Raw genomic sequence first — 57,671 nt, 5'->3', positions numbered from 1 at the left:
GGCATAATCAGATTACACTATTCGTTTTACTTGTTAAGACTCAATTTTATTCGCTAATGACTGATAGTTTGATTCAACACGCTAAACAAATATATAACGTTGCTAATTGGAGTGATGGTTATTTTGACATCAATAATCAAGGTGAATTGGTTGCCCAACCTAAAGGCAAACCACAATTACAAATCGCCTTTAATAAGATAGTTCACGACCTTCAACTAGCAGGTTTACGCTTACCTATTTTAGTCCGCTTTACCGATATTCTAAGAGATCGTGTACAAGCGCTACAGTTAGCTTTTAAAGATGCAATTGCACAACATGATTATTCAGGTAAATATCATGCTGTATATCCGATTAAAGTTAACCAACAGCACAGTGTGGTTGAACAGTTATTAAGGGTCACACCAAAAATTGGCTTAGAAGCAGGCAGTAAACCAGAATTATTGGCTATTTTAGGTGCTACCACTGAACCGTTAAAAATAGTCTGTAACGGTTATAAAGACAGCGAATTTTTGCAACTTGCGATTATTGGCCAACAGATGGGCCACCAAGTTTATGTTGTTATTGAAAAACTATCCGAATTAAAAACCTTATTAAAAGAAGCGGAAAAAATGGGTGCGGCACCTGCGATTGGTATTCGTATTCGTTTAAACACTGTTGGTAAAGGCCGTTGGCAAGATTCCGGCGGTGAAAAAGGTAAATTTGGTTTAACCTCACACCAGTTATTACAAGCAATTGAGCTATTAAAACAACATAAACAAACCCATTTGTTTCAACTAATCCATTTCCATATTGGCTCACAAATCGCCAATATTCGTGATATTCAAGTAGCAATAAAAGAATGTGCACGTTATTACGTTGAATTAAAAAACATGGGGTTAGCGGTTGATACCTTAGATGTAGGTGGTGGTTTAGGCGTTGACTACGAAGGCAGCGGCAGTCGAAGCCAATGTTCCATGAACTATGATATGCATGAATATGCGCGTAACATAGTTGCTGGTATTAGCGAAACCTGCCATGCCAATGGCGTAGTTGAACCAAACATTATTACCGAATCTGGCCGTGCTATGACAGCGCACCATGCGGTACTCTTATCTAATATTATCGACAGTGAACAACCGGTTCGTCTCGCTGCACCTTTTATTGCCAGTGCCGATGCTCCAGCAGAAACTGTCGAGTTAATAAAACTCAGTGAAAGTGTTTCGCCACGTCGCGCAATTGAGTGTTACCACGATGCGGTGCACTATTTTGCTGAAGCACAACAAAAATTCACTCTGGGATTAATTTCATTAACGCATTGGGCTGAATTTGAAAGTTTCTACTTCTCAATGCTGTACATTGTTAGAGACAATCTCGACAACAATGCACGTTCACACCGAGAATTACGCGTCGAGTTAGATGAAAAGCTCGCATGCAAACTTTTCTGTAATTTCTCATTGTTCCAATCTTTGCCTGACGCTTGGGGTATTCAACAAATTTTCCCAGTTGTGCCGTTAAGCCATATGGAACAAGAATTGTCTGAGCGTGCCATAGTGCAAGATATTACCTGTGATTCAGACGGGCAAATTAAACAATATGCTGATGGTATGGGGATTGAAAGTAGCTTACCAGTGCCTAAATTTGACACAGACAATCCATACTACTTAGGTATTTTCATGGTTGGTGCGTATCAAGAAATTTTGGGCGATATGCATAACTTATTTGGCGACACAGACTCAGCTCACTTAGAGTTTGATGCAGCTGGAAAAATGCGTATTAACCATGTATTGCATGGTGATACAGCAGAAACAGCATTAAAAACAGTGCACTTCCAACAATCGTATTTGTTGGAAAACTATATGTCGCAACTGAGCCAATCAAAACTGACTCCAGAACAAAAAGATGAGTACTATTTAATGCTGAAAACCGGCATTGAAGGTTATACCTATTTTGAAGATGAGCACAGCAGCTAGCCTGTGCTCCACCTCAACTGCGCTCGCCATTACGAATTTTATCCGCCCACGCCAAAGATTCTTGATAAAATTCATGAATATCATTAATCGGCACACGTATTGCCATTGACAAAGTTTCAGCTTCATCCCATTGTGCTTTTTCATAATTGAGTGCCAATTTGAGATACAAACCCAACACCCCTTTCTGATCAATTAATCCCTGTTTAATTTCATCGGCCACCGGCAGTTTAGTTGCCAAAGTATCCATAGTTTCATCTAACAAGGCATCGACCAAACTCAGCATGCCAACCAAAAACGCCATAGGTGGGTTTTCATCATCGCCCCTTGCCTGCGCAATATGGCTGCAAAAGCGCGCACGAGCTAATGACAAAACCATAATTTCATCGGGCTTACCACCGCTTAAATTAGCTAAGGCTAACAACGAGATAAATTTTTTCACCTCTGCTTCGCCCATATACACTATCGCATGCTTTAATGAAGTAATTTTTTGGCTAGAATTAAAACCTGCGCTATTGATAAAACGCAATAGCTTATAAGATAAAGCCACGTCTTGCGCCAAGATTTGGCTCACCTTATCAATATCCATATCTTTGCGGCTAGCTTGTGAAATAAGCTGCAGCAAGTTAAGTTTATTCGCTTTAATTTGTTTAGATTTCAACACCTCAGGACGAGCAAAAAAGTAACCTTGGTAATATTGAAAACCTAAAGTTTTAAGCTGCTCAAATTCTTCACGGGTTTCAACCTTCTCAGCTAATAGCTTGACGCCAAATCCGGCGATGCGCCGAACATATTTACTAATCTGTAATATATTGAATTGACGAACATCTACTTTAATAGTGTCAATATAAGGCAAGAAGATATCCCATACTGGGTCAAAGTTATGGTCGTCTAACGCTAATCTATATCCTTGCTTTTTTAACGCTCGACAAGCATCTAGTAGCTCTTCGCTAATTTCGACACTCTCTAAAATTTCAATCACCACATTTTTAGGATCAAGCGAAGTTGGAAAGCGGTTAATTAAGGTATCGTCAAAGAAATTAATATAAGTGCATTTACCATCCGTGATGGATTCCAACCCTTTGGTTAAATGATTCGAGGTTAATATTTGTGAGGTTGCCTGATCTGGGCATATATCCGGAAATGCATTCTCGACCCCATCCCTAAATAACAATTCGTATCCAACGATTTCCTCTTCCACATTAAGTATTGCTTGGCGCGCGACATAAGAATACATAAACCACTCTCAATAGATACAACTTGGTTATCTTTTTTTAACATTCTCTTACAGATTAATGTCAGTTCGGCAGAATAGCCAGCAAATTGTACGATAAACACCATTTAACGTGTAATAAATAACCAATCTGAAAGCAATCGCTATTTAATATAACGCACTAATATAAAAATCTAATCTCAATGTGGTATGTTGACGGAACAAAATAGGTTGACTTGGCTCTAACAAAGCAGTTATAACCTTATTAAATGATTAATTGGTCCTTGAAGAAAAACCATCACAACCCTATATAATCGGTTGTTGAGTGTTAAAATCGATATTGATAAAATGTTCTCATCAAGGTAACCGGACTGGAGTGATTCATGACAACGTCATCTACATCTACAGCATTAATGTTGACCCCTCAAACGGGTAGTCTGGATTCTTATATCCAAAGCGTAAATAGCATTCCTGTATTAACCGCTGAGCAAGAAAAAAGCTTAGGCGAAAGATTATTTAACGACGGTGATTTAGAAGCTGCACAACAACTTATCATGTCGCATTTGCGTTTTGTTGTGCACATTGCCAAAAGCTACTCGGGTTATGGTTTGCCACAAGCAGATCTAATCCAAGAAGGTAATGTAGGCTTAATGAAAGCTGTTAGACGTTTTGATCCATCAGTTGGTGTACGTCTAGTCTCTTTTGCCGTGCATTGGATCAAAGCAGAAATCCACGAATACGTATTAAAAAATTGGCGCATCGTTAAAGTTGCAACCACAAAAGCACAACGTAAGTTGTTCTTTAACCTACGTAAATCGAAAAAACGTTTAGGTTGGTTTAATAACGCCGAGGTTGATAAAGTCGCTGACGATTTAGGTGTAAGCCGCTCAGAAGTGCTTGAAATGGAAAGCCGTATGAGCAACCAGGATACAGCTTTTGACTTAACCAACGATGATGACGAAAGCACCAGCTTTGCACCTGCACAATATTTAGAAGATTCGTCGTCTGATGTTGCAATGCATGTTGAAAATAACCAGTGGGATAATCATGCAAATAACCGCTTGTTGCATGCGATTCAAACCTTAGATGAGCGTAGCCAAGACATTATCCGTACTCGTTGGTTAGACGATGGCAACAAATTAACGCTACAAGAGTTAGCCGAAAAATACAGTGTTTCTGCCGAGCGTGTTCGTCAGCTTGAAGCTAACGCAATGAAAAAACTCCGTAATGCTATGGGTGAGTTATAAGTTCAAGTAATTTTATAATTCAGCATAAACATATGTGTTTCAATAGCCGGTTTTCCGGCTATTGTTGTTTTTGGCGATAGTAAATTTTATCAAAGGCTAATTTAATGCAATGTAATCCAGGTTGTGGCGCTTGTTGTATCGCCCCATCAATCTCTAGCCCAATTCCAGGCATGCCAAATGGCAAACCAGCTGGTGTACGCTGCATACAACTTGATGAAAATAATTTGTGCAAAATTTTTGGCCTACCTGAAAGGCCTAAAGTCTGCCTACAATTTAAAGCTGATCGACAGATTTGTGGCACAAATGCGCAGCAAGCGCTGAAAATCATCAGCGAGTTAGAGGGTTTCACTAATGCTTAATATAAAACAAATTCACCATATCGCGATTATTTGCTCTGACTATCAAGAATCGAAAGCCTTTTATACACAAATTTTAGGTTTTGATGTCATCGCAGAAACATACAGAGCAGAACGCGATTCATACAAATTAGATTTAGCGGTAGACAACCACTGTCAAATAGAACTGTTTTCTTTCCCTAATCCACCAGAGCGCCCTTCTCGTCCAGAAGCACAAGGCTTGCGTCATTTAGCTTTTAAAGTAGATGATGTCGCTGCAGCTAAGTCATGGTTGGAGCAACAAGGTATAGCAGTGGAAGATGTTCGAATAGATGAGCTAACTGGCAAGGCATTTACATTCTTTCAAGATCCTGATGGCTTGCCGTTAGAGTTATATCAAAATTAATCTGAGAGATTAATCTCGTTCGATTTTATCCATACCTTGGGTATCTTGTCTCGCCTTTAGCTGATGGTGGATAGCTGATTTGATCAGTATATATCCACTAATAGGTGCAGTTATCAACAGAAAAATTGAGATCAGGATTTCTTTAAAACTATAATCTGTATGGGTCGCGGAGAAATAAATCATAGCCCCAATCAACAAACAAGCCATGCCTAGTGTGGTCGCTTTAGTTGGCCCATGCAGGCGCATAAAAAAGTCAGGCATTTTTACCAAACCAACTGAACCAATAAGTATCAGAGTGCCGCCCAACAATAATAAAATTGAGACTATCCATTCGTAAATCATCATTATTCGATCAAATCGCCTCTTAATAAATATTTACACAAAGCCACTGTGCTCACAAAACCTAACATAGCAATAAGCAAGGCGGCTTCAAAATACAAGCCGGTACCATTGTGCAGGCCATACAACACAATAACAGCTATGCTGTTAATATACATAGTATCCAGCGCTAAAATACGATCAGGCACTGATGGCCCTTTAAATAGCCGCCAAATATTTAATAACAATGCCAAACCTAGCATAGCAAACACCAAAATAATCACACTACCTAACATTGGAAAATCTCCTTCAGTGGCGCTTCATAACGGCTTTTAATTTGCTCTATGAGTTTGCTCTCATCGTTTAAATCTAATACGTGGATCAACAAATATTTTTGCTCTTTATTATCCCAGTCGTCATGCTCTTCGCTAATAGGATAAACCTCAGCGCTGACAGTTCCTGGGGTTAACGATACTGTACTTGCAAGCAAAGTGATAGGCAGTGCATCTGTCATATCAAGTGGCACTTTAACAAACGCAGGACGAAGCTTTTTATTCGGGCCAATAATTAAAATTGCCACCTGAATATTGGCGGTAATAATATCAAACAAAACAATTAATAATTGTTTAATCGCCAACATTGGCCGTTTAACTCTTGGGTGCTCGTCGGTAAACGGCTGAGTTGCCATAGGAATGACAATCGCCAACAAGGCGCCCAATAAAATTTGACCAAAAGAAATACTGTTATTTAATAATAACCAAACAACCAATAACAAAATACTGGTGGCTGGCGCTGGGAAATAACGATTCATTAGTGCCCTCCTGCAAGTGGCGCAATTGCAGTCACTTGATGTATCTGCATGGCAGCCTGCAGACAAAAATCGCTAAGCGGCTTAGCAAAAACAACCATAAGCGGTGATGCACTCACTAAAACATAAACAGCGTAAATTTGTGCTTTATGTGCAGGTTTAGTATCCATTTTATCCACATCAGTTGGGGTATTTTGCCAGAACACTATACTGCCAGCTCGGGTAATACCAACCAATACCAACAAACTAGACACAAGATAAATCGGCCAGAATAAAGCATACTCACCGTGTTGATAAGTCGCTTTTAACAGCCAGATTTTGCCGATAAAACCAGAAAGTGGCGGCATACCAACAACAGCCAAAGCTGCGACAAAAAACACAACTCCGATTAATAAACCTTGTTTAACCGGTCGACCAGTGGTGATCCTGTCTGCCACTTTTCCACGCTGACTAGCAATTAAATCAACACATAAAAACAGTGCGGCACAAACCAAAGTTGAGTGGATTAAATAATAGATTGCAGCGGCCGTTGCTTGCATTTGCTGCATACTGGCTAACGCAACCAAGGTACCGGCTGAAACCACAATTAAATTAGCCACTAATTTACTCATGTCTTTACTAGCGAGCACACCAATAGTACCAACCACAATAGTTGCTAGCGCCGCATACCATAATATATCTTGCCCCATGGCACCGAGCGGGCCACTACCTTGACTAAAAATAGAGTTGTAAACTCGAATAATCGAATAAATCCCAACTTTAGTCATAATGGCAAATAACGCGGCGACAACTGGCATTGCATTTGAGTAAGTGCCCGGCAACCACATATGTAAAGGCAGTAGCGCAGCTTTTAATGCAAATACAATTAACAATAGTGAACCGCCTATCATAGCAAGATAGACATCATCACCAGTTAACTGTGTAATTCGCACAGCCACATCTTGAATATTTAGACTACCAACAACACCATAAATTGTTCCTAGCGCAATCAGAAATACCGCTGAGCCGACTAAATTAAGAATGACATAATGCAAAGCACCACGCGTATTGTGTTTATCCGCGGCATGCATCAACAAAGAGTAAGATGCAATAAGAAGCACCTCAAAAAAGACAAAGAGGTTGAACAAGTCACCGGTTAAAAATGCCCCACTAACCCCCATCAATAAAAACTGCACTAAAGGATGGAAAAAGCTCCCACGGGCATCATCACCAGCACAGCTAAATAACACACAGCACAAGGTTAAAAACGACGCTAAACTGGTTAGTGCCACAGCAAATAAATCAGCGTGTAGCACAATACCGAAGGGTGCTTGCCAATTACCTATCGCATAACTCAAAGTACCAAGTTCTAAGATTTTTCTTAACAAACAAAGATTAATTGTTAGTGCTATGATTGAGAAACTAATAGATGCAATTCTTCTTACTTTGAGGTTTTTACCACAAGGTGGTAAAAGCAACAGCAGCGCACTAAATAGCGGAAATAAAATTGGAAAAGCGACAATATGCTGCATGACTATTTTTTAACTCCAATTTTATTATTCGTTTGCTGATTCACATAATCATTACCTAAATCGGCACGTGCTCTAATTGCTAAAATCACCGAAAAAGCCGTCATAGCAAAACCGATAACGATTGCGGTTAAAACCAGAGCTTGTGGTAGTGGATCAGCATACTGTTCATTTGCACTTAAAATTGCCGCTTTGTTAATGGTTAAGCGGCCTGATGCAAATAAAAATAAATTCACCGCATAAGACAACATGGTCAAACCTAAAACAATTGGAAAACTACGAGCACGAAGAATTAGAAAAACCCCACAGCTCACCAACACGCCGACACAAACCGAATATAACAACTCCATTATTTATTGGCTCCTATTGTTTTAGTATTGGTTTTTACTTCATCATGGGCTGTCAGTTTGCCTAAACTAGCCAAAATCATCATAGTTGCACCAACAACAGTAATGTATACACCCAGATCAAACACCATAGCACTGGCAAGCTCAGTTTTTCCAACTAACGGAATATCAAAATAATCAAACCAACTGGTTAAAAATGGCTTATCAAACATCAGGCTACCCGCACCACAAACAAAGGCAATCAAAACTCCAGTCGCGATAATTTTACGGTAGTTAAAGAATAATCGCTCATTAACCCAATTAGAACCGTGCGCAATATACTGCAAAATAATCGCTGTCGCTGTCACTAAACCGGCAATAAAACCACCGCCCGGTAAATTGTGGCCTCGAATGAATATGAATGCCGAAACCAACAAGGCTAAAGGCAACAAGGTTTGCGATATAGTCGCAAGCAACAAAGGATACTTCTCTAAAGCCCATTTACGCCCTTCACTGTCAGTTGATGGCATAAATAAAGGTAAATTATTGAGTAATTTGTAAATACCAAGTGCCGCTATGCCTAATACGGTAATTTCACCTAGGGTATCAAAACCCCTGAAGTCGACCAAAATAACATTAACCACATTGGTACCACCGCCACCAGTTTTTGCATTGGCAATGAAAAATTGCGAGATAGAATCAAGTGGCCGGGTAACTAACGCATAACAAATACTGCCAACCACAACACCACAACCTGTGGCGATAAGTAAATCTCGCAATACTCGGATTGAACTAGATTCTTTAGGCGTTTTTTGCGGTAAGAAGAAGAGCGCAAGCATCAATAATACCACAGTAACTACTTCCACACTAAGCTGTGTAAGAGCTAAATCCGGAGCGGAGAAGCGGGTAAACGCCACCGACACCATAAGGCCAACAACAGAAATCATAATCAGCGAGATCATACGATGGCGATGCCAAATAACAGTAGCAAGCGCACCTGCAATTAATAATCCGGTTCCTACTGCATTAAACATATCAATTGAATGAGGTTCACTTTCACCAACCAACCTCTGCATATCAAATAATGGTGCGCCAGCAAAAAATAACACAACTGCAATCAATATAATGGTATAGCGCTGTAATGAGCCAGTTTCAAACTGGCTAATACGTTTTTGGCACCAAGCTAAGATATATTCAAGACCTTGCTCAAATATATAACGCCCTTCTAAAGAAGGTAACGTGGCTTGAAACTGGAACAAGTGTTTTCTAAGCGTATAAATTAAAATACCGCCCGCCACAGCAACTGCGCTCATTAATAATGGCAAATTAAAACCATGCCACAGCGCAATTTCAAATACAGGTGTACTTGTGGTTAACACAGCACTTGAAGCTGCATCTAAGATTTCATCCACTATCAAGTTCGGAAACATGCCAACCAATAAACAAATTGCAACTAGTACTTCAATCGGTACGCGCATATAACGCGGCGCTTCATGCGGTTGTTTCGGTAAATCAATTGGTTCGCCGTTAAAAAAGACGTCGTGAATAAAACGGGCAGAATAAGCAACAGAAAATGCCCCCGCCAGTGTGGCTAAAACTGGGATTAACCAAGACATAGACCCCAACAATTGAGCATGCAGGGTTTCAGCAAAAAACATCTCTTTGGATAAAAAGCCATTGAGCAAAGGTACACCTGCCATAGCAGCTGCAGAAACCATAGCTAAGGTGGCGGTAAACGGCATAAATTTCCACATACCGTTAAGCTTGCGCATATCCCTAGTTCCTGTCTCGTGGTCAATAATACCTGTCGCCATAAATAACGAGGCTTTAAAAGTTGCGTGGTTAATAATGTGGAAAATAGCAGCGACAGTCGCAAGCTCTGTATCTAAACCCAGCAATAAGGTGATCAAACCTAAATGACTGATGGTTGAATAGGCCAATAAACCTTTTAAATCATGTTTAAACAGCGCGACATATGCACCCAATAACAAAGTCGTTAAACCTGTTAAGCTGACAATAATAAACCATATTTCAGTACCGGCTAATGCAGGGTAGAAACGCGCCATTAAAAATATGCCTGCTTTTACCATGGTTGCAGAGTGCAGATATGCGCTAACAGGGGTCGGCGCAGCCATGGCATGTGGCAACCAAAAGTGAAATGGAAACTGTGCAGATTTAGTAAATGCACCTAATAAAATTAAAACCAGCGTCAACTCATACCACTGACTTTGTTTAATCAGTTCACCACTAGCAAGAACGTGATCAAGTTGGTAGCTGCCAACTATATTGCCGAGAATTAACAAACCCGCCAGTAAGGCTAAACCACCGGCACCTGTAATTGTTAGCGCCATTAAAGCGCCCTTACGCGCTTCAGTTTTATCCGACCAATAACTAATAAGTAAAAACGAACTTATACTGGTTAGCTCCCAGAAGAACCACAGCTGGATCATATTATTAGACATGACTATGCCTAACATAGCTGTCATAAACAACAGTAGATAAGCGTATAGTTTGGGCAGTGAGTCTTTAGCACTTAAATAATACCGTGCATAAAAAATAACTAAGCAGCCTATACCTAAAATGAGCAGCGCAAATAGCAGGGACAAGCCGTCTAACCGAAAGCTTAGGTGAATACCAAGCACATCCAACCATTGGATATGCTCATAAAGAGTTTCGCCGTTAAATACCGCCACAGAATGGTAGAGACAAACAACCAGCGCAATAAGTGGCGCTATTAGGGCAACTGTAGCAGTTTCATTACGACTTAGCTTAGCCGTACGTGAAGAGATCAAACTGCCAATTGTAGTTATTAGTGGAACCCAGAACAAAGCCATGTAGTTAAATCCATTGATTATTACAGTGATGTAAGTATACCAAAAACATTAAGATACCAGATTTCAATAATAGGTAAAAAGCGTTTTGTAAGCCACTCTCCTCAATAATCTATTGATTAAGTTTCGGTTTAATGAAATTAGCCAAGCCGTTATCGCCGAAACAGCCGATAGATATTAGTATCGCTAGGTGTAACCTTAGTATTGAGGGCAATATAGATGCTGATTATGTTGTGATATAAATGTTGAAAAGAGATAACTATTATGTTGCTTAAATAAGCAACAAACACAAAAAAGCCCCACTATTTCGAGTGAGGCTTTTAAAGAGTTAATCAGCTAATAGATTATTTAGCGTCTTTTTTCTCTTTTTCTGCTGCAATTACAGCGTCAGCTACGTTTTGTGGACACGCTGCGTAGTGTGAGAATTCCATAGAGAATTGACCACGACCAGATGTCATAGTACGTAAGTGACCTATGTAACCAAACATTTCTGATAATGGTACGTCAGCTTTAACACGTACACCAGTAGCACCAGCTTCTTGGTCTTTGATCATACCACGACGACGGTTGATATCACCGATTACGTCACCAACATGATCTTCTGGGGTAAATACGTCAACTTTCATGACAGGCTCAAGTAATTGAGGACCAGCTTTCTTCATAGATTGACGGAAAGCGCCTTTAGCAGCGATTTCAAACGCGATCGCTGATGAGTCAACTGCGTGGTATGCACCATCATATAACTCAACTTCAACGTCAAGAGTTGGAAATCCAGCTAAAACACCGTGATTCATCATCTCTTTAAAGCCTTTCTCGATTGCTGGGAAGAATTCTTTAGGAACGTTACCACCGACAACAACAGACTTAAATGAGAAACCTGAGTTTGGCTCACCAGGACGGATGCGGTAATCAATTTTACCGAACTGACCAGAACCACCAGATTGTTTCTTATGCGTGTAGCTATCTTCAATTGCTTGAGTAATAGTTTCACGGTAAGCAACTTGAGGTTGACCTACGTTTAATTCAACACCGTAAGTACGCTTCAAGATGTCAACTTTGATGTCTAAGTGAAGTTCACCCATACCTTTAAGTATGGTTTCACCTGAATCTTCGTCAGTTTCAACTTGGAAAGATGGATCTTCAGCAACCAATTTACCGATAGCGATACCCATTTTCTCAGTTGAACCTTTATCTTTAGGTGCAACAGCGATAGAAATTACCGGCTCAGGGAAAATCATTGGCTCTAATGTACAAGGATTTTTTGGATCACATAAAGTATGACCAGTTTGTACGTTCTTCATACCAACAACAGCTATGATGTCACCAGCTTGTGCTGAAGTTAACTCAGTACGGTCATTCGCATGCATTTCAACCATACGGCCAACACGCTCAGTTTTACCTGTAGCAGAGTTAAGAATGGTGTCACCTTTGTTTAATTTACCAGAGTAAATACGTACGAAAGTTAATGCACCAAATCTGTCATCCATAATTTTAAATGCTAATGCGCGGAAAGGCTCATCAACAGATACTAATGCTTTTTCACCAGTAGGCTCACCAGTTTCTTCGTCAGTTAAGTCTTGTGGCTCAACTTCAGTTGGAGAAGGTAAATAATCAACAACTGCATCCAATACTAGTTGAATACCTTTGTTTTTAAATGCAGAACCACAGAAAGTTGGGAAGAAAGATAAGTTGTGAGTACCTTTTTTGATACACTCTTTGATTTGCTCAACAGTTGGTTCTTCACCATCCATATAAGCCATCATTAAGTCGTCGTCTTGCTCAACAGCAGTTTCGATCAACATTTCACGATATTCAGCTGCTTTTTCAACCATATCTTCAGGAATGTCTACAACTTCGTAGTTTTCAGGTAAACCTGAATCATCCCAGATGTAAGCTTTTTGGCTTAATACGTCTACAACACCTTTAAAGTCATCTTCAATACCAATTGGTAAAGTCATAACTAATGGGTTAGCTGCAAGAACGTTTTTAACTTGGTTAACAACGCGGTAGAAATCAGCACCCATACGGTCTAATTTGTTTACGAAGATCAAACGAGATACTTCTGCGTCATTCGCGTAGCGCCAGTTAGTTTCTGATTGTGGCTCAACACCACCAGAACCACAGAATACACCAACACCACCATCAAGAACTTTTAATGAACGGTATACTTCAACTGTGAAGTCAACGTGTCCAGGGGTATCTATGATGTTTAAGCGGTGGTCTTTCCAGAAACAAGTTGTTGCTGCTGATTGAATTGTGATACCACGCTCAGCTTCTTGTTCCATGAAGTCGGTAGTAGATTCACCGTCATGTACCTCACCAGTTTTATGAATTTTACCGGTAAGTTTAAGAATACGTTCAGTTGAAGTAGTTTTACCCGCGTCTACGTGAGCAAAAATACCAATATTTCTATATTTGGATAAATCAGTCATTGCTATACTCTATTAAACATATGTCAAGAAATGTAACGCGCGATAGGATACAAGGTAAACGAGCAATTGAAAAGAAAGACAGCGTTAGATTTAAAAATAAACTGTTTTTTTGACATTTAATGTCGAAAAGTTGCGAAAACGAGCGAGTTTAGCAAGCGTACCACCAGATTAAAGCGATACGCTTGTGGCAAATTTAACTATCTAAACGGTCTAATTTGTTAAAACGTATCATCTGTCTAAGTTCTTCTATATATTCATGACCACGCTCAGAATACTTCTCCAAACCTGACGCTAGTTTAATACCTGTAATGCTTTGCTGTTGATTACGCAACTTCTCACGTAAACCACGAAGCTGGCGGTAAGCTTCATGGGTATTTAAGTTATGCATATAACGAAAAACCGACTGCTGCGGACTATTAAACTTGGCAACTTCATGGACTTGCCCCTCGCCTCTACTTTTTGGAACTAAGCCGCAGCCTTTGCGAAAACACCATTGGCCAAAAAAGTTATTGCCTTGCAATGCGAACCTTGACGTACCCCAGGCGCTTTCATTAGCCGCTTGCGCTAGCGCTAAAGAAGGTGGAACAACATCAATTCGTCGAATCAACGTCTGCCAATTCTGCTCATTGCTGACCGAAAACCCTTCAATGTCATATTCGTTGGCAATGCTTTCTACATGAGCTATTTGCTCAGACGTTAGCTGAGTGCGCTTTTCATAAAGCTCAACAACTTCCTCGCGCAAAGCTAATAACTGGTTATTGCGAAACTCAACAATAGGTAAAAAATAATTAAAAAAAGCTTTTTTGCGCTCTTTACCAGCAGGAATAGCCTTAAAATCTGGTTTCTTGCTAGGTAAGGCAAGTTGTTTGCCTCGGTCGATATAAGCTGAATCACTTTGCTCATCCACATCACTGCTTTTGTCGTTAACACCCGTGGTATAGTCAATGACCAACAAAATGACGATAGCTGCGATTAAACTATTAAAAAATGCGTTATCAAATTTATACATAAAAATATCCTGAACTAACCTTTGCCCGAATTACAAACTTCACTTTATCTTATGAGTTTGACTATTTATCGTGCAGTTAAACTAAATTATAGCAGTTTGCCGAAAAAGCCACTTGAACCAAGTTAACGAATCCGTATCATCAGCGCCCCTTTCACTGCGCATTATTAAGAAGTAAATGAAGAAACTGCTAGCCGCCCCTGTAAAAATGTCCTTACCAGAAAGTGAAAATCAGCTGTATCAAAACATGCTGAAGATCATCTCAGATATCAGTCTAAACTTGCTGGCGATAAAAACCGCCGACATTATAGATGAAATCCCCGGTGATTTTTTAACTTGGTGCCAAACCATGCACTTAATTTGCAACAAGCATCTCAATTATCAGTTGTTAGATGATGAACAATTGCCCAAAGTTGCCAAGTTATTAAAATTACTAGAACAAGCTATTAGTGTTTGCCAACTTAAAATGCTACGTATTACCCCTTGGCCTATTTTTGTCGCTAGTGTTGAACAGTTTCAACAGCGTGAAATTTGGTTAGAACAACATAACTTTTTACAGTATCTCGCAGAATTAAGATCACAAGCATTTAGTCAGATGATTGCCGAAGACCAACTGGTCTTTTTTGGCAAACATACCGCCAAACATGATCCAAGTGTTTATCAATTTGATGTCGAGCATTTTACTGGCTTTCGCAATGCAAAAACCTATCTAGCGACAGTAGTCCATAATGGCGAAAAAATTGAAGCTATGTTAGAGGCGATTCCACTAGAAGGTGAAGTAACGTTTCAACATTACCAAAACTTCGTAAATCAATACGTTGCAATGTTTGAACAACAAGCTGAACCGGAAAAAGCACCACTATTCCCTGCAACTCGATTATTAGCCCTGCGCCGTCCTGACACATTTGTTAGCCTTAATTCAACCAAGGCTGATGTTTTATCTATCGCGTTTGCCATCAATAAATTATCTAACCAAGACTTTTTAGCCTACTGGCATGATGTTGTGACAACTTATCAACAAATGCCATGGTGGAAATTAGCGACAAATAGCAGTAAAAGTGAGCAGTTTATTTTTGCACACAGAGCGATTTTGTTAGATTTATTCTGGTTTAGTGAAGAAAACGCCCATCAGCAAACTAACTATTATAAAGCTTTGAACAAAGCGACACCTGCTAGCAGCAAAAGCACAGTAGTTAGACGAAATGGTAAAAGTTTAGAGTCGGTCACAGCTATGGTAGATCGTGTACTTGCAGACGAAGAGATCCCAGCTTTTGTAAAAGCCAACCGTGACGCCATTATTAAACAAGTGATGGGTGGCAAAAAAATAGAAGAAGTTATCAGCTTAATGCGCTCAATATTTGGGTAACAGATTGGGTCGAGCGCTAAGTTGTTAACTTAGCGCTTTAATCATTAAATTTTCAAACTGTGGCTAAATCAATTAACCAGCCATTTCCTCTAGTTCTTTGCCTTTAGTTTCCATCACACACCTAAACACAAAATAAGCTGAAATAGCCGCACAGACAGCGTAAAAACCATACGCATATGCAAGACCTACGCTACCCAATAAGATAGGGAAAGTCATAGTGATGGCAAAATTTGCCACCCACTGGAAGAAACCAGCAATCGCCAGACCTAAACCACGAATTTGATTCGGGAACATTTCGCCCAACATAACCCACATGATCGGCCCCCATGACATATTAAAAAATATCACATACAGATTGGCCGATACCAAGGCCAGCATGCCCATGTCCGAGGTTAAACTTAGGCTACCTTCGACATCTAAAGAGGCGGTTGAAAACGCATATGCAGCAATACTTAAAGTGATCGCCATACCAATTGAACCAATCCACAATAATGGTTTACGGCCTAATTTATCGACCAATACAATGGCTAAAATACAGGCACCAATACTTAAACTGCCTGACAGCACGTTTATAAACAATGCATCTGACTCTGAAAAACCAACCGACTGCCACAATATCGCTCCGTAATAAAATACCACGTTAATCCCAACAAATTGTTGGAATACAGCCAAACCAATACCAATCCAGATAATAGGACGAACCTTTCCTGTCACTTTATCTTTGATATCTGACCACTTTGGTTGATGTTTAGCTTGTGTTTGATCAGCTAATGACGCTTCAATTTCGGCAAATTTACGATTACCTTCCGCATCACCATACAATTTAATTAATACCGACTTAGCTTGTTGTGAACGACTTTTGGCAACTAAAAACCTTGGGCTTTCTGGTATTAAAAACAATGCAAATAAGAAAATGCTTGCAGGAATAAGCTCAACCCAAAACATCCAACGCCAAGTTTCATAGCCTGCCCATAAAGGATTTAATGCCGAGCCGGATAGATTAGCTAACAAATAATTACTTAAAAACGCACCTGTTAAACCCGAAATAATCGCCACTTGTTGAATTGTGGTTAAGCGACCACGATATCGAGCTAACGCAACTTCACTGATATATGCAGGCGTCATAACACTCGCAGCACCGACAGCAATACCACCAATAACTCGATAAATAACAAACTCAAACGAGCCAGTCGCAACACCAGAGCCCCAAGCAGATACAATAAACATCACAGCAGACAAAATTAACATGGCTTTTCGCCCATATAAGTCAGCTAGACGTCCAGCAAGCGCAGCACCAACAGCGCATCCCAACAACATAGACGCGACATTAAAGCCTGTGCCCGCAGAGTCAGAGTTAAATGCAACTTGCAAACCTTCAACCGTACCGTTAATTACGCCACTGTCGTAACCAAATAAAAATCCACCTATGGTTGCAATACAGCTAACCATAATAATAAACCAAGTATTTTCGCCACCAGTTTCTTGTTGATACTGATTGCTGACAATAGATTCCACCCAAACCTCCACAGTTACGCCAAGTTAACATCTTATGTACTTTTGTTGTTTCATATTAACAAAACTTGTGTTAGCTTAAATTTATAAAATTTCTTATATAACGTATGAAAATTAATTAAAAATTTCATTTATGAAGAAACTGCAAAAAGTCGCTGTGCTGTTTAACGCCAACAAAGGTTACGACAGAAAAATAATCAAAGGCATCTCACGTTATTCAAGAGAAGTCGCCAATTGGCATATTTGTGTTGAAGAAGACTTAGTCACCCGCCTAGACAATTTAGCCAATTGGCAAGGTGAAGGCATAATAGCTGACTTTGATGATCCTAAAATTGTCGATTTTGTCTGTGCAAACAACATCCCTTGTGTGGCTGTTGGCAGTTCATACCGACAAACCAGCGAATATCCACAAAACATCCATTATGTGGCAACCAATAATGATGAAATTGCTCGACTTGGTTGTGAGCACTTAAGCAGACTTGGGTTAAAAAATTTAGCCTTTTACACCGGCTTTGTTGACGTCAATAGCCGATGGGCGAAAGAGCGTGAGTTGGCCTTTATCGAACATGCAAAAAATTCAGGTTACCAAGATGAAAACTTGTATGTTTTAAGACCGCAGAATGTATCAGTAGACAGAGTTGAAAATATCAATCAATTAGCCGATTGGATAGCGAGTTTACCTAAACCCATTGGCATAATGGCACCAACCGATATGCGTGCATGGCAAGTTTTTGAAGCCTGCCAACAAATAGACGTCAGCATACCTGAAGATGTTGCTGTACTCGGGGTAGATGGCGACGATTTAATTCTAGATTTAACCGGCAATCAACTCAGTACTGTCACCCAAGGCAGTGAACATATGGGTTATTTAGCTTCCTCTATCTTGAATCAAATTATGGCGAGCGTGCCACCACAACAAACGATCCACTTAGTTGACCCAATAGGTTTGCAAGTTTGTCATTCAACCAATGTTGAAGTCATTGCCGACGAATATGTACGCAAAGCACTCGCTTTTATTAAAGCCAATGCAGATAAAGGCATTAAAGTTGTGCATGTGCTCAACCATTTAGCCATTTCTCGGGCGAATTTAGATAAACGATTTAAAACCGCACTGAATGCAACAGTGCACGAAGTGATTTTTGATGAACAGTTAAATTTAGTTTCGGACTATTTGCTCAATAGCAAAATGACTCTACAACAAATCGCCGACTCTGTCGGCTACAAGTCACCACAATATATGATGATGGTTTTTAAAGGTCGTTATGGGGTAACTCCAAGCGAATTTAGAAAAAACCATGGCGCTTAAGCTAAATCGCTACTACAACAAAGATTTAACCGATTCACGCTCAACAATATGTGCTTCAACCCTAGACGGCTGAGTATTGATATCTTTAACGTGATAAACGTCTTTTAAAATTCGTCTGGCGGCTTCTGCTGCCATCTGTCGTATGGGAAAATGCACTGTGGTCAATTTAGGTTTAATCAGGCTGCTGTAGGGTAAATCGTCAAAACCAATAACAGATATGTCTTGAGGAACTTTTAAACCAGCATCTTCGATTGCAGAAATAGCACCGTATGCAGTTTGATCATTACCGCAGACAATAGCGCTAAAAGATTCACCCGATTCCAATAATTTTTTCGCCGCGGCATAACCACCGTCTTCACGGAAGTTGCCTTCAACCACTAAATTTAACTTAAGGCCAATATTGCTTTTGCCTAACGCTTGTTGATATCCCCAAAAACGTTCTCTAGCATCGTGTTTCCATTGTGGGCCAGCAATATGAGCAATACTGTTGTGGCCTTTTTTAATCAAATAATCAGTCGCTAAATAAGCCCCTTGCTCATTGTCTATATATAAACATTGCTGTTCCATTTGCTCAATGTTGCGATTAATTAAAATAACATGCGTGCCTTGATTAGCTTGTTCAATTAAATACTCATCCGGTAAAGTTTCGGCATGTAATATCAAAGCATCACAACGGCAACTCAATAAAAATTCAACCGCCTCTTCTTCAAGCTTTTTGTCGCCATGGCTAGCCGATATCAAAATGCGCTTTTTCGCGTCACGTAATACTTCTTCTGCACCAGCCATCAAAGCACCATAGAAAGGCCCATCAAACTCAGAAATAAGCAAACCAACACTATTGGAGCGATTAGACGCCAACGACTGAGCATGTGCGTTTGGTCGATAACCAAGTTCTTTCATCGCGGTTAGGACTTTCTGTCGAGTTTCTTCGACGACTTTCGCCGTCCCATTCATCACTCGAGAGACAGTTGCTTGTGAAACACCTGCGCGCTCTGATACTTCTTTTATTGTAGACATTACATGCTCTTAGGCTGTTTTTATTGAATGTTGCGATATTAGCGTTTTTGCCGTGCCTGCACAAGCAATCGCCGGTGCGTTAGGCCAATCCGCTGCAGGAGTATGAATATAACAAGTGGCGTTTTTTACCAAATATTCGTCATTATACTCAAATGACTATGCTGCATTCGCGAACAATAAAACCTAAACTTCTGATTTGTTTAATAAAACACAAATTGCTATAAAGCTTGTTATACTTGATTAAAAATCATCCTAATTTCACCAAGGAGACAAACATGGGTGTATTCGAAATGATAGCAGTGGTCGTTGTTGCAGGTATTGCCTACGATATGTACAAACTAAAAATAAAGTCTGACCAACAAAAATCGAGCAACACTGAACTCGAACAACAAATAGCGCAACTGAACCGCCGCATTGAAAATCTAGAAAAAATCGTCACGGACTCTAGCTATCAACTAAAAAGTGAATTTAACAAACTCTAATAACCTTAGTTTATTAATTCTCCAGGTACAAATGAAAAAATCCCCATTAATCTAGGATTAACAGGGATTTTATTTTAACTAAATTAGCGTTTAATTTTAGTCAACACGCTGTGCTGGAATAGCTGCACCAAACTTAGTCGTCATAGCTTGCTCTGGCGGTGTGAACTTAGTTAAGTCGATACCGTCAACAGCCGCTTTATACTCTTCAGTCGTAGGGAAACGACCCAATACAGTAGAAAGTACAACTAAAGGTGTTGAACCTAATAAAGATTCACCTTTTTTCTCAGCAGAGTCTGCTACAACACGGCCTTGGAATAAACGAGTTGAAGTTGCGATAACTGTGTCACCTGGTTCAGCTTTTTCTTGGTTACCCATACATAGGTTACAACCAGGACGCTCTAGGTATAAGATGTTTTCGTACTTAGTACGTGCTGCACCTTTAGGGTTAGCATCGTCAAATACAAAACCAGAATACTTCTCTAATACAGCCCAGTCACCTTCAGCTTTTAACTCATCAACAATGTTGTAAGTTGGTGGCGCAACAACTAATGGCGCTTTAAATTCAACAGTACCATTTAGTTTTTCAAGGTTACGTAACATTTGCGCGATAATTTGCATATCGCCTTTATGTACCATACAAGAACCAACAAAACCTAAATCAACTGGTTTGCCGTCATAGTATGAAACAGGACGAATAACGTCATGGGTGTAACGCTTAGAAACATCATCGTTGTTTACGTCTGGGTCAGCAATCATTGGCTCATCAATTGCGTCTAAATCAACAATAACTTCAGCATAGTACTTAGCATTGTCATCTGGTGCTAATGCAGGCTCTTTACCTGATTTAATTCCAGCAATACGCTCGTCCGCAAGTTTGATCAAACCAGCTAACATATTAGCTTCATTGTCCATACCCTTGTCGATCATGATTTGGATACGGCTCTTAGCAAGCTCAATAGACTGAATTAAAGTTTCATCATTTGAAATACAGATTGAAGCTTTAGCTTTCATTTCTGCAGTCCAGTCAGTGAAAGTGAAAGCTTGGTCTGCTAACAAAGTACCAATGTGAACTTCAATAATACGACCTTGGAATACGTTCTCACCGCCAAATTGCTTAAGCATTTGCGCTTGAGTTGCGTGTACAACGTCACGGAAATCCATATGGCCAGCCATCTTGCCAGTAAAGGTAACTTTAACAGACTGAGGAATTGGCATTGCCGATTCACCAGTTGCAAGTGCTAATGCAACTGTACCTGAGTCAGCACCAAATGCGACACCTTTAGACATACGTGTATGTGAGTCACCACCAATGATAATTGCACGGTCATCCACAGTAATATCGTTTAATACTTTGTGAATTACGTCAGTCATTGAATGGTAAACACCTTTCGGGTCACGTGCTGTGATCAAACCGAACTTGTTCATAAATGCCATTAGTTTAGGGATATTTGCTTGCGCTTTTGCATCCCAAACTGATGCTGTGTGACAACCTGACTGGTATGCACCATCAACACTTGGAGAAATAGTTGAAGCAGCCATAGCTTCTAACTCTTGGCATGTCATAGGGCCAGTTGTATCTTGCGAACCAACAATATTTACTTTAACACGAACGTTAGAACCAGCATGTAAAGGTGCATCAGATGCAACACCTACAGCGTTGCGGTTAAAGATTTTCTCTACCGCAGTTAAACCTTGGCCTTCGTGTGAAATTTCTTTCGACGGCGCATAAACAACAGGCGCGTCAACACCTAAAGTTTCAGCTGCGAATGTTTGTAATTTCTTACCAAATACAACTGCGTAAGAACCACCCGCTTTCATAAATTCAACTTTTTGCGGAGTGAAAGCAGAAGAAACGTCTACTAACTCTTTGTCACCCTTGTATAACTTCTTAGCTTTAGTATCAATTGTTAAAACTGTACCAGTTGCAACTGAATATGCTTCTTCTAATACAGGGTCGCCGTTCTCGTCAGTTACAACATTACCCGCTTCGTCAGTTTTCTTAACCCAGTTTTTAAGGTCAAGACCAATACCACCAGTTACATCAACAGTTGTAAGGAAGATAGGTGCGATACCGTTAGTACCAGCAACAACTGGAGCGATATTGATGAATGGAACGTATGGTGAAGCTTGTTTACCCGCCCATAAAGCTACGTTATTCACACCAGACATACGTGAAGAACCTACACCCATAGTACCTTTTTCAGCAATTAACATTACTTTGGCGTTTGGATGTTTTTTCTGTAACGCAACAATTTCTTGTTGTGCTTCTGGGGTGATCATACATTGACCGTGTAACTCGCGGTCAGCACGTGAATGCGCTTGGTTACCTGGCGATAATAAGTCAGTTGAAATATCACCTTCACCAGCGATATAAGTAACAACTTCAATTTTTTCGTCAATTTCAGGTAATTTAGTAAAGAACTCAGCTTGTGCGTAGCTTGCTAAAATTTCTTTAGCAATTGCATTACCAGCTTTAAATGCTGCTTCTAAACGAGCTGTGTCAGCTTCGTATAAGAATACTTGTGTTTTTAATACTTCAGCAGCAGGTTTTGCAACAGATGCGTCGTCACTTAAAGCAAGATCTAGTAATACTTCAATTGAAGGACCACCTTTCATGTGCGAAAGTAATTCAAACGCAAATTCAGGATTAATTTCAGCAACTGACTCTTGGCCTAAGATAATTTCTTTTAGGAATTTAGCCTTAACACCCGCAGCAGGTGTGGTACCTGGCAAAGTATTGTAAATAAAGAATTTTAAAGAGTCTTCACGGAATTCATTGCCTGTATCTTTGATTTGAGCAATGATTTCAGACAGCAACTCCGCGCTGTCAATCGGTTTAGGATTTAAACCGAGTTCCGTTTTACGGCTCTCGATTTCAGCCATATATTCTTGATATAGGCTCATTTAACACCTCCGGGCAATTCCACTAAATATTATAAAATTCATTTTTGTTATGTTTAAGAAAGGCAAAGCGCCTATTCTACTCATACAATATGCCAGCAAGTATAAGTGATGCTTGATAAAATAACAGGTGGGCTGGCGTTAACTGCACAAATACCCAACATAAGTTGCGATTATGATTTTAGATACAAATTGCATGTCTGAGCATTTGCACACGCTGCAATAACTCGCCTTCGTGGTAATGCTCTTGGGCTAAATTACCCCAAACCGGCGCCGGCCAAACAGGGTCATTTTTGTAGCGTCCAATAATATGAATGTGCAACTGTCTAACCATATTACCAATCGCCGCCGTGTTGATTTTATCCGGCGAAAATAGCTTTTGCTGAATATTGGTAACCATAGTAATTTCGTTTAACAAAACTTGCTGCTCAGTCGCGGTTAAATCAGTTATCTCAGCAGCATTATCTCTGCGAGGAACCAAAATTAACCAAGGAACAAGGCGATTGTTCATCAGCAATAGGCGGCTCAACTCCAAATCCGCAACTTCTATACAGTCCGCTTCAAGCCTGGCGTCTAAAATAAAGCTCATAAATACTCCACCATGGGATCAGCTAATGTAGAAATAGCTTAGAAGAATATCCACAAAGTTGCGAGCTAAATTCATGCAATTTAATTCCAATTCGACATATCTGCTTGCCGCAAGCAAATCTACAGCATTCAACTTTAAAATATTAATATTTAAATATAGTATTATTAACATTTTTTACACAAAACGAGTAACAAGTATGGTCAAGTGTACTGATAACTTGTTACCAAGGAGATTTCATGGCTAGCCAGCTCAGGACAACAACTCAACTCAAAGCTATATTGCTATCACTAATGTTAAGTGCATGCGGCGATGTTTCGTTAGATCTATCCGATCTTGATAGTGGCACAGAAACGCCAGTACCAAGTCCGGAACCAACACCTACACCAATTACAGGTGAAGTATTTTCAAATCCCCTTTACTCGAATGGCGCAGATCCGTGGTTGCAGTGGTACCAAGGCAACTATTATTTAACCACAACAACTTGGACTTCACAGTTGGTAATGCGCAAATCTCCAACTATCGAAGGGTTTAAAACTGCCACCCCACACTATATTTGGTCAGATACAGTGGTTTCACGCGCCTATAACTTTTGGGCATTCGAATTTCACCGTTTACAGGGGCCAAATGGATTCCGCTGGTATCTTATGTATACCTCTGGCCATCAAGAAAATTTAGATGGGCAGCGCTTGCACGTACTCGAAAGTGCTGGTGATGATCCACTCGGTCCGTATGAGTTTAAATCAACCTTAATGCCAAACCGCTGGAATATTGATGGTTCATATTTTACCGTTAATGATCAACTTTATGTGGTTTGGAGTGAATGGGTAGGAGCAGACCAAAGTACTTGGATTGCAAAAATGGATAACCCTTGGACTGTGGATGAAAGCACAGCTGTTGTTATCACCAAACCAGAATTAGATTGGGAATTTGGTGAAGATCTAAGCGGCAATATTGGCCGAGTAACAGAAGGCCAAGCTATTTTAAAACACGATGGCCGTATTTTTATGAGTTACTCGACTAACCCGTGTCACGGGCCTAATTACAAGTTAGGTTTGCTTGAATTAGTTGGCACAAATCCGCTTGAGCCAAGTGCTTGGCAAAAAAATCCGACACCTATGTTCACGGCAACTGAAACTGTATTTGGTCCAGGTCACAATGGATTTTTTCAATCGCCTGACGGTTCGGAAGACTGGTTGGTTTATCACGGAAATCCAACCGCACAAGACGGATGTGGCAATACGCGCTCAGTTCGAGTGCAGCCTATAAGTTATGACGAGACTGGCTTTCCAAATTTTGGTACGCCGGCCGACCCTGGTGAAGAAATTCAAGTGCCATCGGGAGAATCAGGCCCTCTGGTTACCCAAGTTGAGGGTATGAGTTATCGAATAGCAATTGACGATAAATGTCTTGTTGCCAAGGACGACAATTCTTTAACGGTTGAAAGCTGTAGCCATGCGTCAGATACCTGGGTTGTAGATTATACCCGAGATGGCAAGTACCGACTGGCTCACAATCCATCGGGTAAATTTTTAGCTGATGCTCAATGTACTTCTGCAAGTTTAAGCAACTCAACTTCACCACTGCCAGCGGCGTCAACACCAGCGCTTGAGCCATGGACTGCACTAGGCTGTGCTGAATGGCAACTGTCACAAGACGACAATGGCTTAGTCAGTATCAGTAAAGATGCAAATAGCAAACTAAACCTAAATCAGTGTGACACCACGCCGGACCAAGTTAACTATACAGATCAAAGTAACAAGTGTAGTAATTGGAGTTTACAACCCGCGGGAGAATTCGCTATCACTAATTTGAACACAGGCAAAGTGTTGCAAACAGCGTCCTGTTCGGATGTGCCGGGGTCGAGCATAGTACAGTGGCAGTGGAACCGTACTGACTGCCAACGTGCAAGTGCAAAACATGTGGAAGACGGCTGGTTTGAGATCATGCCAACCCATATGCAAAACACTTGTCTGCAACTCAGTGGTCAGGTAACTGAACCAGGTGCAGATGTCATTGCTGGAACTTGTGGTAGCAACCAATCGCATTGGCGTTTTGATCCGCTCAGTGATGGCACTTATCGCCTTGTTTCACGCGCTTCAGGCCATGTACTGGATCTAGATTTCTGTTTATTAGCAGACGGAACTAACTTTGGTCAGTGGGAATGGTTAGATAATTACTGCCAACGCTTTACTTTAAAACCAACGGATGGTGTGCCAACGGCCGATTCTACAACGAGCTTTTTATACCCAGTTGGCGGCAATCTAGGTACACATGATCCAACCCTAGAAATTGAAAACGATATTTGGTACGAATTCCAAACCGGTACAGGTATTCAATCAAAACAAAGTAACAATGGCGGATTAAGTTGGTCTGGCACTGGCGCAGTTTTACCTAACGCACTTGCTTGGTGGGCTGACTATGTACCTGAACACGCAAATAATGACGTATGGGCACCAGACGTTGAAATCTACAATGGCAAAGTGTGGATGTACTATTCTATTTCGACATTTGGTTCAAACATATCGGCCATAGGATTGTTATCGGCAGATAGTCTGGCAAATGCCAATTGGCAAGACGAAGGGCACGTAATTAGCACGGATGGCAGCCAAAATTTCAACGCAATTGACCCGAATCTATTTATTGATACAGATAACGAGCCTTGGTTAGTGTTTGGTTCATGGTGGAGCGGTATCAAACTAACTAAGCTGGATAAAACCACAATGAAGCCAACTGGCTCACTGACATCTTTGGCAACTCGCGGTGGTGGGTTAGAAGGCCCATCTTTAATGTATCGTGATGGCTATTACTATTTATTTGTTTCTGTGGGTAAATGCTGTGACGGTACTAACTCTACTTACCAAATACGATACGGCCGCTCAACCTCAATAACAGGCCCTTACTTGGATAAATCCGGTACGGATATGCTTAATGCCGGTGGCTCTTTATTGTGGTCGGGTGATGCGCGTTGGATAGGGCCTGGTGGTCAAGATATATACCAAGGCAGCGTAATCAATTTCCACGCTTACGATGCTTTTGATAATGGCGCGCCCAAATTGAATCTAGCGGATTTAAAATGGGACAGTGACAACTGGCCTTATTTAACCGAATAAAAAAATCCCCTATGCATCAGATGCATAGGGGAATTTCTGTCAATTTAAATCTAACTCAAATTTATCGTAAAACTTAAGCTGAAATACTCGCCAACGCTTCAGCATTTTGTTTCTCTTTAGAAACGTATTTCTTCCATTGATTTGCCATAACTTTACTTGAGGTATGTTCGCTAGCAATATCAAGCGCTTTTAATGACTTGTCATATTGTTTTAAGTTGAAGTAAGCCATACCTAAAACAAGTTGTGCTTTGCCAATATCATCTAACTCACCTTTTTCCAAAGCTTTTTGAGTAGACTCAATAGCTAATTGCCACTTTTCCATATTTAGGTAAGTTTGGCCTAACTGCGCATCCAAGTTACCATCTTCAGAAATGTTTGCAGCTTTAGCCAATACAGGCACAGCTTTTTCATCTTCTTTTGCTAGGGTGAAAGCTTGCGCTAAAAACTTAAGGTTTTTTACGTCTTCTTCCACTACGCCATTTTGCATTGCTTTCTCTAACAAAATTGCGCCTTTAACAGGCACTTGATGATAAACATACAGCTGAGCAAGGGTTAATACGTCCGCGCGTTTTTCAACAAAACCTTGTTGATACGCTACTTCCATCATAGCAAGCTGCTTTTTCTCGAAACCTAACTCGCCGTACATACCCGCAAGTTGTAACCAATATTCAGGTTTATTGAATAAACGCACCAAAGTTTCAGTTACATCAGCAACATGCTCAGGCTTTTTAAGCGAATAATAAATCGCACGTTGTAGTACAAACCAATTTTCTTTTGGTGTTTCGCCCGTATCTGCAACTAACTTGATTGCTTTTTCTAATGGCTTAAGTGCATTGTCGTATTGCCTAAGTTGGTAATAAGCTTGCGCCATTAACACCTGTGCATTTGGGTTTTCAGCGTCACCACCAGCAGCCAACCAAGCGTTTAATTTATCAATAGTGCCTTGATAATCCTCTTGCGCCATTTGCAATTGCGCTAAACTGTACAAAGTACTTTGACGTAAACTTTCTGGTATTGCTTCTTCGGCAACCACTGCTTCAAAGTTTTCAATCGCTTTCGCCATATCTTCCATGTTGTAATAAACAAAAGCATAGAAGTTATGCATCATGGCAATTTCGTAACTATTCATTGAGCTGCGTTTACGATTTACATTGTCTAACGCTTCAATTGCTTCTTGTGGTTTGCCTTCATCGGCAATCGCCTGTGCACGAGCAAGTTGCTCATACACTTTAGAGCGCATAGCTGGTACTTTTACCGTTTTACTGCTCGCACTTGTTTCAGCATAAGCTGACACAACAACAGTGTTAGATACAGCAGCACCTAACGAAGCGACAATCGACATGATCACGAGTTTTTTGGATAATTTTTTCATCTTAATTTAGCTCCTAACCTGACCCCTGAATAACTAGTCAATTTTGAAGGTAATACGGTTTTGTACACCAGCCACTTCCATCGGCTCACCATTTACCACTCTTGGCTTATATTTAAACTTCATTGCAGCATTAATCGCAGCTTGGTCAAATATATTGGCAGGCTCGGCTTCAACCACTACAGGGTTAACAACTGTGCCTAATTTGCTCACGGTAAACTCAACAATCACGTAACCTTCAATGCCACGTTGTTGTGCTCGGCGCGGATAAATTGGTTGTACTTTAACTATAGGTAAATACTCACCGTCGCCAGACTCAAGAGACAAACCGTTTTGAATACCTACATCCGCTTCAATATCCGCAGCAAAGTCAGTGGTCACTGCGTTTGCATTTGGATCTGGCGCATCCATAGGTGGCGCTTCCATCGGCGGTGGTGGCTCTTGTGGTTTAGGTGGCTTTTGTGGTTTTCGGTCTTTTTGCTCTGGTGCCGACTCTTTTTTCACACGGACAAAGTCTAATACACTGCCGCGAGGAGGATCAGTTAGTGCCCCCTCTCCGCTTTGTATTAACGACTGCATGCCGTAAAAAATTACGAAAGTCGTCGCAACAGATAAAAGAATTGCAATTAAATATCTGCTCATAATTTATCAGTCGTTTGCTGCAATTGACACGTCAAACGCACCCGCTGCACGCGAGGCATCCATTACTTTAATTAGCGTATCTACGTCGGCTTTTTTATCCGCTTGAATCACCACAGAACCTTGTGGATTTTCCGCTTTTAAACGCTCAACGTTTGCTTGTACCGCACGAATGTCGATACGACGCTTATCAATCCAAATTTCGCCAGTGTCGCTAATTGCGATTAAGATATTAGCGCGCTCTTTTTTAACTGCTGTTGGTGCATCTGGGCGATTAACATCTATACCTGACTCTTTCACAAAAGATGCAGTTACGATGAAGAAGATCAACATGATAAATACAACGTCTAGCATAGGCGTCATATCTATGGTTGTTTCTTCTTCTTCCATAATTTTGTTTAAAGGACTTGCTCGCATAATTTTTACCTTACTAATTTTTGCATTTGTTCTCGCTCTTACTTAGCAGCATTCAATTCTAAACACGCATAAATCTGTCCCTAGAGCTCTGCTGCGCCATCCATGAGCGCAGAAGGTTTAGAATTGAAGCGTGCAAAGTAGTCGCTTAATTCATCTGCAATAATTATTTAATGATCCATTGTTAAATGATCTTCAAGTAGCTCAGATTCGCGTTTCGCTACTCGCTTTAACCAAGTTGAGGCAAAAACCCCAGACAAGGCACCAACCATTCCCGCCATAGTTGGGATAGTTGCTTTTGATACACCTGATGCCATTGAGCGCGCGTTACCAGAGCCAGAGATAGCCATAACGTCAAACACTTCAATCATGCCTGTTACTGTCCCCATCAAACCAAGTAGTGGACACAGTGCAACAAGTGCATTTAACAAAGGTAAATTTTCATTCAATTTATTGCTTGCACGCGAGATAACAGCTTCGCGAATTTGTTGAGCATTCCATGATTTACGCTCTGTTCGCGCTTCCCATTGCGCTACCATTTCTCGCTCGTACTTTTTGTAGCTAAAGCGTACAAAAGCAACACGTTCAAATATTAAGATCCACATCACGAATATTAGAGCGGCTATCCAGGTGAGTACTTGCCCACCAGTTTCCATAAAACTCTGAATCGCTTCGGACATTTCGAATAAAGCGTACACCTTATTCTCCTTGTTCTGCTCTTTCCGCGATAATGCCAGCGCTTTGCTCTTGTAAGATTGAAATCAATCCACGGCTACGCGAGTTAAGCACTGTGTATAACAACAAGGTTGGAATTGCGACAACCAAACCTAATACAGTAGTAACCAATGCTTGAGAAATACCACCAGCCATTAATTTAGGGTCACCTGTACCGAATAAAGTAATAGCTTGGAAAGTGTTAATCATACCTGTCACAGTACCTAGTAGACCTAACAAAGGTGCAACAACAGAGATGATTTTGATAAAGGTTAAGTTACGTGCAAGTTTTGGTACTTCGCGCAAAATTGCTTCACTTAATTTAAGCTCAAGTGTTTCACTGTCAGCTTGTGGGTTATCGTTTTTAACTTGCATAACACGGCCAAGCGGATTGTTTGCTTGTGGTGTAGGCTGTTTTAATTGGCGCTTAATTTTGCCACCAACTATGGTTAAGCTGATGAAACGCTCTAACGCTAATAATAAGCCGATTAAACCAACACCTAAAATTACATAACCAACAGTACCACCTTGCTCAACTCGCTCTTGTAAGTTAGGCGCTTGAACCAATAAACCTAAGATAGAACCACCAGTTGGGTCGACTGCAAATTCAACTAACTCACCTTTTTTATCTTGCACTGCAGAAGCAGTTGCTAAGTAGCGGTCAGTTGGTTGACGAGATAATTCAGCTAATGAACCAGTTTGTTGCACATACTCAACAAATTTACCGTTAGACACTAAGTTAAATGCGCCTACACGTACAACTTCTTGTTCAGTTTTAGTGCCAGTTTCAGCGCTCACAACAGGTGCATTGAAACGAACAATTTTGCCTGATTCAGTCATTTCGCGTTGTAATTCAAACCATACTCGCTCAATTTCTTCAACTGAGGCTAATTTTGAGCTTTTACCCATTTTTTGTGCTAATTCATCTAAAAACACATCACGGCCAGGGTATTGCGCAGAAATAATTGAGTTTTGGAACTTACCTTTCATATCGCCAGATACTTGCTGTAATACACCAAATAACTCTTTTAACGAACCCATACGGTTGCTTAAAGTGTTGGTGATATCGGCTAAATGAATTTCGTTTTGTTCGAAAGTTGTTTCTAGCTCTTCACTGCGATTAACCAATTGGTTGCGGCGTGCTTGAGCGTCATTTAACATTTGAACTTGTTGTTCTTTTTTCGCTAAAAACTCAGACTCACGTTGTTTGTTTTGTTGATTTTGAAACAACTGACCCTGTTCCAATTTAGTTAACAACTCGTCTAAGTTAACTGCAGTTTCAGCTTCAGCCATAACAGGTGCAGATAAAGTTGCAGAAAGCGCAGCTGTTGTCAGAATATGTTTAACAAACTTTTTCATTTTAAAACCTCTTATTCAGCAGCTGAAACTGGTAAAACTAATAAATCAGGTGCTAATTGCTTACGCGCTATACGTAAACCTTTAGTAATTGACGTGCGGTATTCAGGTGATAAAGCAACAAAACCTTGTTGATTTTTGTCCCATGCACCACTGAATTTGCCATCACGCGTTTGGTAAATTAAAGCAACACGGCCAACACGAAGGAAGTCAACATCACGTACTTCACCTTCAACTTCTAAAGTTGAGGTATAAGCTTCAATTGTTTTACCGTAATCAACTTCTACTTGGTAAGCTTCTAATACACGACGGAATTTTTCAGAAGGCGTGATGTCAGCACGGTCCATCATGCTTTTTAAATCAGCTATGCGTTGGGTGCGTTCTTCTGGTAAAAACGGTACGTCTAAACCAACAAACTGCTCTAAACCATCGATCATACGAATCATTAATGGCGTAACTTGACGCTCAACAACTGACACCTTGTCAATTGACTCATTAATGTCAGCCATTTCAGCTTCTTGGTTAGCAACTTGTTTTTCTAATTGACGGTTGTAAACCAACAAACCTTCAATTTCTTTGTTAATTGCTTTGAACTGTTGCAAACGAACTTGAATGTCGTCGCTAATTTTGTCGATTTTTTGCTGCGACTTTTCAGCAGATTGATTAATTTTTTGTCCAGCTTTGATTGCTGGCTCTAAACTGTTTGCTTGTGCAAACGAAGCCATTGCGACACATGAAGCAATAACAGTCGTTTTAAACATTTGCGAAAGGCTCATAGTTAAGCTTCCTAAAATTACCGTTTGAAATTAGGAGCAACTATATGTCGGTTAGATGACAGTGAGATTAATGCAAAATGACAGTAATGTGACAAAACAACAAGGACAGGCTAGAAATTAGAGACTTGTATGAAAGAAATATTAAAGGGATGAAATATTTCATCCCTTTATAGTGCGAGATTTCTAGATTAGAACTCGTATCTATAAGATAGGTTCATCGAAACACCGCGATCTCTGCTACGAACAATTATATCAGATTGAGTAACCTCTTGGTCTTCACCCAATAAGTTTTGTAGCTTCAATTTAATCGTTGAATTGAAATCAGGATAGTATGTATATACCGCATCAACCGAGTGGAAAGGTTGTTCAAATGCATCTTCACGTAAACCAATACCCGATGCAATGATACGCTCACCAAATACGTTGTATACAAGTGAACCGCTGTGTTCACCATCAGCAGAGTCAAAACCTAATTGCAAGTTAACAACATATTGTGAATGGCCTGTCATGCGTTTCGTTGCATTGGTCAAACTACCTGCGTTCGCTGCTGCGATAGTAACTTCAGAATCACTTAAGGTGACGTTACCTGTTGTGAAGAAGCCGCTTGCAATACCACTCAAGTCAAACAACCATTCGGCTTCGATACCATACAACTCACCAGATTCACCATTAGTGAATGTGGATGAATACGCGGCATCGCCAACACGTAGTACTGATTCAATCGGCTTGCTAATATCTTTGTAAAAAGCAGATAGCGCTAAGTTATCACCATTATCAAAGTACAATTCGTAACGCATGTCATAGTTCTTCAAAGTACTAGAAACTAATGATACATTACCACGCGTTAATATATCAGTTAATGGATTGGTATAACTTACCGGAACAACCTCACGTAAATCAGGTCGAACAACAGTTTCACCGTAACCAAAACGCAATTGATAATCACCGCCAATGTAAGTCAAACTTAATGCAGGATAAACATCATCTTCGTTGATTGTACGTTGCTGTACTTTTTCCGCATTGAACAAGGTTTCAATAGCAGTCTTCGACAAATCAGAACTGGTAAATTCCAAAGCTACCTGTTGGAATGATTCGTAGCGTAAACCACCACTGACACGCCAAGATTCGCTAAAGAACACATCAAACGAGCCGTAGCCAGCTTCAACTTTTTGCGCTGCCATATAATCATCAGCTTGGTCGATGTCAGGTTCGTTAAATGCAAGCACGACGTTATTGTTGTCAATAAAGCTATCCGTCAAATAATTAGTTAAACCTAAACTATTGTCGTAGTAGCTTAAAATATCAGCAGTATCTTCTGATGTTGAGTCAACAGAAATTGGTGCACCGGCATTATTTACGAAGAAGCTTGACGTAGTATAGTACCTAGCGCGGTCAATAAAGTCCCAACCACCTTTCAGTTCTATTTCAAAGCCGCCAATAGTAAGTGGTAAATTAACGTTACCACCCCAAGACTTCATAAAGTCATCCATTTCGATAAATTCATAATTTATCTGACCATTACCACCACTTACTTCAGATCCTGTATAGTGGAAGTTATTTCCATCATTTCTAAAACTATCGGCAAACTTATAAGTTGCTTTTAATGGAATGTCCGTTGTCGCTTGCGATTCGGTATATTGCCAGTCAAAACCTATACCCATGAAATCTAAGAACGTATGTTGGCCTTTAAATTGGTCAACGTCCAATGAGCGCTCTTCAAAATCAAAAGTATAAGATCTATCTGCGTCACCTTCGACAATAGTTGCATTACCTTCTTGTTTTTCGGTAACACCTATACTTGACTCATCTTCATTGTCTTCGATATAGATACGTGTATAACTGATATTATGAGTATCATAACGATAGCCAATGGTAAAAAGACCATTTAACCTTTCGTTCTCGGTAGTCACACTTTTATCAGTGCGCGTTTCATGACACGCTGCACCAAGATCATCTAAAGAATCGTAATGAGTTTTACAGTTGGCTGGAATCTCTGGTGCAGGCTTAATAACCGCATCAATACCTTCGCGGTATTGCCATTTTTTATCCAAAGATACAGTGGCTAAAACACCTATTGTCCCACCAAAAATACCTTCGTCAAAAGTATTGCCAATATGTCCTTGCAAAGAATAATCTGGATCTAATGATTCTTGCTGCAACTCTAAATTACGCGGAAATAATTTTAGAAGATCTTTGTTGACCAAAGTGGCTTCATCAGCAGAAATACCATCCTTACTGGTGATACCACGAACAGAAAAATCACCTTTGTATTGAACAATCGCATTACTTACTGCTTGGTTTAAACCACTCTCATCTCTGGTGTAAGTGTAACCATCAGAGTTGTTGGTATTAGTACCCACACCTATTTGTATACCCGCGGTGAATTCAGATGGTGTAGATTTAGTGCGAATATCAACACTACCACCACCGAATGCTGCTGGCATATTTGGAGAAAAGGCTTTCTGAACAGACAAGCTTTCAATAACTGAGGTTGGGAAAATATCCATTGGGATAACATTACGTGTCAGGTCTGGGCTTGGAATTGCAGCACCATTCAAACGAGCACTTGAATAACGCTCACCTAAACCACGTACGTAGATAAATTTACCATCAACCAAAGTCAAACCTGTCACACGACGCAAAGCTGAAGCTGCATCACTATCACCGGTTCGAGAAATTTGTTCTGAGCCCAGTATGTCAGCGACGAAAGCTTGGTTTTTTCTTTCTTCAATTACTGCTGCTGCAGTTCCTTGCAGACGACTCGCGGTAGCAACCACTTCTTCCATTGCTACATCTTCTTCAGCTAGAGCTAAACCAGAACTTAAGCTTAGCGCAACTGCGAGCGAGACACTTTTCGCTTTTATTTGGGTTTTCATTGCTTAATCCTACTTACTGAACAAAAAAAAGGCGCAACTTGAGTACGCCTAATTAAAAGATAAGTAATTAATTACTCGTCATTTGCATTGTTGTAAGCATCTTTAAGCCAGTCATACCAATCAGAAGAAGTATCTGTCGTTGAGATAGCACCAATGAAGTCAGTTTTAGTAAAGAAGCTATTATCAATAGTTGTCATATCAGTAGCAGCGATAGTGATATCAGAAGTCGCTTTAGTTGCAAAACCATCTAAGATGTCAGCGCCCGCGTTAAGAACTTCATTTTTACCGCCATTTTTGAACCATTCCTCAAGTGCTACAGTTTGAACACCGTCAGAGTGAGTTACAGTTTCTGCACCAGTTTTAGCTAGCTGAGCACAAGACGCTACAGAAGATTCCATGCTAACTGTGTTTTCTACAATTACGTCAACTGCATCAGAAGAGTTGTAATCAATACAGTAAGTTTGAGTTGCTGCATCTTTAATTAAAATAGTGTTGTACCAAGTAGCAGCAATGAAATCGTCTAACTTAACAGCAATAGAAGCAGCACCATCACGAGCAGATTCTTCATCTGTAGTAACAACAGTTACGTTAGCAATTTTTGGTGCTGAAGCTGGAACAGATGTACCTTTTACTTTGATACCATCAGACTCAAAACCGCCGTTACCCATGTTGATGTCATTGCCAGCAGCGTTTTTAACTGTACCGTGTTTAATAAAGATAAATTGAGCATTACCTTGCCAACCTGCATCGATGTCAATACTGTCATCCTGCGTGTCGGTAACTACGATATATTTCAAGTTTACAGTACCACCGAATAACTCAATACCGTCATCATAGCCAGCATATATATCGATGTATTCGATAGTAGTACCAGAACCTACAGCTGCTAAAGTTAAAGAGTTAAGGTCATCACCTTCTTCAGCACCTGCTGGCAAACCACCTGCATAGTGAATTTTAACAAATTTTAATGTACCGCTATTATCAGTATCATCGTTACCACCGTAATAGGTAACTGCACCTTCAGTTTCTGCGTTACAAGTGCCAGCAGTGCGTTCAGCATCAGTACATTGGTCAGTACGAGCTAAACCATCAATCATGATACCACCCCAATCTTGTGGCTCTGCATCTTTAACTTTTAAGCTAGCAATTGCGTTAGCTGAAGTAAATGTAATTGGCTTAGTATATGTACCAACAGCTTGAATGTTTGCACCACGGTTAATTTGAACACGTGAAGAAGAATCATCAAACACTACAGTAGCACCAGCTTCAACAGTTAAAGTTGGGCCGTCTACATCAATAGTACAAGTACCTTGGCTTAAGTCACAGCTTTCGCCAATTACTAAAGATTTTTGGAAGTAATGAACACCACCGTTTTCAAGCGCTTTTAATGTTACATCTGTCATAATTGGTGAAGCAGCACTTACGAAATCTTTATCGTAAACACAGTCATTACCTTGAGCAACACCTTCAACAGTAACGCCATCTTTATCATAAGAGGCACACTCAACTACGTCAGTACCTGTATCAGGAGTAGTAGTTGTTGTGGTGTTATTTGAGTTAGTAGTGCTATTGTCAACGCTGTTATCTACAGAAGTAGGAGTGATGTTAATGTCACCGCCACAACCAACTAAAGCTAATGAAGCTGCAATTGCCGTTAAAGAAAAAATGCGCTTAAGTTTCATGGATATCTCCGATTAATTATTTAATATATTTAAAGCAGTACTTAAAATTTACGGCAGAGATTACGCATCAAAAGTGACAGAAAGTTGCCAGTTTTATGACAGTTGAATTACAAATTATAATTTCATCATTTTGTTTTCATTAGAAAAATTCTAGTCAGCCGACCTAAAAACAAACCTAAGCAACTGAAAAATATAACAAATAAGAAGAATTGGGAGTTTTAGTAGACATGAGTGAGCACAAAAATCGGATAAATCACAAACACTTTCCTTTACATTTTAATTACATAGTGCGTAATTATGACAATGTTATAGAATAAACAAACGGAGTTCAGTTAGCCTTTCAGGCTGTGAACACAAGGTTTTTAAGGTTAGAAATGTATACTTCATTTACTCGGGCGGAACTGCGCAAACAGGTTAGACAAAAACGCAATGCCCTTACATCAGAGCAGCAAGTTCAAGCAGCGCAATTATTACTGAAGCAAGTTATCGACTCAGGCATATTAAATGGTGTTAAGCAGTTTGCTGCCTATTTAGCTAATGATGGTGAAATTAATCCGAAGGCTTTAATTGACTATGCATGGCAAAATAATATGCAAACTTATTTGCCAGTACTGCACCCTTTTGCCAACGGCCATTTAGCGTTTTTACAGTACAACTCTAATAGTGAAATGCAGCTCAACAAATACAATATTGCTGAGCCTAAGTTAAATTGCTTGAGTATTTGCCCAACATCCGAGTTGGAGTTGGTGTTTTTGCCTTTGGTCGCGTTTGATAAATTTGCCAACCGCATGGGCATGGGTGGTGGTTTTTACGATCGTACTTTTGCCAACAATACAACAACTAAACTTATTGGCCTTGCGCACGACTGCCAACAAGTTGAAAAACTACCAATAGAATCTTGGGATGTGCCGCTACACGCAATCATCACCCCAAGCCAAACTATAATGATTTAATCACTCAATTTTGGGTTAGTTTGCGGTAGTTGCATGGAAATAACGGCAGTGATAACAATAAAAATAAAAGAGATTACTAAACACGCGGCTAATCCATATAACTGATAGATCCAACCAGACAACACAGTACCAATCAACCGACCAAGTGCATTCGCCATATAATAAAAACCGACATCAAGCGAAACACCATCGGCATCAGCCATACTGACAATTAAATAACTGTGTAGCGATGAGTTAATTGCAAACACAACGCCAAAAATCAGCAAACCGCAGATCAAGCTAATTTCTATTGACCACTGAAAGTGCAGCGCAACTGCAATAAATAAAGTAACAACCGCAAGTAGTGTCGCCCATTTGCTTGTAGCAACGGCTGGTGACAAAGCTTGTTTAAAGTTAATTAGCTTAGGTACAATTGATTGCACAATACCGTAGCCAATAACCCATAAGGCTAAAAAGCCTCCAACAGTCCAATGGTCCCAATTAAATACTTGGGATAAAAACACCGGCAGAGCAACAACAAACCAAACGTCGCGTGCGCCAAATAAAAACATTCTGGCTGCGGATAAAATGTTTATCGCCCGACTTTTTGACAATATGTCAGTAAACTTAGGTTTTTGTTTGGCTTTGCCTAAATCATTTTTAAGTGCATACAGGCTATAACTCCAGACCAAACATAAAGCACCTGCCATTAACATCATAGCGCCTTTAAACGACACTAAAGTTAATAACAAACCACCTAAGAAAAAGCCGACGCCTTTAAGCGCATTTTTCGAGCCGGTTAAAATGGCTACCCATTTAAACAAAGTACCTTCTTGGCCCGCCGAAACTAACATCTTAATTGAGCTTTTGGCACTCATTTTATTGAGGTCTTTGGCAATACCAGAAAGCGCTTGAGCAATCATCACATACACAACAGTTAACCATTCTGCTGGCACAGCTAACATGAGCAAAGCAACAATCTGAATTGCTAAACCAATATTCATGGTTTTATTTAGGCCTAAACGCGCGCCTAAATATCCACCCACTAGGTTAGTGATAACGCCAAATATTTCGTAAAACAAAAACAACATGGCAATACTAAGTGGTGAATAACCCAATGCATGAAAATGCAGCACCACCAACATGCGTAATGCACCGTCGGTTAGGGTAAACGCCCAATAGTTGCCAGTAACAATTAGATATTGTTTTATGTCGGCCGATAAATTTGCCAAGCGCTTCATAACAATTCCCTCTTACAGCGACAAGGCAACCTTGCGAGTTAACTCTGCTGTACGGTTTGAATAACCCCATTCGTTATCATACCAAGCATATAATTTAACTTGAGTTTCGTTCACCACCATAGTCGACAAAGCGTCAATAGTACTTGAACGAGGATCAGTTCTATAATCTATCGAAACCAAAGGTTTTTCTTCGTAACCTAAAATGCCTTTTAGCTCACCTTCTGCGGCTTCTTTCATCCATGCATTAATTTCTTCTGCTGTTGTTGCACGGCTTACTTCAAATACACAGTCAGTCAATGATGCATTGGTTAATGGAACACGTACCGCATGACCATTTAATTTACCTTTTAGTTCAGGGAAAATATGTGTAATTGCGGTTGCTGAGCCAGTTGTGGTTGGTATTAAACTACTACCACATGCACGAGCACGACGTAAATCTTTGTGCGGTGCGTCAATAATAGTTTGGGTATTGGTAATGTCGTGAATTGTGGTCATTGAGCCATGTTTAATGCCAATTTTATCTTGTAGCACTTTAACGACAGGCGCTAAACAGTTGGTCGTACAAGAAGCCGCTGTAACTATGCTGTGCTCATCCGCATTGTATAAATTATCATTCACACCCATTACCACATTCAATACACCGGCTTCTTTTACCGGCGCAGTAACTACAACTTTTTTGACGCCTTGGTCTAAGTATTTTTGCAGCAAGTCTGTTTTGTTCATTTTGCCTGACGCTTCAATCACTATGTCGCAGTTAGACCAATCCGTTTCTGCAATTGTTTTGTTTTGCGTTACTTGAATTGCATGGCCGTCAACCACAATGCTCGACTCTGTATGCTCTACTTGTTTATCCCATTTACCATGCACTGAATCATAAGTGATTAAATGAGCTAGAGTTTCTGCATTGCCCGCAGGATCGTTTATTTGTACAAATTCAATTTCACTATAATCAAATGCTGCACGAAAAGTTAAACGTCCCATACGGCCAAAACCGTTAATACCTACTTTAATAGTCATTGTTTTTTCTCCAAATATTTTATTCATTGCTTTGCCCAAATGAGCTTGTTGCACTTGGGTTTTAAATTTTTGTTTCTAATCAACTACAACAAGTTGCCATGCGCGCAGGCCTATCGCCCATGGCGTTTAACCTGTTGAGTTCTTGTTCGATAAAATTTGGTTCGTTAACCACAGTTGAGGTAATCACTTGTTTCATCCAAATGGGTAAAGTTGGATTGAGTGAATAAAAAACCCACTGTTGGTATTTACGGTCGGACAAAATCCCTGCTTTTTTTAACTGAGCCAGATGACGTGAGACCTTGGGCTGACTTTCTTGTGCAAGCGCAACCATTAACTCACACACGCACACCTCCTGCTCAACCGCGATAATCAATAAAGTTTTGAGCCGAATATCATCCGCTAGAGACTTATAAAAGCGCGTCGGCGAAATGGAATCAGGTTTTAAGTGTTCTAATTCAAGTGAAAAAGTTTTTATTCGTTCGTTGAGTTCTTGCAGCGTTTTTTCAAATGGATTTGCCCCTTCGCGTGATTTAGGCCCAGTAAAATCCCACGCCAAACAATTACTACCATTCACTCTGCCATCACATTCGGTGGCAGCTTTATCACACAAGGTAATAACATAATCAAAATGTTGTTCAGCAAATTCATCCACATGCTTGGAAGTTAAGTTTTCTGTTGGCAAACCAAAATGCTCAATAGCGGACAAGGTACGAGCATCAACTTCACCAGGATTGGAACCAGCGCTATACACTTGGTATTTACCTTTACCATGATGTTTGAGCAAAGCTTCGGCCATAATCGACCGTGCAGAATTTTCAGTGCACAAGAACAATATTTTCAAAACACACTCCATAACAATTTAGTTATATACTAAATTTATTATATAAATATGCAACAGCTTAAAATGAAATAATCACAAATAAAAAACGACTAAGTTGTTAAGCAAGCTCGAGGTTAGTTATACTATCGCCACTTTTACGAGGAGCCGTCGCACATGAACCAGAATGAAAAGAAAAAAGCTGTCGCCGAAGCTGCTATTCAATACGTTGAAAAAGGCAGTATTGTTGGTGTTGGCACAGGAAGTACTACTAACTTTTTTATCGATGCATTAGCCCCACTCGCCGATGATTTAAAAGGCGCAGTGTCTAGCTCTGAAGCATCAACTGAAAGACTAAAAGCTTTAGGTATCGAAGTATTTGATTTAAACGAAGTTGACTCATTTGACATTTATGTTGATGGCGCTGACGAAGTTAATCCACAAAGCCACATGATAAAAGGCGGTGGCGCAGCACTCACCCGTGAAAAAATCGTATCAGCTGTAGCTAAACGCTTTATTTGTATTGTTGACGATTCAAAAGAAGTTGACGTTATGGGTAAGTTCCCATTGCCGGTTGAAGTTATCCCTATGGCACGCAGTTATGTTGCACGCGAAATTGTTAAATTAGGTGGTGATCCGGTTTACCGTCAAGGCGTAGTAACCGACAACGGCAACGTAATTTTAGACGTACACAACTTACAAATTACCGATGCAGTTGAGCTAGAAAGCAAGTTAAACCAAATTGTTGGTGTGGTTACTAATGGCTTATTTGCTATGCGTGGTGCCGATGTAGTTTTAGTTGCAACCGATAATGGTGTTAAAACCCGTTAAACAAGCTGTTAAATCTTGTTATTTCAGCGAAGTTTAGCCGCCTTTACGGCTAAAAATAACGCAAAAAAAGATGCGTTTTTTTAAATACTCAAACTACCTGAAGCTGCTATTTTCAGAGCTATCTCAGAGCTCTCAATACAAGGCATGTTAATGCGGGAATGTAGGCACCTTTCAAATTAACATAACACAGTAGTGGGAGCTCTGAGAAGCTCCCGAAGGGCAATGCTAAAAAGCATTTATACTGCGTTATTGATTTTGATAAGGGTCCACCATTACCTGCAATCAATGCCTTGTCTAAATGCTTTTTATCTATTGCTGAAATCTAGCATCTTTAGGTAGTTTGAGTATATAATTGCGCCCAATTTAAAGTAATGCCCTGGAAACCCAATGAGTAAATATTCTTTATCTAAAGATAAAATCAAAATCCTTTTATTAGAAGGTGTGCATCAAAGTGCGGTTAAAACTTTGAACAATGCGGGTTATACCAATATTGAATACCACAAAGCCTCGTTACCAGAAGACGAGTTGCTAGCTGCAATTAAAGATGCACATTTTGTTGGTATTCGTTCACGTACTCATTTAACTCGTGAAGTTTTACAACAAGCTGAAAAATTAATCGGTGTTGGCTGTTTTTGTATTGGTACTAACCAAGTTGATTTACAAGCAGCACAAGAATTCGGTGTTCCGGTATTTAACGCACCTTTCTCAAATACGCGTTCAGTTGCTGAATTAGTTATCGGCGAAATTTTATTATTGTTCCGTCGTATCCCTGAAAAGAGCATGTTAGCTCATCAAGGTATTTGGGAAAAATCAGCGAACGGCTCTGTTGAAGCTCGTGGCAAAACGCTAGGTATTATCGGTTACGGTCATATAGGTACTCAGTTAGGTATTTTGGCTGAAACTATTGGTATGAACGTTATTTTCTACGATATCGAAGATAAATTACCACTAGGCAATGCAAAACAAGTTCACGATATGAACGAGTTATTAGCACAAGCTGACGCGGTAAGTTTACACGTACCAGAAAATGCTAGCACTAAAGATATGTTTGGTGCCGAGCAGTTTAAAGCGATGAAAAAAGGCGCTATGTTCTTAAACGCTTCTCGCGGTACTGTAGTTGATATCGAAGCTTTAGCTGAGTTTTTAGCTGGCGAACAACCACATTTAGGTGGCGCAGCAATTGACGTATTCCCAGTTGAACCTAAGTCAAATGACGAAGAGTTCGTTACACCTTTACGTGGCCTAGGCAATGTATTGTTAACCCCACACATTGGTGGTTCAACATTAGAAGCGCAAGAAAACATTGGTATTGAAGTAGCGGGTAAATTGGCTAAATACAGTGACAATGGTTCTACGTTATCAGCTGTTAACTTCCCTGAAGTTTCTCTACCTTCTCACGAAGGCCGCAGCCGCTTGTTACACATCCACAAAAACCAACCTGGTGTGTTAACTAAAATTAACCAAGCGTTTGCTGAAAAAGGTATTAATATTTCAGCTCAGTTCTTACAAACTGTTGCTGATATAGGTTACGTTGTATTAGAAGTTGATTCTGACGACAGCGAAGCTGCATTAAACCAATTAAAAGCAATTGACGGTACAATTAGAGCACGTGTATTGCTTTAATAAACACAAGTCAATTAATGCTTAACGATTAAAAGGAGCTTAGGCTCCTTTTTTAATTGATATGTCATGGACTTGCAAGAAAGTCATCATAATCCATTATTAAGCTACAATCGTACTCAAATGGAGTACTGGATGTATTAACACGTTTAATTTTAAGGATAAATTATGAAGATCAATACGTTATTAACCTCACTTTCTATCTGCAGCCTATTTATATTACCTTCATTAGCGAATGCAGCAACAGCTTACAGTTTTAAACAAGATGAAGCTGGCGGTACCGTCTACTACAATCCTACTGCTCAAAACCAATATGGGTTCAACATAATAATGTTGAATACAATAAATGGGGAGCAATTTTGCAACGAACAAGGCCGTTCAACTCAAGTTAGTGGTGGGAAAGTAGGTTGCCATGAAGATGAATCAGAGTATTCTAATTTCGATTGGAGTTCTCAACAATGGAAAGAGAAATCAACGGGTAGCTCGAATCAATGCTATGTATACTATGCATCAATTAAATGCTCTTCAAACTAACTCCTAACCAGCCAGTAGTTTGTTAATCTAAGGGGCTAAAATTTTAGCCCTTTTTTCGTTTTTAATCTCTAAATCTATAATCACCTCAATACCGTAGTTATCAGCAGCAGTAGCAATAACAGGAATGGTAATGAGAACAGTTACTCTTTGCAAACCATTGAAATTTAAAGATTTTTTTGACATAGATCAAATTTAGTCTATACTTTGTTCATCTTTGGCGTAACGCGCGTGAGGCATACCATGAAAGGTGACAAGCAAGTTATTGATATGTTGAATAAAGTTCTAACTGCAGAGCTTACCTCTATTAACCAATTTTTCTTACATGCTCGTATGTACAAAAATTGGGGACTATCTGAATTAAACGAAAAAAGTTACAAAAAATCGATTAAAGACATGAAACAAGCTGACGAAATTATCGAGCGTATTTTAATGTTAGAAGGTTTACCAAATTTACAGCGTTTAGGCTCACTTCGTATTGGCGAAAGCACTGAAGAAATGCTCAAGTGCGATATGGAGTTTCAAGTTGAACAAGTCGCTTTATTAAAACAAGCTGTTGCTTTGTGTGAAACTGCGCAAGATTATGTAACTCGGGATATTTTAGAAGAAATTTTAGAATATGAAGAAGAGCATATTGATTGGATTGAAACCCAACAATACCAAATCGACAATATGGGGATTGCCAACTATCTCCAATCGCAACTGTAATTGGGGGATATGACCATGAAAGGCAATGCTAAAGTAATCAAATCGCTTAACAAATTGTTAGCGTTCGAATTAGCTGCAATGGATCAATACTTTATCCATTCACGCATGTACCAAGACTGGGGTTTAAATAAGTTATACGAACGTATTGACCACGAATTTGATGACGAGAAGTCACATGCATCTGCATTAATCGAGCGTATTTTATTTTTAGAAGGCACACCAGACATGACTAAACGAGATGGTTTAGTTATAGGTACAGATGTTCCTTCTATGTTAGAAAGTGATTTACGTGTTGAATATGCGGTAGGCAAAGCATTAAAAGAAGTCATCGCATTATGTGAAAAAGAGCAAGATTACGTAACTCGTGAAATGCTTGAAAAATTACTCGACGACACTGAAGAAGATCACGCATATTGGTTAGAGCAACAATTGCGCTTAATCAAAATGTTGGGTATTCAAAACTACTTACAATCGCAAATGTAAGCTGCTTTCAAGCCACAGAAAGCCGTACTATATGTGAGTTGTGGGTTAAGTGAAATGGTAAAAGGGGCGCTCATTGAGTGCCCTTTTTCTTTAACTATTGTTTATATTAAACAACTAATTCGCTAGTGGCGACGGACAAAACTGTTGAATAAACTGCCAATGCTCAGGCAACTGATTAACCGTATTGTCAATGCCATCTCTAATAGATTTTAAGAAGTTTTGTAGCTCTTCATCTGACATATTATCGACAATCGGATGATAATGTTCAGGTACTAAACCTTGACCTATCATGACTTGCTGCCACGAATCATCAAACAGCTCGTTATTTTTTCTAAATACTTTACCGGTTTGTTGAAACAGCTCTAACCTATGTGCGAGCGTTTCAGGTACTTGCATATTGCGGCAGTAATGCCAGAAGTCGGCGTCATCTCTGTTGGTCACTTTATAGTGCATAATAATAAAGTCGCGGATGGCTTCCACATCAACTTTAGTTTGTTCATTAAACTCGTCGATATCACACTGTTTAACCCCGTCGTATGGGAATATGCGTAACAAACGCACGATAGCTTGTTGAATTAAATGAATGCTGGTTGACTCTAACGGTTCTAAAAAGCCACTGGATAAACCAACTGCCACACAGTTTTTATGCCAATGCTTGCGGCGCGTGCCTGTTCTAAACTTGATCACTCTGGGCTCGGTTAACGCCTCACCTTCAATATTGTTTAGCAGGGTTTGTTTTGCCTCGTCATCTGAGGCATATTTGCTTGAATAAACTATGCCGTTGCCAACGCGATTTTGCAGTGGAATACGCCACTGCCAGCCAAACGGATGCGCAATAGAGCGAGTATAGGCACGTGGTTTCTCAACAGCTTTTGTTTGAATGGCAATTGCGCTATCGCAAGGCAGCCAATGAGACCAATCTTCAAATCCTGCGTGTAATGTTTGCTCTATCAATAAGCCACGCTGGCCAGTGCAATCTAAAAATAAATCACCTTCAATAACTTGGCCATTTTCCATTTCAAGCGACTGAATAAAACCATTTTCAGAACACACATTTACTTTGCCGATTTTGCCTTCAATGCGTTTAATGCCGTGCTGCTCAGCTATACCTCGTAAAAACTTAGCATATAAAGGAGCATCCATATGATAAGCGTAGTTAATACCGTTTTTTGGCAGTTGGGCAAAACGATTGCGTTTAGCCGCGACTTGTTCAATACAATAGTCACCAAAGTCAGACGCAAAACCTTTGTCACGACCTTTTTTCCAAAAGTGTTGAAAACCCGCTGCCCAACAATCGCGTCCGGTTACCCCGAATGCATGAATGTAATCTTCATTTACATCGCGCCAATTTTCAAAACTGATCCCAAGCTTAAAGGTGGCATTCACCGCCTTCATAAACTCAGCTTCATTAATTTTTAACAGTCTGTGGTAAAAAATGAGGGTTGGTATAGTTGCCTCACCCACACCAACTGTGCCTATTTCTTCTGATTCAATTAAGGTGACTTCTAAATTATTGATCAATTTAGTCAGTGCTGCAGCTGCCATCCATCCTGCGGTACCACCACCTGCAATCACTACTTTTGTAACTTTATTCATGTGTATGCCTTATGTTTAAACTTCTACTGCCCGTTTAGGGTCTTATTATTTACTTTCCACAAAAGAAAGCGCATTCATAACCTGCAGCATAACAAACGATTAACATCATCAGCAATAGTATTGAGTTAATCTAAATCAAAAAAGCCGCTAATGATTACTCAATTAGCGGCACACTAAGGTTACTACAAGGTCAAACAAAGGTTTTAGAAGGTATAACGCGCACCAAAGTTATAGCGTGCGCCAGTTTGTGCAATTTTAAAGGTTGCTCGGCTGTCACGCATATATTGCCTTGCATACTCATCAGTCAAGTTAATTGCTTCAGCAAATATGGTTAAGTTTTCTGTAAGTTCAAAACTAACATTCACATCTACCTGCCCATAGGCTTCTGTAAATATTGGCCCTTCGTCAATTTCATCTGCCAAGAAGTCATCGCGCCAGTTGTAAGCAATTCTTGCTTGGAAACCATCTTTATCATAAAAACCTACTAGGTTTGCCGAGTCACTTAAACCATATAAAAATGCTTGTCCTGAACGATCAATTTGTGCTTTGTCATACTCCAAATCACTATCAACCAAGGTGAAGTTTACAATAGCACCAAAACCAGAATCGCCAAACACATGCTGCGCCGCAACTTCAATACCATCGGCACCGTTATCATTTAAGTTTTCAGGAACATCAAATCGAACTGATATTTTGTCATTAAACCCTGGCTCACCATATATTTGTGCTGCCTGACCAGAGGTTGGGTCAGCTTCAATAATATAAACACCATCCGCAGGATTATCCGCCAATAATTGTGCTCTTATGTCAGCATTGGATGGATCATCTCCATTATTGGCAGCTTTGGCCTTGTTAAATGCGTCATCAAATCGACTGCCTGTTACAGGGCTTAAAGCGTCATACGGTTGCTCAGTAACACTGACTCGGCCAATAAAATTCACAACATCTTTCTTGAAGTACCCAACTGACACATAACTAGCTTCGTCGTAGTACCACTCAACCGACAAATCATAGTTGGTTGATTCAATTGGTTTTAATCCTGGGTTACCACGAACACCGCTAGCAAGCTGTCGATTAACTGAATTTAGTCGCTGGCCAGCTGTCAGATTATTATAATTTGGACGAGTCAAAGTTTTACTCGCCGAAGCTCTTACTACAAAGCCATCAAATATTTCTAGGTTTAAATCAATCGCTGGTAAAAAATAATCGTAGCTTCCTGTACCAGTAAAGAACTCAGGTTCACCACGTTCTATTCTAAATTCGTTGTCTGAAATCCAAGCGACTCTTTCAACATCAGGTAAAAGTGTATTTGAGGTAACATCGGTTTTTTCGTAACGAACACCGGCCAATATACCAAATGGCATCGAGCCGATATCAAAACCTAATTTAGTTTGAACATAAGCACTGGTAGACTCTTCCTCAGTACGAGCATCAGTGGTGTATTTCGTTGGTGCACAAACTTTGTTGCCACAAGGCCAAGTTTCAGGATCACTCGGGTCACCATATTTTGTGCCAACAACTTCTGCTATTGCGTCAAAATCTTTAATGTTCCAAAACTCATTTAACATATTGCTTTTGTCGCCAGGTAAACCTGAAAATTTATCGGCCATAGTATCTCTACTAGCTTCAAGCAATTCATTTGGTACGTCATCAAATTGACCGACGCCACCCCAAGTTGCCCGTTCAGCCATAGCAAATGCTGTTCTGTTATTTACTGTATTGCTACCAAGACCAAAATCAATACTTTCCACAATGCCTGAATCGAACGTATATGTGCCATCTAACTGAATTTGATCTATCTCTGATTTCATATAGCTGTTACGGAAACTTGTACCAGTAGTACGAACTAAACCAGCAGGCAATGAGGATACGTTAGATAATCCATTAGTTGGATTAGGATAAGTATCGTTGGCATACTGTGATGGGTCAGTTACTGATGCTGGATATTCAACAATAGCGACAGGAAATTCAGATTCAAAATTTAGCGTTGTTGTCGCTCGAACATTAGCAGCCATTTGTATAGTATTACTATTTCCGTATATGCTATCAGGTTTTGCTTCTGCACTAGAGCTATGAGCATCTAATTTAATTTTAAAATTGTCGGTAACTTTGTACTCAATGTTTAAACCTACCGATTTATTCTCTGTTACTTGAGCACTCTGCTCAACCTGGCTAACTAAATCAGCAAAACTAAGTTCACCAGCAGAGTAAGTTGGATTGCCATTGTCTGACGCAACACCCACATTATCTTCTTTAACCCAAAGTGGAGACGATACACCACCAACAGGATCACGCCACTCACTCGCAACAGCACCGAAATTCATCCAAACCGATGCAATGTTCTGGTTTATCTCAACTTCATTTTTTGCGTAAGTGTAGTCTAAGGTCGCGGTTAAACTGTCAATAGGCTGAAATTGGAAGGTAAGTTGGCCATTAGTACGTGTACGCTCTACGTCTTTGAAACCATACAATAAATTTTGCGGCATAATGACTGTAGTGCCATTAGCAGGTCGATTAATATGTGGATCAACGCCAGTTTCAGGTTCGCCAGGTATTTGTCCCCAACCACCCGAACCTTCTGAGGTTGGTCGCCAGCTATTTTCTACGTGTGCACGAGCTTCGCCTGAGTTTCTGTTTTGGTAACTAGCTGCGAACGCAATACCAAATTTGTCATCAGCAAAAGTGTTGCTAAATATGCCTGAGATTTCAGGTGTTATTTTGTCATCGTCAATTGACGAGGTATCTTTTACAGCTTTTGCACCAACACTAATTTTTAACCCTGGTTGGCTCAATGGACGAGTCGTATTCAAATTGATTGTTGAGCCAATACCGCCTGTTGCAATAGATGCTTTGTTCGTTTTGTAGACCTCTACGCCACTTACAGCTTCTGACGCTAAAGTCCCAAAGTCAAACGAGCGAGAGTCTGAATTAGTGGTTGCCTTAATAGTCGCGGTTGGCATTTGACGACCATTTAACAATACCAAGTTGTAATCTGGACCAAAGCCACGGACAGTAACCTTACTACCTTCACCATGATCCCTATCAATCGATACACCGGTAATACGCTGTAAAGATTCTGCTAAGTTAGTATCAGGGAATTTACCCATATCTTCAGCAGAAATTGCGTCAACAACCCCAACCGAGTCACGTTTCACATCCATTGCCCGAATTAAACTACCGCGTATACCTTTTACTTTAATTACTTCTGTATCAGCTGCGTCTTCTGCAAATACAGGTGCTGAAGTAAATGCAGTTGCACTCAACACCAGCGACAAACTGGTTGCTAGTCGTGTTTTGTTAAACTTATTATTTTTCATTGTGTTCACCCATGTGTTGGAAAACTTAATTATGGCCCTTCGCCAATGTAATCATTTACATAACTTCTTAAAAAAACCCGAATCAAATCGACTTTCAATGTAAACATTTACACAATCTAATCGATCATTTTTACTACGTCAACATTTTTTGCTTACAAAACCAGCAAAAAACATACGTTTTTTTAACATAAGATAAAAAGTAGACCGTTTTTCGCAGAAAAACAAATGTAAAAGTGGGAAAAACTAAGGAAAGTAGCCAATGAAAACGATTTAGTTAAATTTCAACCTTAGCATTGAGCATTTTGGTGAGTTGTCGTAGATCTTTAAGTTGTCTTTCTAGTTCAACAACAGTGTATTGAAGTTGATTGAGCTCATTAATATGCTGCCGGTACAATTCGCCCCGGCGATATTGGGTGATCCACTGTAATAATTTGCGTTTGCCGACATTATTTTGTTCAGCGACTGTACACAAACTCGTATTGCTGTGAACTACAGCTTCAATGCATTTTAGTTTGAAGGCTAATGATTCATTGGCCGACATGTTACATACCTAAAGCTTGAGCCTGTGAAGGGTAATTTAATCCACAAGAACGGATAAATTGCTGAATTTTGTCTATGGAGTATTGTTTAGCAAAGTCATTGCCTTCAATCAGCTGCGATTTTTCTGGGAAATGCCCATACCCCGCCAATAAACAATGCCAAGATACACTTGGGTAATACTCGTCTATTTGCTGGCGTGTTAATTCATCAGACAAATTCTGACCGCTAAACCAAGTTTTTAAAATGTGCTGTAAAGAGTCTGACAAGTTTTGATTAGCCGCATTATCACGCCAATAAAGCGTATCGCTGCGCGTGTTCAGCTTGTAATGAGCAACAATATAATCTCGAATAGCATTAAAACGCGCTGTCATTTGTTGGTTGTATTCCGCTTGTAATTGGTTGCTAAAACCACCTTTGCTCAGTGCATCAATAAAACCTTCTATGCCTTCTTGCACTATATGCAAAGCTGTTGCTTCTAAGGGTTCGATAAAACCTTGTGACAAACCAATAGCCACACAGTTTTTATACCAGTGTTTATCTACCTGCCCGACTCGCATATTAATATGCCGCGCTGATATGTCACTCGCTTCAATATTTAACCTTGTGCGCAATTCCTGCTCTGCCTGCTCAGCATTTGTGTATCCACTGCTATAAACATAACCAAAACCTGTTCTGTGTTGCAGCGGTATTTGCCACATCCAACCATGCTTTAGTGCGGTTGAAATTGTTTGGCTCATAAGTGGTTGCTGCTTGTTGCGGGGCACACTTAACACCACAGCTTTGTCATTAAATAAATTGTTGGCAAAAGACTGGAAAGGTACGGCAAGGCTCTGCTGTAACAACAATGATTGAAAGCCAGAACAATCAACAAAATAATCAGCTGAGAAGGTTTGACCGTCTTGAGCAACTAGCTGTTTTATGTTGCCGGCAATATCTTGCTCAACATGCTCGATAGTTGCAACCGCCACTGTTACCCCCAGCTGCTGTGCTTTGGTTTTGAGTATGCGTGCGACTTTGGCGGCGTCAAAGTGATAACCATAGTTCACTTCAAACGGAAAGTTTGCCGCTGAAATAGGCGCTTTATTCTGCTTGGCTAAATATGTAGTCAGAAAAAAGTGATCTGGATGTGCGTTTAAATCAATGCCTTTTCGAATTAAAAAGCTGTTGTGAAAAAAGCCTGGCACTGTGTGATCATCCACTTGTGCCGGAAAAGGATGGAAGTATTGTTTAAAACCAGCGCGAGTAGACCAATCGACAAAACGAATGCCATTTTTGTATGTGGCATGGCAAGCTGGCATCCATTCTTGTTCGCTAATATCTAAGGTATCAAATAGTTTTTTAAGCTGCGGAGTTGAGCCTTCACCTACACCAACACTTGGTACTTTATCTGATTCAATTAGCGTGATTTGCACTTTTTCAGCTGGACTGGCTGTTTGGCAATTACGCCAATGTTTTGCCATTAAACATGCCGTCATCCAACCTGCAGTGCCACCACCTAAGATGCATATTTTTTTCATCTAGCTTGCTCCCTCACCCTGTGTATAAAAGCTCACAGCCATATAGCTGCGAGCTTAGTTATGTTAGCGACAACTAAAAGTTGAAGTTTGCGCCAACAAAGAATTGACGGCCAAAACTATGGTAACGCCCTGTTGATAACGGTGTGCCATAAGTTGATGAATTGGACTCATTGGTTAAGTTGTTCACTTGCAGCACAGCATCTACCCCATTGTTGAAGTTATAACTTACTTGCCAGTCAACAATTAGGTATTCGTCTGCTAGCTCAAAAGTCGCACCACCCGGTGTTGCACCGTTGTAGATGTATTCGTCGCGATACCTAGCATTAAAATGGGTACTTAAATTATCAATATCCCAAAATACAGTTGCGCTCCAAACGTGCTCAGATAAACCAGGCAAACTCACCTGCACATTGGTAAAGGTATTACCACCGTCTAAACCTATTTCACTGTCGGTATATGAGTAGTTGGCATTAATCCCTAAACCAGAAAACACGCCAGGTAATTGGTCGAATATTGTGGTGAAAGCAAGCTCTAAACCTTGCATATAACCGCCTTCAGCTGTGTTGCGTACCGTTTGATACTGGCCTTCAACAAAACCTTCAGGTGCTTCTAAACCAATTTCAGACCAAGCGATATCCCCCTCGTTATAGGTAATTGATTCAACAACAGATTCAATATCTTTATAGAAAATAGCCGCAGTAAATGCGCCGCCATTGTCAGTAAAGTATTCGTATGACAGATCGTACTGAGTCGCTCTAAATGGATCTAAGTTTGGATTACCTTTAGACCAAACATTGTATCTAGGGCTAGTACCATCGTTGGCAGTGTCTGCCCAAGAGCCAGCACCACCGCGTAATTGATAAACAGGTGGACGACCTAATACTTTAGCTGCTGCAAAACGGATTTGCTCTTGCTCTGATATTTGGAAATTTAAATTTATCGATGGCAAGGTATCAGTATATTCAGGGCCGTATTTGACATTTTCGTAGTCATTGCGGGTAACACCATTGTCATCGGTAATTTCATCACCAACCAAACCACCTTGTAGCTGCTGAATACCTATGGTTTTGGTATCAGTTCGAACTACACGCACACCAAAGTTACCTGTTACCCCAACATTGCCAAGGTCGGTATTAAAGTTCGCCATTACATAACCCGCACTGACTTTTTCTTCAACCGCACCACTTTCAATTAAAGTCCAGTTGTGATTCCAAGTTTGCTGCGCTTCATAACCACCAGCGCCAAATGTTGCGTCAGCTAGGCCTGCCATGTCAGTAATTTCAAGAAATTGAATACCGTCTAACTCAGTAACCTTGGTAAAACCATCCAGCGATCTTGGCGTACAATCGTAACCATAATGATTAAATTCACAGGTGGTATTCGGGTCGCTTACCACTGTGCCATCTGGCATTTGGTAACCTTTTTGCCCTTCACGTGTGCCCCATCTAAATACACTACGTTTATCTCCAAAACGACGCTCAGACAAACGAGTACCAAATTCAATTGAAGTGAAAAAATCACTTTCTAGATGCAATTTAAAATCTAGTTTGGCGCTATCGACTTTGTCTGTATATCTGTGCGGGAAGCGCTCAAAAATCCCTAAACGCATATAGTCTAGATCTGTGTAATCAGTATTGAGCTCCACACTCGGCATTTTCTGATTTTGATAAGCAAAAGTAATTTGTTGATCTGACTTTTCTTGCCAAGTATCTACTTGAACTTGGTTTCCGTCACCATCTGTAACAGTGTCAGTACCAAACTCGTAGGCATGCATACTTGCTATCATATCCATACGCGTTTTTTCGCCTTCACTGCGCGCGATATCGAGTTTTACTTCCAGTTTGTCACCTACATATTCGACATTTAAACCATAGCTGTCAGTAGTTGCATCTGTTGTTTGGTCTTCTGAGCGCATTTCAAACCAAGGGCCGTTGTACGCCATACTGTGCACTGTGCCACCAACTAACCAGTCGTTGTCATCTTCTGCACCTTCAGCTTGTGGAACAATTTCATAAACTGGGTTGGCCACATCATAAAGATTTATCGACTTTTCCATGCCTTCGAAATTTAGGCCGTGGCGAAAGTCTTCTGACTTGAACGTAGAGCGGAAATAATCAAATGCGACTTTAAAATTATCTGTTGGTTGATAGACAGTGGTGAATAACATGCCGGTACGTTCGTCTTTACCGCGAGCGTATCTAAGTTGCATACCATCAAGTGAGCGCACTTGGGTGCCATCTTGACGATAATCTTGACGGTTGCTCGGAGAATGTGCATCAAAACCTTTAAAAAAGTTTGGTTGGTCCAGTACGGCCACACCAGCTGCGACCCCTAAAGTATCGTTTAAAAATTTGCCTTGATAAGACAAACTCAGTCTGTGACCTGACTTTTCACCGTCGATATCATCCGCTTCATCATTCCACGAATATCGAGCAGAGCCAGAAAAGCTGTGCTGTTTTTCCGCGTTAAGTGGATTGGCAGTTTTTAACTCAACAGTTGCGGCAACCCCACCTTCAACTAATGAAGCTTTAGGTGACTTATACACTGCGGCTTGATTAATTAATTCAGCAGGATATTGATCAAAAGAGATCCAACGGCTACCAGCAGTATAACCACTGGTACTCGCTTGCTCACGACCATTGAGTGTGGTTTGAATAAAGTCGCCATCCATACCACGAATATTTAGTTGTGACGATTGACCACTGGCGCGAATAGTTGTCACGCCAGGTAAGCGCCCTAATGCGTCGGCAATTGAAACGTCTGGCAATGAATTTAAATCACCCGCATCTATGACTTCACTAACTGTGTCGTTAAAACGCTTTTTATCAATTGAGCCTAAAATACTGCGGCGAATACCACGAATTTCAATAACTTCGGTTTCTACATCTTGTTCGATTGCATTATTTTGTTGTGCCAAGATTGTTGTTGGAGCAGATATGCCAGCAGCAGTAAGCGCCAACATAAGTAGGTTGGGTTTAAAGTTTTTCACTGTGTTCCCTCTGTTTTTGTTTATCGTTTGTATGTGTGCCTGCTAGTCGCAGGAATATCCCCAAGCAACTTGAAGATTCATGTCTCAGAGCTTGGGAATATCAGTCTAATCACAGAGGTTAATAAGATGTTGTAAATTATGATAAGCGGCAGAATAGTCGGCTAAAAGGCATAATTGTTTTTTAGTTGGCTGGCATGCCTGCGTGAAACTTCAACTAAATGAGCATTGTTTAGGGTTAAGCGAAAGCCGCCATTAATCCAAGGTTCGACGTTTTCGACATAAGTTAAATTAACAATATTTTGTCGATTGGCACGAAAAAACATCTGCTCAGGCAAACGCTCTGCTAGTTTCACCAAAGACTTATATACAAAAGCCTTGTGCAATTGGCCGCTGCGGTTGTGCTGATAAAAATACAGTAAAGAGTGATTGCCGCAATTTTCAATGCGCTGAATTTGTTTAAGAGCAACTAAGTAACAATTGTCCCCATCTTTAACAAAAATTCTGTCTTGCTCGGAAAATGGCGAACTCACAACTTCCGGCTCGCTTATGTCTGGCATGTGCAACTTTTTGATTGCTGCAGCTAACCTTTGTGGATGCACAGGTTTTACCAAATAATCGACAGTGTGATAGTCGAATGACTTAATCGCATATTCTGAATAAGCAGTAATAAATATTACTTTCACTTCAGCGTTAATTTGCTCTAACAAGGCAAAACCATCTTGCTCTGGCAAATGAATATCCAACAAGATTAACTCAATTGTTTGTTGCCTAGCCTGTTGCTGTTTTATCAGCTCAAGTGCTTCTACTACATTACTCGCTTCATCAACTAACTCTATTTCTGGATGTTTTGCCAACATGGCTTTTAAGTCCTCTCTGGCCAGATATGAGTCTTCAACAATCAATGTACGCATTTTCTTATCCCATCTGCAGCGGCATATTCAGCTGAGCAACAACTTTTCCGTCAGTTTCTGTTAGTTGAAAGTTGGCTTGGTTGGCATAAACTAACTGCAACCTTTGGGTTAAGTTACTTAAGCCAACACCCGTTTTATCTTCACTATGGGCGTGTTTAACCTCTGGATTAAGCGTGCCACAATTGCTCACTTCAATATTTAATTGCTGCTTGCCATGTTTAATTATTAGCTTTAGTTCAGTGGCTGACTTACGTTGATCCACCCCGTGTTTCAACGCATTTTCAACCAAAGTTTGTATCGCCAAAGGTGGCACCAGCGCTTGTTCTAAACCTTGACCAATTTGTTTGCTAAAAACTAAGCGCTCGGCAAATTGCAATTGGGCAATATCAATTAAACAATCGACTATCGCGAGCTCACTCGCCAGTGGAATTTTATCTGTTTGTTGATGAGCAAGTGAAAAACGCAAGATTTGCGACAGCGCAGTTATCATCTCAATTGCTTGCTCAGCGTTAATGCGAATTAAACTGCGGATATTATTTAAACTATTAAACAAAAAATGTGGGTTAAGTTGAGTGTGTAAGGCATCCAATTGAGCTTGTTTTAACGCCTGTTGCAGCTGCAAGTTTTCTAGCTTAGTTGCTGTTTGTAATTTTCTATGCTCGATAAAACAATAAAGTGCGCACCAACCCAAGACAATAAAAAGGCCACTAAAAATAGCCCATGCCAATTCCAAAACCTTATGTTTGGTTTCACCGTGGACAATAACACTTTGATATAGATGGTCAGCTAACATCCATTGAGCTGAGATATAACTAAAACTCAAACTTAACGAACAAGCTAGGATACTAATCAGTAGACTTGCGATAGCTATTTTTTGTGCAAGATTAAATACAGTTAAATTTTGCCAAGCTTGCTGTAAATAAAAATATCTAAAGGTAAAACATCCCAACAACATCAGGCTAATTTTTACGCCAGCATGTACCACTGTATATAGCAGCCACTCAGGAGTCGGCAACATCAATACAGTGACAATTAGTAGGTAACAAACCAGTGCTAAAAAATGAAATAGCCAAAACAATGGCTCTTTTGACCAAAATGACATAACTGAACTTACAACAACTCACCCAAGAGATAAATCTACTTGTGTGAAGATGTTTTGACAAATAAACATGACAAGCGGTTTATAGCCGTGATAAACGGCAAACTATAAACTAATCTTCAGCACATTTAATGCTAAAGCTTCATCATCTTCTTCAGCTAAGCCACTAATGCCGATTGCGCCAATTACACCTTGGTTGCTTTCAATTGGTACACCACCTGCGATACCGGTAAATTTTGCATCCGTCCAATAAGCTAGATCTTTACCTGTTTGTTGCGCCCACTTTGCGAGTGACGATGTTTTTTGTCTATCTCGCGCTGAGGTATAAGCTTTGTTTTGTGCAAGCACACCGGCATGAAAGGCGGTGCCATCCATTTTGGCGTAGGCGAGCAATTCTCCGTGAGCATCGACAATCGCGACTGCGACTTGCTGATTTTTGCTAGTGGCAATTTCAATTGTGTTGGTGATCAGTTGTTGAGCTAGTTTTAAAGTTAAATTCATTTGAGTTTTCTTTTATTAAGGTGACTTGTGAAAAGTGATAGAGCAATAATTTTGATTGGTGCTAATCCCTGCTATTCAAGCTTAGATCTGAGTCTAATGTCCTGCACAAATTAAACAATCATCCAAACTCCACACCTCGAACTATTGTACGAAAACAACTTGGGATACTTTTGTGATATTTACTTACATTGTTTTGCGATAGTTATTTTCGACAATGATTCTGACCTGATAACTCAACTTTTTTGACGGAGAATCAAAATGAAAAAAACAGCTCAATCACTCGCAAAAAACGTAGTCATGGCAGCAGCATTGGCTGCAACAGCTTTTTCAGCTCAAGCAGCTGAATTAGATATTAAACTTTATAACTTAACTCACGGTATTACTTTTACCCCTGTATTAGTCGCGGCGCACGACAGCCAAACTATGTTGTTTAAAGTAGGTGATACCGCGTCTGCCGCATTACAAAAAATGGCTGAAGGTGGCGCAATTGATGATTTATCTAGCCAAGTAACAACTGCTGGTGGTGTTGTAGTCGA

48 protein-coding genes (1 of these 48 running past the window's edge) are annotated in these 57,671 nt (G+C 40.2%); 15 read left to right on the top strand and 33 right to left on the bottom strand.

From position 1 onward, the window contains the following. Positions 1-56: 56 nt before the first annotated feature. Entirely contained in the window at positions 57-1,949 is a 1,893-nt protein-coding gene (gene speA, locus ACMZOO_RS12520) for a biosynthetic arginine decarboxylase (RefSeq protein WP_440903670.1), read from the top strand. A 13-nt stretch (positions 1,950-1,962) separates the two neighbouring features. On the opposite strand, the gene ACMZOO_RS12515 is transcribed toward speA, so the two are convergent. Further along, positions 1,963-3,183 (bottom strand): EAL and HDOD domain-containing protein, encoded by a 1,221-nt coding sequence (locus ACMZOO_RS12515; RefSeq protein ID WP_440903669.1) that lies wholly within the window; start codon positions 3,181-3,183, stop codon positions 1,963-1,965. 359 nt (positions 3,184-3,542) lie between these two features. Here ACMZOO_RS12515 and rpoH point away from each other — a divergent pair, with 359 nt between their 5' ends. From rpoH to gloA2, 3 genes are all read left to right on the top strand, one after another. Further along, positions 3,543-4,406 (top strand): RNA polymerase sigma factor RpoH, encoded by an 864-nt coding sequence (gene rpoH / locus ACMZOO_RS12510; RefSeq protein WP_440903668.1) that lies wholly within the window; start codon positions 3,543-3,545, stop codon positions 4,404-4,406. Positions 4,407-4,510: 104 nt separating this feature from the next. Beyond that, positions 4,511-4,765 (top strand): YkgJ family cysteine cluster protein, encoded by a 255-nt coding sequence (locus ACMZOO_RS12505; RefSeq protein WP_440903667.1) that lies wholly within the window; start codon positions 4,511-4,513, stop codon positions 4,763-4,765. After that, complete coding sequence (gloA2, locus tag ACMZOO_RS12500; RefSeq protein ID WP_440903666.1) at positions 4,758-5,147, top strand: SMU1112c/YaeR family gloxylase I-like metalloprotein; 390 nt, start codon at positions 4,758-4,760, stop codon at positions 5,145-5,147. Before ACMZOO_RS12505 ends, gloA2 begins: the two co-directional genes overlap by 8 nt. A gap of 9 nt (positions 5,148-5,156) precedes the next feature. Here the strand turns inward: gloA2 and ACMZOO_RS12495 are convergent, their stop codons facing one another. The 8 genes from ACMZOO_RS12495 to ACMZOO_RS12460 all read right to left on the bottom strand — a co-directional run bounded on the left by ACMZOO_RS12495 (position 5,157) and on the right by ACMZOO_RS12460 (position 14,379). Further along, positions 5,157-5,489 (bottom strand): Na+/H+ antiporter subunit G, encoded by a 333-nt coding sequence (locus tag ACMZOO_RS12495; protein ID WP_440906305.1) that lies wholly within the window; start codon positions 5,487-5,489, stop codon positions 5,157-5,159. A 2-nt stretch (positions 5,490-5,491) separates the two neighbouring features. Beyond that, positions 5,492-5,761 carry a K+/H+ antiporter subunit F gene (locus ACMZOO_RS12490; protein WP_440903665.1) on the bottom strand — a complete coding sequence of 90 codons (270 nt, stop codon included), beginning with the start codon at positions 5,759-5,761 and terminating at the stop codon, positions 5,492-5,494. Then, positions 5,755-6,276, bottom strand: coding sequence for a Na+/H+ antiporter subunit E (locus ACMZOO_RS12485; protein ID WP_440903664.1), 522 nt, complete (start codon positions 6,274-6,276; stop codon positions 5,755-5,757). Before ACMZOO_RS12485 ends, ACMZOO_RS12490 begins: the two co-directional genes overlap by 7 nt. Then, on the bottom strand, positions 6,276-7,784 hold the full coding sequence (locus tag ACMZOO_RS12480) for a monovalent cation/H+ antiporter subunit D (RefSeq protein WP_440903663.1): 1,509 nt from the start codon (positions 7,782-7,784) through the stop codon (positions 6,276-6,278). The genes ACMZOO_RS12485 and ACMZOO_RS12480 overlap by 1 nt, the downstream gene beginning before the upstream one ends. A gap of 2 nt (positions 7,785-7,786) precedes the next feature. After that, entirely contained in the window at positions 7,787-8,131 is a 345-nt protein-coding gene (locus ACMZOO_RS12475; RefSeq protein ID WP_440903662.1) for a Na+/H+ antiporter subunit C, read from the bottom strand. Beyond that, the gene (locus ACMZOO_RS12470; protein WP_440903661.1) at positions 8,131-10,941 is read right to left on the bottom strand and encodes a monovalent cation/H+ antiporter subunit A; all 2,811 of its coding nucleotides are present in this window, start codon (positions 10,939-10,941) and stop codon (positions 8,131-8,133) included. The genes ACMZOO_RS12475 and ACMZOO_RS12470 overlap by 1 nt, the downstream gene beginning before the upstream one ends. Positions 10,942-11,282: 341 nt before the next feature. Further along, complete coding sequence (gene fusA, locus ACMZOO_RS12465) at positions 11,283-13,370, bottom strand: elongation factor G (RefSeq protein ID WP_440903660.1); 2,088 nt, start codon at positions 13,368-13,370, stop codon at positions 11,283-11,285. Positions 13,371-13,563: 193 nt separating this feature from the next. Beyond that, positions 13,564-14,379, bottom strand: coding sequence for a glucosaminidase domain-containing protein (locus ACMZOO_RS12460; protein ID WP_440903658.1), 816 nt, complete (start codon positions 14,377-14,379; stop codon positions 13,564-13,566). Between the two features lie 175 nt (positions 14,380-14,554). Here ACMZOO_RS12460 and ACMZOO_RS12455 point away from each other — a divergent pair, with 175 nt between their 5' ends. Beyond that, positions 14,555-15,742 (top strand): hypothetical protein, encoded by a 1,188-nt coding sequence (locus ACMZOO_RS12455; RefSeq protein WP_440903656.1) that lies wholly within the window; start codon positions 14,555-14,557, stop codon positions 15,740-15,742. 72 nt (positions 15,743-15,814) lie between these two features. On the opposite strand, the gene ACMZOO_RS12450 is transcribed toward ACMZOO_RS12455, so the two are convergent. After that, positions 15,815-17,257: a sugar porter family MFS transporter gene (locus tag ACMZOO_RS12450; RefSeq protein ID WP_440903654.1), complete on the bottom strand. Its 1,443-nt coding sequence runs from the start codon at positions 17,255-17,257 to the stop codon at positions 15,815-15,817. Positions 17,258-17,387: 130 nt separating this feature from the next. Between ACMZOO_RS12450 and ACMZOO_RS12445 the strand changes: the two genes are divergently transcribed. Further along, on the top strand, positions 17,388-18,560 hold the full coding sequence (locus tag ACMZOO_RS12445; RefSeq protein WP_440903652.1) for a XylR family transcriptional regulator: 1,173 nt from the start codon (positions 17,388-17,390) through the stop codon (positions 18,558-18,560). 12 nt (positions 18,561-18,572) lie between these two features. On the opposite strand, the gene ACMZOO_RS12440 is transcribed toward ACMZOO_RS12445, so the two are convergent. Further along, entirely contained in the window at positions 18,573-19,577 is a 1,005-nt protein-coding gene (locus ACMZOO_RS12440; protein ID WP_440903650.1) for a LacI family DNA-binding transcriptional regulator, read from the bottom strand. 275 nt (positions 19,578-19,852) lie between these two features. Between ACMZOO_RS12440 and ACMZOO_RS12435 the strand changes: the two genes are divergently transcribed. Continuing rightward, a complete protein-coding gene (locus tag ACMZOO_RS12435) occupies positions 19,853-20,059 on the top strand; it encodes a hypothetical protein (protein WP_440903648.1) in 207 nt (68 codons plus the stop codon). 96 nt (positions 20,060-20,155) lie between these two features. On the opposite strand, the gene ACMZOO_RS12430 is transcribed toward ACMZOO_RS12435, so the two are convergent. Further along, the gene (locus tag ACMZOO_RS12430; protein WP_440903646.1) at positions 20,156-22,963 is read right to left on the bottom strand and encodes a bifunctional aconitate hydratase 2/2-methylisocitrate dehydratase; all 2,808 of its coding nucleotides are present in this window, start codon (positions 22,961-22,963) and stop codon (positions 20,156-20,158) included. Positions 22,964-23,141: 178 nt separating this feature from the next. Continuing rightward, the gene (locus ACMZOO_RS12425) at positions 23,142-23,549 is read right to left on the bottom strand and encodes an HIT domain-containing protein (protein WP_440903644.1); all 408 of its coding nucleotides are present in this window, start codon (positions 23,547-23,549) and stop codon (positions 23,142-23,144) included. 236 nt (positions 23,550-23,785) lie between these two features. Between ACMZOO_RS12425 and ACMZOO_RS12420 the strand changes: the two genes are divergently transcribed. Further along, on the top strand, positions 23,786-26,659 hold the full coding sequence (locus tag ACMZOO_RS12420; RefSeq protein WP_440903642.1) for a family 43 glycosylhydrolase: 2,874 nt from the start codon (positions 23,786-23,788) through the stop codon (positions 26,657-26,659). Positions 26,660-26,732: 73 nt separating this feature from the next. Here ACMZOO_RS12420 and ACMZOO_RS12415 read toward each other — a convergent pair whose 3' ends face one another. The 8 genes from ACMZOO_RS12415 to ACMZOO_RS12380 form a co-directional block, all read right to left on the bottom strand. Beyond that, positions 26,733-28,031, bottom strand: a complete 1,299-nt coding sequence (locus ACMZOO_RS12415; RefSeq protein ID WP_440903641.1) for a tetratricopeptide repeat protein — start codon at positions 28,029-28,031, stop codon at positions 26,733-26,735. Between the two features lie 33 nt (positions 28,032-28,064). Continuing rightward, positions 28,065-28,670 (bottom strand): energy transducer TonB, encoded by a 606-nt coding sequence (locus ACMZOO_RS12410; RefSeq protein ID WP_016955210.1) that lies wholly within the window; start codon positions 28,668-28,670, stop codon positions 28,065-28,067. A gap of 6 nt (positions 28,671-28,676) precedes the next feature. Further along, the gene (locus tag ACMZOO_RS12405) at positions 28,677-29,084 is read right to left on the bottom strand and encodes an ExbD/TolR family protein (protein ID WP_016955211.1); all 408 of its coding nucleotides are present in this window, start codon (positions 29,082-29,084) and stop codon (positions 28,677-28,679) included. A 167-nt stretch (positions 29,085-29,251) separates the two neighbouring features. Next, positions 29,252-29,779 (bottom strand): MotA/TolQ/ExbB proton channel family protein, encoded by a 528-nt coding sequence (locus ACMZOO_RS12400; protein ID WP_016955212.1) that lies wholly within the window; start codon positions 29,777-29,779, stop codon positions 29,252-29,254. A gap of 1 nt (position 29,780) precedes the next feature. Next, positions 29,781-31,154: a MotA/TolQ/ExbB proton channel family protein gene (locus ACMZOO_RS12395; RefSeq protein ID WP_440903640.1), complete on the bottom strand. Its 1,374-nt coding sequence runs from the start codon at positions 31,152-31,154 to the stop codon at positions 29,781-29,783. Between the two features lie 11 nt (positions 31,155-31,165). Then, the gene (locus tag ACMZOO_RS12390; RefSeq protein WP_016955214.1) at positions 31,166-31,927 is read right to left on the bottom strand and encodes a DUF3450 domain-containing protein; all 762 of its coding nucleotides are present in this window, start codon (positions 31,925-31,927) and stop codon (positions 31,166-31,168) included. Positions 31,928-32,115: 188 nt separating this feature from the next. Continuing rightward, on the bottom strand, positions 32,116-34,803 hold the full coding sequence (locus ACMZOO_RS12385) for a TonB-dependent receptor plug domain-containing protein (RefSeq protein WP_440903639.1): 2,688 nt from the start codon (positions 34,801-34,803) through the stop codon (positions 32,116-32,118). A gap of 71 nt (positions 34,804-34,874) precedes the next feature. Next, positions 34,875-36,485 (bottom strand): hypothetical protein, encoded by a 1,611-nt coding sequence (locus tag ACMZOO_RS12380; RefSeq protein ID WP_440903637.1) that lies wholly within the window; start codon positions 36,483-36,485, stop codon positions 34,875-34,877. A 374-nt stretch (positions 36,486-36,859) separates the two neighbouring features. Between ACMZOO_RS12380 and ACMZOO_RS12375 the strand changes: the two genes are divergently transcribed. Continuing rightward, positions 36,860-37,438 (top strand): 5-formyltetrahydrofolate cyclo-ligase, encoded by a 579-nt coding sequence (locus ACMZOO_RS12375; protein ID WP_440903635.1) that lies wholly within the window; start codon positions 36,860-36,862, stop codon positions 37,436-37,438. On the opposite strand, the gene arsJ is transcribed toward ACMZOO_RS12375, so the two are convergent. The 3 genes from arsJ to ACMZOO_RS12360 all read right to left on the bottom strand — a co-directional run bounded on the left by arsJ (position 37,435) and on the right by ACMZOO_RS12360 (position 40,516). Further along, positions 37,435-38,658 carry an organoarsenical effux MFS transporter ArsJ gene (gene arsJ, locus ACMZOO_RS12370; protein WP_440903634.1) on the bottom strand — a complete coding sequence of 408 codons (1,224 nt, stop codon included), beginning with the start codon at positions 38,656-38,658 and terminating at the stop codon, positions 37,435-37,437. The genes ACMZOO_RS12375 and arsJ overlap by 4 nt on opposite strands. Positions 38,659-38,670: 12 nt before the next feature. Beyond that, complete coding sequence (locus ACMZOO_RS12365; RefSeq protein WP_440903633.1) at positions 38,671-39,675, bottom strand: ArsJ-associated glyceraldehyde-3-phosphate dehydrogenase; 1,005 nt, start codon at positions 39,673-39,675, stop codon at positions 38,671-38,673. A 79-nt stretch (positions 39,676-39,754) separates the two neighbouring features. Further along, positions 39,755-40,516 carry a metalloregulator ArsR/SmtB family transcription factor gene (locus tag ACMZOO_RS12360; RefSeq protein ID WP_440903632.1) on the bottom strand — a complete coding sequence of 254 codons (762 nt, stop codon included), beginning with the start codon at positions 40,514-40,516 and terminating at the stop codon, positions 39,755-39,757. 153 nt (positions 40,517-40,669) lie between these two features. Here ACMZOO_RS12360 and rpiA point away from each other — a divergent pair, with 153 nt between their 5' ends. From rpiA to ACMZOO_RS12345, 3 genes are all read left to right on the top strand, one after another. Next, positions 40,670-41,323, top strand: coding sequence for a ribose-5-phosphate isomerase RpiA (gene rpiA, locus ACMZOO_RS12355; protein ID WP_016955223.1), 654 nt, complete (start codon positions 40,670-40,672; stop codon positions 41,321-41,323). A gap of 387 nt (positions 41,324-41,710) precedes the next feature. After that, positions 41,711-42,946 (top strand): phosphoglycerate dehydrogenase, encoded by a 1,236-nt coding sequence (serA, locus tag ACMZOO_RS12350; RefSeq protein ID WP_440903631.1) that lies wholly within the window; start codon positions 41,711-41,713, stop codon positions 42,944-42,946. Positions 42,947-43,111: 165 nt separating this feature from the next. After that, positions 43,112-43,477 (top strand): hypothetical protein, encoded by a 366-nt coding sequence (locus ACMZOO_RS12345; protein WP_440903630.1) that lies wholly within the window; start codon positions 43,112-43,114, stop codon positions 43,475-43,477. A 27-nt stretch (positions 43,478-43,504) separates the two neighbouring features. On the opposite strand, the gene ACMZOO_RS12340 is transcribed toward ACMZOO_RS12345, so the two are convergent. Then, entirely contained in the window at positions 43,505-43,660 is a 156-nt protein-coding gene (locus ACMZOO_RS12340) for a hypothetical protein (RefSeq protein ID WP_440903629.1), read from the bottom strand. Positions 43,661-43,717: 57 nt separating this feature from the next. Between ACMZOO_RS12340 and bfr (ACMZOO_RS12335) the strand changes: the two genes are divergently transcribed. Together bfr (ACMZOO_RS12335) and bfr (ACMZOO_RS12330) are read left to right on the top strand one after the other, a co-directional pair. Continuing rightward, the gene (gene bfr / locus ACMZOO_RS12335; RefSeq protein WP_440903628.1) at positions 43,718-44,182 is read left to right on the top strand and encodes a bacterioferritin; all 465 of its coding nucleotides are present in this window, start codon (positions 43,718-43,720) and stop codon (positions 44,180-44,182) included. Positions 44,183-44,197: 15 nt separating this feature from the next. Next, positions 44,198-44,665: a bacterioferritin gene (gene bfr / locus ACMZOO_RS12330; protein WP_440903627.1), complete on the top strand. Its 468-nt coding sequence runs from the start codon at positions 44,198-44,200 to the stop codon at positions 44,663-44,665. 114 nt (positions 44,666-44,779) lie between these two features. Here the strand turns inward: bfr (ACMZOO_RS12330) and ACMZOO_RS12325 are convergent, their stop codons facing one another. The 8 genes from ACMZOO_RS12325 to ACMZOO_RS12290 form a co-directional block, all read right to left on the bottom strand. Further along, positions 44,780-46,261 (bottom strand): tryptophan halogenase family protein, encoded by a 1,482-nt coding sequence (locus tag ACMZOO_RS12325; RefSeq protein ID WP_440903626.1) that lies wholly within the window; start codon positions 46,259-46,261, stop codon positions 44,780-44,782. Between the two features lie 203 nt (positions 46,262-46,464). After that, on the bottom strand, positions 46,465-49,578 hold the full coding sequence (locus ACMZOO_RS12320) for a TonB-dependent receptor (protein WP_440903625.1): 3,114 nt from the start codon (positions 49,576-49,578) through the stop codon (positions 46,465-46,467). Between the two features lie 274 nt (positions 49,579-49,852). Next, entirely contained in the window at positions 49,853-50,119 is a 267-nt protein-coding gene (locus ACMZOO_RS12315) for a transposase (protein ID WP_440903624.1), read from the bottom strand. Between the two features lies 1 nt (position 50,120). Further along, entirely contained in the window at positions 50,121-51,635 is a 1,515-nt protein-coding gene (locus ACMZOO_RS12310) for a tryptophan halogenase family protein (RefSeq protein ID WP_440903623.1), read from the bottom strand. Positions 51,636-51,708: 73 nt separating this feature from the next. After that, a complete protein-coding gene (locus ACMZOO_RS12305; RefSeq protein ID WP_440903622.1) occupies positions 51,709-54,624 on the bottom strand; it encodes a TonB-dependent receptor in 2,916 nt (971 codons plus the stop codon). A 161-nt stretch (positions 54,625-54,785) separates the two neighbouring features. After that, complete coding sequence (locus tag ACMZOO_RS12300; RefSeq protein WP_440903621.1) at positions 54,786-55,535, bottom strand: LytR/AlgR family response regulator transcription factor; 750 nt, start codon at positions 55,533-55,535, stop codon at positions 54,786-54,788. Between the two features lie 4 nt (positions 55,536-55,539). Then, positions 55,540-56,637, bottom strand: a complete 1,098-nt coding sequence (locus ACMZOO_RS12295; RefSeq protein ID WP_440903620.1) for a sensor histidine kinase — start codon at positions 56,635-56,637, stop codon at positions 55,540-55,542. Between the two features lie 102 nt (positions 56,638-56,739). After that, positions 56,740-57,135 carry a GlcG/HbpS family heme-binding protein gene (locus ACMZOO_RS12290; RefSeq protein WP_440903619.1) on the bottom strand — a complete coding sequence of 132 codons (396 nt, stop codon included), beginning with the start codon at positions 57,133-57,135 and terminating at the stop codon, positions 56,740-56,742. A gap of 258 nt (positions 57,136-57,393) precedes the next feature. Here ACMZOO_RS12290 and ACMZOO_RS12285 point away from each other — a divergent pair, with 258 nt between their 5' ends. After that, positions 57,394-57,671, top strand: partial view of a spondin domain-containing protein gene (locus ACMZOO_RS12285; protein WP_440903618.1) — the start only. 436 nt of this gene lie beyond the right edge of the window; the window shows 278 of its 714 coding nt (coding positions 1-278); the start codon lies at positions 57,394-57,396; its stop codon lies off the right edge, out of view.

This window comes from Catenovulum sp. SX2, from assembly GCF_052056295.1.
Classification (GTDB): domain Bacteria; phylum Pseudomonadota; class Gammaproteobacteria; order Enterobacterales; family Alteromonadaceae; genus Catenovulum.
The sequence above is the reverse complement of the archived record's forward strand: the minus strand, read 5'-3'. Positions and strand labels throughout refer to the sequence as shown.

What these genes read in the sequence shown, in the direction of transcription:
- speA (WP_440903670.1), top strand. Translation starts at nt 57, where the DNA reads ATGACTGATAGTTTGATTCAACACGCTAAACAAATATATAACGTTGCT.
- ACMZOO_RS12515 (WP_440903669.1), bottom strand. Translation starts at nt 3,183, where the DNA reads ATGTATTCTTATGTCGCGCGCCAAGCAATACTTAATGTGGAAGAGGAA.
- rpoH (WP_440903668.1), top strand. Translation starts at nt 3,543, where the DNA reads ATGACAACGTCATCTACATCTACAGCATTAATGTTGACCCCTCAAACG.
- ACMZOO_RS12505 (WP_440903667.1), top strand. Translation starts at nt 4,511, where the DNA reads ATGCAATGTAATCCAGGTTGTGGCGCTTGTTGTATCGCCCCATCAATC.
- gloA2 (WP_440903666.1), top strand. Translation starts at nt 4,758, where the DNA reads ATGCTTAATATAAAACAAATTCACCATATCGCGATTATTTGCTCTGAC.
- ACMZOO_RS12495 (WP_440906305.1), bottom strand. Translation starts at nt 5,489, where the DNA reads ATGATTTACGAATGGATAGTCTCAATTTTATTATTGTTGGGCGGCACT.
- ACMZOO_RS12490 (WP_440903665.1), bottom strand. Translation starts at nt 5,761, where the DNA reads ATGTTAGGTAGTGTGATTATTTTGGTGTTTGCTATGCTAGGTTTGGCA.
- ACMZOO_RS12485 (WP_440903664.1), bottom strand. Translation starts at nt 6,276, where the DNA reads ATGAATCGTTATTTCCCAGCGCCAGCCACCAGTATTTTGTTATTGGTT.
- ACMZOO_RS12480 (WP_440903663.1), bottom strand. Translation starts at nt 7,784, where the DNA reads ATGCAGCATATTGTCGCTTTTCCAATTTTATTTCCGCTATTTAGTGCG.
- ACMZOO_RS12475 (WP_440903662.1), bottom strand. Translation starts at nt 8,131, where the DNA reads ATGGAGTTGTTATATTCGGTTTGTGTCGGCGTGTTGGTGAGCTGTGGG.
- ACMZOO_RS12470 (WP_440903661.1), bottom strand. Translation starts at nt 10,941, where the DNA reads ATGGCTTTGTTCTGGGTTCCACTAATAACTACAATTGGCAGTTTGATC.
- fusA (WP_440903660.1), bottom strand. Translation starts at nt 13,370, where the DNA reads ATGACTGATTTATCCAAATATAGAAATATTGGTATTTTTGCTCACGTA.
- ACMZOO_RS12460 (WP_440903658.1), bottom strand. Translation starts at nt 14,379, where the DNA reads ATGTATAAATTTGATAACGCATTTTTTAATAGTTTAATCGCAGCTATC.
- ACMZOO_RS12455 (WP_440903656.1), top strand. Translation starts at nt 14,555, where the DNA reads ATGAAGAAACTGCTAGCCGCCCCTGTAAAAATGTCCTTACCAGAAAGT.
- ACMZOO_RS12445 (WP_440903652.1), top strand. Translation starts at nt 17,388, where the DNA reads ATGAAGAAACTGCAAAAAGTCGCTGTGCTGTTTAACGCCAACAAAGGT.
- ACMZOO_RS12440 (WP_440903650.1), bottom strand. Translation starts at nt 19,577, where the DNA reads ATGTCTACAATAAAAGAAGTATCAGAGCGCGCAGGTGTTTCACAAGCA.
- ACMZOO_RS12435 (WP_440903648.1), top strand. Translation starts at nt 19,853, where the DNA reads ATGGGTGTATTCGAAATGATAGCAGTGGTCGTTGTTGCAGGTATTGCC.
- ACMZOO_RS12430 (WP_440903646.1), bottom strand. Translation starts at nt 22,963, where the DNA reads ATGAGCCTATATCAAGAATATATGGCTGAAATCGAGAGCCGTAAAACG.
- ACMZOO_RS12425 (WP_440903644.1), bottom strand. Translation starts at nt 23,549, where the DNA reads ATGAGCTTTATTTTAGACGCCAGGCTTGAAGCGGACTGTATAGAAGTT.
- ACMZOO_RS12420 (WP_440903642.1), top strand. Translation starts at nt 23,786, where the DNA reads ATGGCTAGCCAGCTCAGGACAACAACTCAACTCAAAGCTATATTGCTA.
- ACMZOO_RS12415 (WP_440903641.1), bottom strand. Translation starts at nt 28,031, where the DNA reads ATGAAAAAATTATCCAAAAAACTCGTGATCATGTCGATTGTCGCTTCG.
- ACMZOO_RS12410 (WP_016955210.1), bottom strand. Translation starts at nt 28,670, where the DNA reads ATGAGCAGATATTTAATTGCAATTCTTTTATCTGTTGCGACGACTTTC.
- ACMZOO_RS12405 (WP_016955211.1), bottom strand. Translation starts at nt 29,084, where the DNA reads ATGCGAGCAAGTCCTTTAAACAAAATTATGGAAGAAGAAGAAACAACC.
- ACMZOO_RS12395 (WP_440903640.1), bottom strand. Translation starts at nt 31,154, where the DNA reads ATGAAAAAGTTTGTTAAACATATTCTGACAACAGCTGCGCTTTCTGCA.
- ACMZOO_RS12390 (WP_016955214.1), bottom strand. Translation starts at nt 31,927, where the DNA reads ATGAGCCTTTCGCAAATGTTTAAAACGACTGTTATTGCTTCATGTGTC.
- ACMZOO_RS12385 (WP_440903639.1), bottom strand. Translation starts at nt 34,803, where the DNA reads ATGAAAACCCAAATAAAAGCGAAAAGTGTCTCGCTCGCAGTTGCGCTA.
- ACMZOO_RS12380 (WP_440903637.1), bottom strand. Translation starts at nt 36,485, where the DNA reads ATGAAACTTAAGCGCATTTTTTCTTTAACGGCAATTGCAGCTTCATTA.
- ACMZOO_RS12375 (WP_440903635.1), top strand. Translation starts at nt 36,860, where the DNA reads ATGTATACTTCATTTACTCGGGCGGAACTGCGCAAACAGGTTAGACAA.
- arsJ (WP_440903634.1), bottom strand. Translation starts at nt 38,658, where the DNA reads ATGAAGCGCTTGGCAAATTTATCGGCCGACATAAAACAATATCTAATT.
- ACMZOO_RS12365 (WP_440903633.1), bottom strand. Translation starts at nt 39,675, where the DNA reads ATGACTATTAAAGTAGGTATTAACGGTTTTGGCCGTATGGGACGTTTA.
- rpiA (WP_016955223.1), top strand. Translation starts at nt 40,670, where the DNA reads ATGAACCAGAATGAAAAGAAAAAAGCTGTCGCCGAAGCTGCTATTCAA.
- serA (WP_440903631.1), top strand. Translation starts at nt 41,711, where the DNA reads ATGAGTAAATATTCTTTATCTAAAGATAAAATCAAAATCCTTTTATTA.
- ACMZOO_RS12345 (WP_440903630.1), top strand. Translation starts at nt 43,112, where the DNA reads ATGAAGATCAATACGTTATTAACCTCACTTTCTATCTGCAGCCTATTT.
- ACMZOO_RS12340 (WP_440903629.1), bottom strand. Translation starts at nt 43,660, where the DNA reads ATGTCAAAAAAATCTTTAAATTTCAATGGTTTGCAAAGAGTAACTGTT.
- bfr (WP_440903628.1), top strand. Translation starts at nt 43,718, where the DNA reads ATGAAAGGTGACAAGCAAGTTATTGATATGTTGAATAAAGTTCTAACT.
- bfr (WP_440903627.1), top strand. Translation starts at nt 44,198, where the DNA reads ATGAAAGGCAATGCTAAAGTAATCAAATCGCTTAACAAATTGTTAGCG.
- ACMZOO_RS12325 (WP_440903626.1), bottom strand. Translation starts at nt 46,261, where the DNA reads ATGAATAAAGTTACAAAAGTAGTGATTGCAGGTGGTGGTACCGCAGGA.
- ACMZOO_RS12320 (WP_440903625.1), bottom strand. Translation starts at nt 49,578, where the DNA reads ATGAAAAATAATAAGTTTAACAAAACACGACTAGCAACCAGTTTGTCG.
- ACMZOO_RS12315 (WP_440903624.1), bottom strand. Translation starts at nt 50,119, where the DNA reads ATGTCGGCCAATGAATCATTAGCCTTCAAACTAAAATGCATTGAAGCT.
- ACMZOO_RS12310 (WP_440903623.1), bottom strand. Translation starts at nt 51,635, where the DNA reads ATGAAAAAAATATGCATCTTAGGTGGTGGCACTGCAGGTTGGATGACG.
- ACMZOO_RS12300 (WP_440903621.1), bottom strand. Translation starts at nt 55,535, where the DNA reads ATGCGTACATTGATTGTTGAAGACTCATATCTGGCCAGAGAGGACTTA.
- ACMZOO_RS12295 (WP_440903620.1), bottom strand. Translation starts at nt 56,637, where the DNA reads ATGTCATTTTGGTCAAAAGAGCCATTGTTTTGGCTATTTCATTTTTTA.
- ACMZOO_RS12290 (WP_440903619.1), bottom strand. Translation starts at nt 57,135, where the DNA reads ATGAATTTAACTTTAAAACTAGCTCAACAACTGATCACCAACACAATT.